The organism is Agarivorans sp. 2_MG-2023, from assembly GCF_030548085.1.
Lineage (GTDB): Bacteria > Pseudomonadota > Gammaproteobacteria > Enterobacterales > Celerinatantimonadaceae > Agarivorans.
This window is the reverse complement of the sequence record NZ_JAUORQ010000005.1, coordinates 1-57,671: the sequence shown is the minus strand read 5'-3', so window position 1 is coordinate 57,671 and position 57,671 is coordinate 1. Positions and strand designations below refer to the sequence as shown.

Here is a 57,671-nt window from a genome sequence, read left to right as displayed (position 1 = left end):
GCTGTTAGCTCAAGCTTTAAAAGCAGGTTTATCGGCTGTGGGTTTATGTTTAAGTGACGCTGGCAGTTGCAAGGTTGTGCAAATGGATCCACGGTTGGGCCATGTAGGTGAAGCGTCACCAAGTAATCCTGCTTTGTTAAGCAGCTTAATCAGCTTAGGCCATGTGCCAGTGTTGAGTTCCATTGGTATTGGTGAAGACGGCGAGTTATATAATGTAAATGCTGACCAAGCGGCTTTAGCTGTGTGCAAACTATTACAAGGCCAATTGGTATTGTTGTCTGACGTTGCCGGCGTGCTTGACCAAAATAAGCAGCTGGTGGCTGAGTTAAATAGCCAATTAGCTGAGAAATTAATTGCCGACGGTGTGATTACCGATGGCATGACGGTAAAAGTGAATGCCGCTTTAGATGCTGCAGCATTTTTACAAACACCAGTAGCGCTAGCATCATGGAAAGATCCAGCGAAACTGGCCAGCTTGTTAGCTGGACAAACACACAATGGTGAGTCGGTAGGGACTCAGGTTACCGTTTAAGGAAAGAAGATGAGTGATTTTAAACACCTGCTGAGCTTGCAGGACTTAACTCAAGAGCAAATTTTAGGGCTATTGGAATTGGCCGCTAAGATTAAGAAAACACCAAAAGATTACGGCCAAACCTTGGCCGGGAAAAGTGTGGTAACCCTTTTCGAAAAACCCTCGTTACGTACTCGCGTCACCTTTGATATTGGCATTAACCGCTTAGGCGGCCATGCGGTATACCTAGATCAGCAAAACGGTGCCATGGGCGAGCGCGAAAGTGTAAAAGACTTCGCATCAAATATTACTCGTTGGGCCGACGCCATTGTTGCACGCGTGTTCTCGCACAAAACATTACAAACCCTGCGAGATAATTCGTCGGTGCCTATCATCAATTCCCTGTGTGATTTATACCATCCTTGCCAAGGGCTTGCCGATTTTCAAACCATTAGCGAGCAATACTCAGATTTAAGCAAAGTGAAGTTAGCTTATTTGGGTGAAGGTAATAACGTAACGCATTCGTTATTATTGGGCGGAGCCATTTTAGGTATGGAAGTCGCAGCTGTGTGCCCACTAGGCGCAAGCCCAGACGCACAAATCGTACAAAAGGCCAACGAGCTAGCTAAAATCCACGGTGGCAAAATTGTTGTTACCAACAATGTGGAAGACATTAAAGGCTACGATGTGGTTTACGGCGATACTTGGGTATCGATGGGCGACGACACGCCGTTGCAATCTGTAAAAGATAAGTACATGGCTTATCAGATTAACCAGAATTTGATGCAATCATGTGGCATTAACCACGTATTGCACTGCCAACCTGCTCACCGCGAGTTGGAAATTACTTCGGAAGTGATGGATGGCCCTCAATCGTTGATCTTTGATCAAGCTGAGAATCGCATGCATGCACAAAACGCCGTATTAGTGAGTTTATTAAGTTAGTGGCTATTCAGCTAAGAGCTGAGTTGAACAAGGAATTTTAAGAATGTCAGATATCAAAAAAGTTGTATTAGCATACTCAGGTGGTTTGGACACGTCGGCCATCATTCCGTGGTTAAAAGAAACCTACAACGATTGTGAAATTGTTGCCTTTTGTGCCGATGTGGGCCAAGGCGAAGAAGAGCTGGTTGGCCTTGAAGAAAAAGCCTTAGCATCAGGTGCTTCAGAGTGTTACATCGTTGACCTTAAAGAAGAGTTTGTAGCTGACTACATCTACCCAACTATCGCTACTGGTGCTGTTTATGAAGGTACTTACTTGTTAGGCACTTCAATGGCGCGTCCTATTATTGCTAAAGCGCAAGTAGAAGTAGCCCGTAAAGTGGGTGCCGATGCGGTATGTCATGGTTGTACTGGTAAAGGTAACGACCAAATTCGTTTCGAAAGCTGCTTTGCAGCCCTTGCTCCAGAGCTAAAAGTGATTGCACCTTGGCGTGAATGGGAAATGGAAAGCCGTGAAGATTTGCTCGATTACCTAGCAGAGCGCAAAATCGAAACCACCGCTTCAGCTACCAAAATCTATAGTCGTGACGCTAACGCGTGGCACATTTCGCACGAAGGTGGCGAGCTAGAAGACCCGTGGAACGAGCCAAGTAAAGGTGTGTGGACCTTAACGGTTGATCCTGTAGATGCGCCAAACGAGCCCGAATACGTAAACCTTAAAGTTGAAAATGGCCGTGTTGTTGCAGTAAACGATGAAGTATTAAGCCCTTACCAAGTCGTAATGAAGCTGAACGACATTGCTGCAGCTCATGGTGTTGGCCGTATCGACATTACCGAAAACCGCACCGTGGGTATGAAGTCTCGTGGTTGTTACGAAACGCCAGGCGGCACGGTAATTGTGGCTGCTTTACGTGCGATTGAAGAATTGGTTCTCGATAAAACCTCACGTGTATGGCGTGAGAAAGTGGGTCAAGAAATGGCACACTTGGTGTATGACGGTCGTTGGTTCACGCCTTTATGTACTTCACTAATCGCCGCTTCTGAAGCAATGGCTGCAGATGCAAACGGTGACGTAGTGATTAAGTTATACAAAGGCCAAGCGGTAGCGGTACAAAAACGCTCACCAAATAGCTTGTACTCAGAAGAGTTTGCCACTTTTGGTGAAGACCAAGTGTACGATCAAAAGCACGCTGAAGGCTTTATTCGTTTATACTCTCTAGCCAGCCGGATCCGTGCTTTAAATAGCAAATAAGATTGGCCGACGTATAAGCAGGAAATACACAGACCTCAGAGGCAATTTGCTCTGGGGTCTTTGCAATAATAAATGGAGAGTAAAATGGCATTGTGGGGTGGGCGTTTTAGCCAAGCTGCAGATACCAGATTTAAGCAGTTCAATGATTCGTTACGTTTTGATTATCGTTTAGCGGAGCAAGACATAACCGGATCAATTGCATGGTCGAAAGCATTGTTAAGTGTGGGCGTAATTACCGTCGACGAGCAACAGCGCTTGGAATCGGCCTTATTGGATTTGGGTAAACAAGTTGCTGAAAACCCGCAACAGATTTTGGGCAGTGATGCTGAAGATATTCACTCATGGGTAGAGATTCAACTTATCCAACGAGTGGGCGACTTAGGCAAAAAGCTTCACACAGGCCGTAGCCGTAATGACCAGGTTGCTACCGATTTAAAACTGTGGTGTAAAAGCCAAGGTGTTGAATTACTCGAGCACTTAGACAAGCTGCAACAAAAACTGGTTAAGTTTGCTCGCCAACAGCAAGACACTGTGCTGCCAGGTTACACTCACTTACAACGCGCTCAACCGGTTACTTTTTCTCACTGGGCGATGGCCTACGTAGAGATGTTTGAACGTGATTACTCTCGTTTGCAAGATGCCCTAAGCCGTTTAGATGTATCACCACTTGGTTGTGGCGCATTAGCCGGTACCGCCTACCCAATGGATCGCCAGCAAATTGCTAAAGATTTAGGCTTTCGCCGTGCTACGCGTAATAGCTTGGACTCAGTGTCTGATCGCGACCACGTGGTTGAGCTTATCTCTACAGCCTCTATTAGTATGATTCACCTAAGCCGCATGGCTGAAGATTTAATCTTTTATAACTCGGGTGAGTCGGCATTTTTAGATTTGTCAGACCAAGTGACCTCTGGCTCATCATTGATGCCACAAAAGAAAAACCCAGATGCACTAGAGCTTATCCGCGGTAAAACCGGCCGAGTATACGGTGCATTGTCGGGCATTATGATGACCCTTAAAGCATTGCCTTTGGCTTATAACAAAGACATGCAAGAAGACAAAGAAGGTTTGTTTGACGCGCTAGATACTTGGGGTGACTGCTTAGCTATGGCTGAGTTGGTGCTTGATGATATGGATGTGCATGAAGAAACCACCACTGAGGCCGCTAAAGGTGGTTACTCAAATGCGACAGAACTGGCCGATTACTTAGTGGCTAAAGGAATTCCTTTCCGCGAAGCGCACCACATTGTGGGCATTGCAGTGGTTAAAGCCATTGAGAAAGGCGTTCCGCTTGAAGACTTAAGCCTGGCTGAGTTTAAAGAGTTAGCGCCAGAGATTGAAGACGACGTTTATCCAAACTTGTCGCTCGAATCAACGCTAGCTAAACGCCAGGCTTTAGGCGGCGTAGCGCCAGAGCAAGTTGAACATGCCTTAACCGAAGCCGAAACTCGCTTGTCGAAACGTAACGTAAAAGGTTTATACGTTCGCTCTGCTCGAATGACCGACTTAGATACCATTGAAACTATGGTGAACTACTGGGCGCAAGCGGGAGAAAACTTACCGCGACCACGTCCTGAATTAGTACAGGCCGTTGGAGATTTCACGGTAAGTGAGCAAGCTGGCAAGGTGACTGGGTGTGCATCGCTATACTTGTACGATACCGGTCTAGCAGAGATTCGTTCATTAGGCGTTAACCCTGGCTCACAGCGTGCTGGTCAAGGCCGAGCCATGGTGCAACACTTAATGAAGAAAGCCAAGAAGATGGAAATTGAGAAGGTATTTGTACTGACTCGTGTTCCAGAATTCTTCATGAAGCTTGGCTTTAGCCCTACCTCTAAAAACATGCTGCCTGAAAAGGTAATGAAGGATTGTGATATTTGTCCTCGTCAGCATGCTTGTGATGAAGTGGCGTTAGAATTTATTCTGGATAACAACACCCTTATTCATAAGCAAAATGTTGCTTAGTTAAGTGTTTCAACTGGTCATTAAGCCTCGTTTAACGAGGCTTTTTTATTGGCTGGAATTTAGTGTTTCACTCAGCTTTATCAGGCTAATTACTGGGCGATGATCACTAAGGGTATTTGGACCCAGCTCATAGTTAATAAATTGAAGGTCTTTACTGATAAATATCCAATCTAAGCGTTTGTTTTTATAGCTGGCAAGTTGAGAGCTTTGCGGTTGATAAACACGATAGCGGCTGTTGTTTTCAAACTGGCTAACTACGCCTTCATCTTTTTCCCACTCACTATTAAAGTCACCCATTATAATGGCGCTACCTTCATGCTGGTTAAAACGCTCTCTTAGTTCCGCCATCTGTTGGCGCCTTTTGCTAGCGCGAGAAAAATCTAAGTGCAGTGATACTACATCCACGCTTTGCGTAGCAGTAATGTGTATTTTGGCTGCGGTAAAACCCTTAGTAGTGGTAGGGGGCGTTGGCATAAAGTGATAAGCATAAGCTTCGCTTATTGGGTATTTAGATAAAATGGCAGTACCGTAATTGGCCAGTTTGCCGGTGCTATGTAAGCTGTGTGCGTACCACGAATATCCGGCGTGCTGAGCGATATATTCAACATGGTTGAAAGAACCTGACCAAGCAGATGAGGCATCGGCTTCTTGCAGAGCAACTACATCAATGTTTTGCTGTTTTAAGTAGGCCGCAATATCTAGCAAGTTTTGCCGAGTAGTTGTACTACTTACTAGCAGTTGGTTTAAGGCATTTTTTCGGCCGTGGGCAAGGTTAATACTTGCAACTCTAAGTTGTGGAAGCGGCGTTGTTACTACGTTTGAGTGAGGCCAATAATCTACGTTTAAAGGCACCGCTTGAGAGTTTTCTGTGAGGGCGTTGTTGGCACAGCCACTTAGCATCAAACCTAATAAAAGTAGAGTAAGTAAACGAACAGTGCTGGTGGTGCGCAATGCACTGTTCCTAAGTGTTTTCTTGGGCTGCAAGGAGTTCATTTTGGGCTTTTTTGCTCATGCCTTTAACCACTAACTCGAAAGAATTATCGATTAAGCGAAACGCTTCGTTTTCTGCATCGCTGCCATCAAAATGAATAGTGAGCCAATGACGTTTGCTCATGTGGTAGCCGCGAGTAATCGCGGGATAGATATCGATAAGCGCATCTATTTGCTCAGGCTGGCATTTCAGGTTCATATTCATCTCGCCCTCTTTCCAGCTCACTAGCGCAAACATTTTACTACGAACCTTAAACACTGGTACGTCAGGCGCGAAGGGCAAATCCTGAGTTACCTCTGGTTTCGCCATTAAATAATCTTTTAGTTGCTGATATTCCATATCATTGTGCTTCAGTTGATTTGCTTATGCTCAATAGTAGCCAGAAAATACAACTATGCGAATACTGGTATCAGTTACCGATATCCATACGATGCTGTGACACATGGCTAAATATTCGCTCGCCGTCTAACACTTGAGCAAAAGGCATGGGGTTGCTGCAATGTTCAAGCACATAATCGGTGAGCTTCTCTTTAACAATGCTTAATAGCTGGTCTTCTGACCAAGGTTTGGCGAGGTAATAATTGAGTCCACCGCGATTAATGGCCTCAATGGTATCGTGCAGGCCAGCTTGCCCAGTGAGCAAAATTTTCTTCGCTGCTTCGCTATTGTCGGCGTGATTAAGATCGATAAGAAAATCGATGCCGAGTTCGTCGGGCATGATGTGATCGGCAAGAATTAGGGCGAGTTGACCACCTTGCGCTTCAAAGTCTTTTATCACTTCGCGGGCTTCAGCTACGCTCTCGGCACCGTCGATGGTAAAAGGTGGGCTTAAAGAGGCGATATCGTGCAGTACACTGTCGAGCACTTCGCGTTCATCATCAACACATAAAATCAATAATTGTTCCATGGTGCGGCTCCTTAAAGTCCTAGGTCTGATTCAATGGTAAGGTAATTATGAAACGGGTAAATTGTCCTAGCTCAGATTCCACTTCGATTCTGCCTAAATGTTGTGCAACTATTTGTTGGCACACCGTTAAACCTATTCCCAAGCCGAAGTTACTTTCGCGCTTGGTGGTGAAATTAAGTTGGAATATCTTTTCTATAATCTCTGGTTTGATGCCGGGGCCATTATCTTCAATACAAATGGAGATATAGCTGGGTGAGGCTTCGATATATTGGCTGCTTACGCTGAGTTTTCCATGAGTCCCCATTGCGTCAAGAGCGTTGGCAATAAGATTTGTCCATACTTGCTGCAACGCGATAGGGTGGCAGCGGTAAACCGGTAATAGGCCGTAACTACACTCAACCTCGAAGCCACGTAAACGATTCTCTAAAATCACAAGGGTTTCTGCTATGCCTTCGTTCAAGTCGGCCAGTACTGGTTGCTCAGGATCGCGACCCGCATAGTGCTTTAAGCCTTTTACCAGTTCAGCTATTCGTGAAGCGCAAACTTGAATATTGCGAAGGAAGTTACCAATTTGATGGTAACTCGCCAGCGTTGCGATTAACTGAGTATTATCTACTGTGTCGCTGCACTCCAAATATTGTTGGCGCAAGCTGGGGCCGTCTAGGCCTATAGTTACTGCTTTTCTTGCAGTAATGGCATCACCAAAAAGTTCTGTCGAGTTTTTGCTGCGCTGGCGTATCTCGCTGGTGGACATAGGTTTTAAGGTAAACGCTGCCTTGAGCAATTCATGGCCAAGTTGCTGTTGTGGATGGGTTAACTCATTGTTTAATACGGTGGGTAATTGCTTGGCGATGGTGTCGCTACCGCGAATGATTGCGGCCACAGGGTTGTTTAACTCATGGGCAATGCCGGAAATAAGCTGGCCAAGCACTGCCATTTTCTCTTTTTCTATAAGCTGTTCGTGAGCGGAATCTAGAGAATTAAGGGTACTCTGCAAGGTAAGTTTGGTATGAATGCTCTTTTGCAAACGTCGGTTAAAATGGCGCAATAGCAGGTTAGTAAATAGAGGCAGCAACTGACTGCTCGAATCGAGTACTTTAGCAAAGGTTGCCCGGTCGAGTTTGATCACGTCGGTTCGCTGCGTGGTTACCGCACTGGTAAAACCAAGCTCACCGGTAACAAAAGACATGCCTCCTACCAATGAACCAGCTTGCATGCGGGCTACTTCGAGTATGTGTTGACCCTGTTGCTTCTTAAGCACCACTTCGCCTTTAGCGATAAACCATAAGAAGCGATTGGCTTTGCCTTCTTGTGTTAATACGTGATTTGCGCTGTAAGTACGACAAAGGTGGTCTTCATCATTGTCTTGGAAAAAACCATACAGTGCTGAAATCACTTTATCTGAAAGCTGTTGATCGCTTAAGGCGGTATAGTCAAAGAAGTTAGCCCTAATCTGTGCAACTTGTGCTGCTAGCTGTTTTTCTAACCAGCGTTGTTGAGCGGTTTGCTGTTGGTGAATAGGCCATTTGTTGTGAATTAGCTGCGTGATTTGGCTGTTACTGCTGTTAGGGGGGATTATCGCATCTGGGCTAAACTGATTTATCCAATGGAACACTTGCTCGGCGTTGGGCATTTGTTGAGTATGATGCAACACCAGCTTAAGGTTTTCGTAAACGGGTTGCTGTAATAAGGCCTGTAAGGCTAAGGCATTTTTCGGCTGGGATAGTCGCTCTGTATCAATCACAATCAGTGCTACATGGTGAAGTTGCAACTGCGAGTTATCGGGTACGTCTTCACAGCACCAGTATCGCCAAGGGGCATCCGCTTGCTCAAGTATCGTTGACCAAGGCTGCTGGCTTATGATTAACAGGCTGTGGTGCTGAGTCATGGCAATCCAAGTTAACGCTTGTTGTTGAATATTATAGACTTACAAAGGCTAAGGTTTTGCGAGCTATCTAACGCTTGGTGAGACTTCTTTTGCTGCAGGTGATTACCTATTGAACAATTATTTTGGTTTAACTTGTTTTTTAACCTCGCTTGAGTATAATACGCCAGCTCACTAATTTAGTGGGTTGAGTTGTTTAGGCAATTCATTTAGTTAGCTTGGTTTAAGCTAACTACTAACAGTGTTTCCGATTTGGAAGCAAACGTTACTCGTCGCATGCACTACCATCCCCAAATTTTGGATAAGGATGTCGTTGGTGTGTGTTAGGTTCTTTAATTTTTTATTTGGAGCTCTGTCAATGCAGAACCAAAGAATTCGAATCCGCTTGAAAGCATTTGATCACCGTCTGATCGATCAATCTACTGCGGAAATCGTAGAAACTGCCAAACGCACTGGCGCTCAGGTTCGTGGTCCTATTCCACTGCCTACTCGTAAAGAGCGTTACACCATTCTGGTATCTCCGCACGTTAATAAAGACGCGCGTGATCAGTATGAAATTCGCACCCACAAGCGTCTAGTAGACATCGTTGAGCCAACTGATAAAACAGTTGACGCTTTGATGCGCCTTGACCTTGCTGCTGGTGTAGATGTGCAAATCAGCTTGGGCTAAGCCTGAGTCTGACTAATAAGAGGTTTTTACAATGATTGGTCTAATCGGTCGTAAAGTTGGAATGACTCGCATCTTCACTGAAGATGGCGCATCTATTCCAGTTACTGTAATCGAATGTGAGCCAAACCGCGTTACTCGTGTTATCACTGAGGACAGCGACGGTTACCGTGCTCTACAAGTGACCACCGGCGCTAAAAAAGCAAGTCGTGTTAGCAAACCAGAAGCGGGTCAATTCGCTAAAGCTGGTGTTGACGCGGGTCGCGGCCTGTGGGAATTCCGTCTAGCAGACGGTGAAGGTGAAGAAGTTAACGTAGCTGATGAGCTAAAAGTTGACTTGTTCAATGAAGTTAAAAAAGTAGACGTTACTGGTACTTCTAAAGGTAAAGGTTTCCAAGGCGGTGTTAAACGCTGGAACTTCGCTACCCAAGATTTTACTCACGGTAACTCTTTGAGCCACCGTGCTCCTGGTTCTATTGGTCAAAACCAAAGCCCAGGTAAAGTATTCAAGGGCAAGAAGATGGCCGGACATATGGGTGCAGAGCGTGTAACTACGCAAAACCTAGATGTTGTACGTGTTGATGTTGAACGTAACCTAATTTTGGTTAAAGGTGCCGTACCAGGCGCTACCAATGGTAACGTGATCATTAAACCTGCTGTTAAAGCGTAACGCTAGGAGATAGTAATGGAATTGGTATTGAAAGACGCGCAAAGCGCTCTTGAAGTTTCCGAAACTACCTTCGGACGTGACTTTAACGAAGCGTTGATTCACCAGGTAGTAACTGCATACGCTGCAGGTGCTCGCCAGGGGTCACGCGCTCAGAAAACACGTTCTGAAGTATCAGGTGGTGGTAAGAAGCCATGGCGTCAGAAAGGTACAGGCCGAGCACGTGCCGGTACAATTCGTAGCCCAATTTGGCGTAGCGGCGGGGTAACCTTTGCAGCTAAGCCACAAGATCACAGCCAAAAAGTTAACAAGAAAATGTACCGCGGCGCAATCCGCAGCATCTTGTCTGAACTTGTTCGTCAAGAACGTTTGATTGTGGTTGAGAAATTCAGCGTTGAAGCGCCAAAAACTAAAGAATTAGTTGCTAAGTTGAAAGACTTCGATTTGAACGATGTATTAATCGTTACGCCTGAAGTTGATGAAAACTTATTCTTGGCCGCACGTAACCTCTACAAAGTAGACGTTCGTGATGTAGCTGGTATTGATCCAGTTAGCTTGATTGCTTTTGATAAAGTGTTGATAACTGCTGATGCAGTGAAACAAATTGAGGAGTGGTTAGCATGATCAGCGAAGAACGTTTGTTGAAAGTACTAGTAGCTCCACATATCTCTGAAAAGAGCACTATGTCTGCTGAAGCCGATAACACTATCGTATTCAAAGTTGTTTCTACAGCAACTAAAGCAGAAATCAAAGCTGCAGTTGAAAAACTATTCGAAGTTGAAGTGACTGGCGTTACTACCTTGAACCAAAAAGGTAAAACTAAACGTCACGGAGCTCGTTTCGGTCGCCGTAACGACGTGAAGAAAGCGTATGTAACCTTAGCTGAAGGTTCAGACATCGACTTCACCGGTGCCGCAGAGTAATAGGAGTATTCTTAAATGGCTATTGTAAAATGTAAGCCTACATCTGCTGGTCGTCGCCACGTTGTTAAAGTGGTTAATACTGACCTGCACAAAGGCAAGCCTTACGCTCCTTTGTTGGAAAGTAAGTCGAAATCTGGTGGTCGTAACAACCGCGGTGTAATTACCGTGCGTCATATTGGTGGTGGTCATAAGCAACACTACCGTATGATTGACTTCAAACGAAATGATAAAGATGGCATTCCTGCGAAAGTAGAACGTCTTGAATATGATCCAAACCGCAGTGCTCACATTGCTTTGGTATTATTTGCAGACGGTGAACGCCGTTACATTTTGGCACCAAAAGGTGTTAAAGCAGGCGCAGCTATTGCTTCTGGTGTTGATGCACCAATCGAAGCAGGTAACTGTTTGCCAATGCGTAACATGCCAGTAGGTTCTACTGTTCACGCGATTGAAATGAAGCCTGGTAAGGGTGCCCAAATGGCACGTTCTGCTGGTGCTTACGCTCAGATCGTTGCGCGTGATGGTGCATACGTAACTCTACGTCTACGTAGTGGTGAAATGCGTAAGATATTATCTGATTGTCGCGCTACATTAGGCGAAGTAGGTAATGGCGAGCATATGCTACGTAAACTTGGTAAAGCTGGTGCAACGCGCTGGCGTGGTGTTCGTCCTACCGTTCGCGGTGTGGTAATGAACCCAGTTGATCACCCACATGGTGGTGGTGAAGGTCGTACATCTGGTGGCCGTCATCCAGTTACTCCTTGGGGTGTTCCAACCAAAGGTTACAAAACTCGTAAAAACAAGAGTACGGATCAATATATCGTACGCCGTCGTTCTAAGAAATAAGGGGAATCGCCATGCCACGTTCTCTCAAGAAGGGTCCATTCATTGACCTACACTTGTTGAAGAAGGTAGAGAAAGCGGTGGAAAGCGGGGACAAGAAACCATTGAAAACTTGGTCTCGTCGCTCAATGATCATTCCACAAATGATCGGTTTGACCATCGCTGTCCATAATGGTCGTCAGCACGTTCCAGTATTTGTTACCGATGAAATGATCGGTCATAAACTGGGTGAATTTGCGCCAACTCGTACTTATCGCGGCCATGTCGCAGATAAGAAAGCGAAGAAGAAGTAGGAGTATAAATTATGGAAGCTTTAGCTAAACATCGTTTTGCTCGTGGTTCTGCGCAGAAAGCTCGCCTGGTTGCAGATCAAGTACGTGGTCTACCAGTAGAAAAAGCACTTGTTACGTTGCAATTCAGCAGCAAAAAAGCAGCAGGACTTGTTAAGAAAGTTCTAGAATCTGCTATTGCTAACGCTGAGCACAACGAAGGTGCTGATATTGATGAGTTGAAAATTACCAAAATCTTCGTTGATGATGGTCCAACTCTAAAGCGTATTCGTCCTCGTGCTAAAGGCCGAGCCGACCGTATTATCAAGCGTACCAGCCACATCACTGTGGTTGTATCTGATAACTAGGAGATAAGCAATGGGTCAGAAAGTACATCCTAATGGTATTCGCCTAGGTATCGTAAAACCATGGAATTCAACCTGGTATGCCGATAAAGGTGAATACGCAGACAACCTTTTCAGTGACCACAAAGTACGTCAGTTCTTAACTAAAGAATTGAAAAGTGCTTCTGTGTCTCGCATTACAATTGAACGTCCTGCTAAAAGCATTCGTGTGACTATTCACACTGCTCGCCCAGGTGTTGTAATTGGTAAGAAAGGTGAAGATGTTGAGAAACTTCGCAAGAACGTAGCTAAATTAGCTGGCGTACCTGCGCAAATCAATATCTCAGAAGTTCGTAAGCCTGAGTTAGACGCGAAATTAGTAGCAGACTCTATCTCTAGCCAACTAGAACGTCGTGTTATGTTCCGTCGCGCTATGAAGCGTGCCGTGCAAAATGCAATGCGTCTAGGCGCTAAAGGTATCAAGGTTCAAGTTAGTGGTCGTTTAGGCGGAGCAGAAATTGCTCGTGCTGAATGGTACCGTGAAGGCCGTGTACCTCTACACACTTTACGTGCTGACATCGATTACTCAACTTCAGAAGCGTTGACTACTTACGGTATCATCGGCGTTAAAGTTTGGATCTTTAAAGGCGAAGTTCTTGGCGGTATGCCATTGGCTGTAGCTCCTGAAGCTCCTTCTAAGCCGAAGCGCGGCAACAAGCGCAACGCTAAATAGGAGAATCGGGAATGTTACAACCAAAACGTACTAAATTCCGTAAGCAGCACACTGGTCGTAACCGTGGTTTAGGCAAAGGACAAGATGTGTCTTTTGGCGACTTCGGTCTTAAAGCGACTGGCCGTGGCCGTCTTACTGCTCGTCAGATCGAAGCAGCACGTCGTGCGATGACTCGTCACATTAAACGTCAAGGTAAAATCTGGATCCGTGTATTCCCAGACAAACCTATTACTCAGAAGCCTCTTGAGGTTCGTATGGGTAAAGGTAAAGGTAATGTGGAATATTGGGTAGCCCAAATTCAGCCAGGCAAAGTCCTGTATGAAATGGACGGTGTATCAGAAGAACTTGCTCGTGAAGCGTTTGAACTAGCTTCTCGCAAGTTGCCTATTAGCACTACTTTTGTAACGCGGACGGTAATGTAATGAAAGCTAACGAACTTAAAGATAAAAGTGTTGAAGAGCTTAAAGCTGAGCTACTAAACCTGCTTCGTGAGCAATTCAACTTGCGTATGCAAGCAAGTACTGGTCAATTAGCCCAATCTCACTTGCTTAAAAACGTACGTCGCGACATCGCGCGTGTGAAAACAATTCTGAATCAGAAGGCAGGTGCGTAATGAGCGATATCCGTACATTGCAAGGCAAAGTAATTAGCGACAAAATGGACAAGTCTATTGTTGTTGCTATTGAGCGTCAGGTTAAACACCCTATTTACGGTAAATACACCAAACGCACTACTAAGCTACATGCACATGATGAAGCTAACGTTGCCGCTGAAGGCGATGTAGTAACTATCAAAGAATGTGCTCCAATTTCTAAGACTAAGTCTTGGACTTTGGTAGACGTAGTAGTTAAAGCCTAAGCTTTAAAAACGAATGAAAAGGCTCCTGTTTAGGGGCCTTTTTTCTATAATTAGCTTACAAATACTAATGTTATTAGTTGATTTTGTAGCACAATTACTCAATTTCCCCCTCAATTTCTATATTTCCCAATTGCATGTCCTGGCATGAGCTGGCAGTATCATTTAGTTATATGAGTTTTAGATCTAATGGAGCAGTCGTTTAGGTTCATGGAAGAGCAGAAGCCGTCACAGTCTAGGGAAGGAAAAGAAGTCGATTTACGACAGCTTTTTGTTACCTTGTGGCAAGCAAAATTAAACATAATCCTTGTAGTGATGGTGACATTACTGCTGAGTATGCTTTATGTAAAAGCACTGCCTTCTTTGTATCAAGCCTCCTCAAAATTGATGATAGGTTACAGCCAAGCAAAAATGGTGGCTGTAGAAGATGTCTATAATTTTGACACTCAAGCAGAGTCTTACTTTAATACTGAAATGGAGATTTTACGTTCAGAACGTATTGCTCTAGCAGTGATTAACAAGCTCGATTTGCAGCACCACCCCGAATTTTTGCGTGCCCCAATCGCACCTTGGCGATACTGGTGGCAAGTGGTTACTCTTGGCTACAGCAGTCAATTTAGCCCTTCTGCCACCCCAAGCGAGGCGCGGCTACTTAGGGTATTTAAACAACGCCTTTCGGTAACCCCTCTTCCTAAAAGTCGTTTGGTTGAAATTGGTTTTAGAAGTTGGGACCGGTTATTGGCGCAGCAAGTATCGATTGCTGTTGCCGAGGCCTATATTGAATACCATCGCAGCTCTAGTGAAGCCGCCACCGACCAAACTATTGGCTGGTTATTGCAAGAACTGAATCGCTTAAAAACGGCATTGCAAAGCTCTGAAGTTGAATTGCAGCTTTACAGAGAAGAAGAAAATTTGGTAGACCAAGAAGGTATTCTTGGACTTATTGGTAAAGAACTACAACAGCTTACTACCCAACAATTAGAATCCCAGCGTTTGAAAAGTGAAGCCAGTGCCTTATGGTCCATCGTCAAACGCGCTTCAAGAGGGGATTTGGATAAACTTACTTCTTTGAGCGAAATTCAACGCGACCCAATGGTGCAGAATATTAAGCGTCGACGTATTGAGCTAGAGCTTGAACAAGCTGATCTCGCAAAGCGTTATGGACCTAAACACCCTAAAAGAGTGTCGCTGTCTGGAGAAATAGCTCGAGTAGAGTTAGAGCTTCGCAGCCAAACCAATTTTATCATTTCAGGTATTGAGAAAAGCTATCAATCGGCGGTTGCTCGCGAAGCCGCTTTGGCTGAGTCTTTACGTTTAGCTAAAGTTAAGTATCAAGACCTTAGTCGAAAAACTACCCGTTTTAATCAGTTAACTCGAGAAATAGACAGTAATACCCGTTTATACAATACTTTCTTAGAGAAGTTCAAAGAAGCGGAAGCTGCCGAGGGCTTCAATCGTGGTTATGCTCAGTTAGTCGATAGTGCTCGTTTGCCCGAGTCAGCCATTAAGCCGAAGAAAGCGATTATTGTTATTTTGGCGGGAATGTTAGCGGGCATACTTAGTGTTGTGTTTGTATTATTGAAACAAGCGATGTCGAGAACTTTCGCAACGGTAGAAGAGCTTGAAACAGCAATGAGCGTAGAAGTGATTGCTGAAGTACCTAAAGTGAAAGTACGTAGTAATAAGTGGTTACGGCAAGGTGTGCACCCTTGGTTGGGTGAGCCTTTGCGTTCTTTGAGGGCACGCTTACAAATGCGCCCAAATCGCGGGCAAGTGGTATTGTTCACATCTGCTTTAGAGGGCGAAGGTAAAACTAGTTTAACTATTCAAACTGCAGCAGCTTGTAGTGACGTTGAAAAAGTACTGCTAATTGATGCCGACTTACGCCGCGCATCGGTTTCTACTTACTTAAATTACCCTTTAACACAGCCGGGTTTAACTCACCTGTTATCTCGGACTCATACGGTATCCCAGTGTATTTATCGTGATAACCAACTCGGCTTTGATGTGCTTACGGCCGGTCTTATCGACCGCCATTCTACTTCCCTCTTAGCCTCTAAGAAATTCAAGCTCTTGCTTAAAGGTTTGCGCCAGCATTATGACCGTATCGTGATTGAAACAGGTCCTTTGATGCAAGTAACTGATGCCGTAATGGTTGCACCTGTAGTCGACGCCACGTTGATGGTGGTACAAGCTGAACGGACAGACGGAAAATCGATAGAAAGCGCATTAAACAAGTTGTCTCGTATGGACATCGAGATTGCTGGCGTTGTGTTTAACAAGGTTGCGCGTAATCGTCGAGCCTATGATTACGACTTACCGTCAGTGCATCTTGTAGAGCGCAGCCCTAAAGTCGTTCCTATTCACGAAGATAAGTTTCGTCAGCATGGCTAATTCCTGCCGGAAGGTGGAGAGTTAAACAGTTTTGGTATATGGTTGTGCCGCACTATATAGGAAGGGCCCATGCCAGCAACACAAAGCACCACGCAGCATGCATTTAGTTACTTAGATTTTGAACGCGAAGCTTGGTCAACACTCCGAAAATCTGTACCACTCACCTTAACTGAAGATGATCTAGAGAGCATTCGTGGGATTAACGAAGCTCTATCATTGCAGCAAGTGTGCGACATTTATTTACCCCTCTCAAGATTACTTAATCTTTATGTGAAAGCACGACAAGACCGTCGTGAAGTGCTGGCCAATTTCTTAGGCAGCAATAAGCATGTTCCATACATTATTGGTGTTTCGGGCAGTGTTGCAGGCGGCAAAAGTACCACGTCGAGAATCTTGCAAGCGCTATTACAACGTTGGCCAGAACATCCTAAAGTAGACATTGTTACTACCGACGGCTTTTTGTACCCCAATGAAGAGCTTGAAGCTCGTGGTTTGATGCAACGAAAGGGTTTTCCAGAAAGTTATGACCAAAAGGGACTTGTTGAGTTTGTGTCAGCACTGAAAGCAGGCGAAGCGAAAGTGTCTGGCCCGATATATTCACACCTTTCGTACAACATTGTTAAAGACAAGCAAGTTGTGGTTGAACAACCCGATATTGTTATTTTGGAAGGTTTGAATGTATTGCAGTCTTCTGGGGATTACCCCAAGCAACAGGCGAGGCAAGTATTTGTCTCTGATTACTTAGATTTCTCAATTTTTGTGGATGCTAAACCAGATCTTTTAGAAACGTGGTACGTTGAGCGTTTTCAAAAGTTTAGGGCGAGTGCTTTTACCAATCCCAATAACTATTTCCACCATTATGCCGGCTTAGACGAACAACAAGCTGACCAAGTGGCTAAACAAATTTGGTCGAGCATTAACCAAGTTAACTTGATGGAAAACATTCTGCCTACTCGAGAGCGTGCCGATCTCATTTTAGAGAAAGGACAAAACCACGAAGTTAGCCGAGTTCGCCTACGAAAATGACCTTACCTTTTCCACTTCTAGAAAACGTGTGTTTACGCCGTTATAACAGCTTTGGTCTTAACGCCAACGCACGTTACTTATTTGAATTGAATAATGCGAAAGACCTACCACAGCTGTTTACTTGGATAAACCAACAACAGTTACCATGGATAACTATAGGTAGCGGTTCAAACTTATTATTACTCGAAGATTTTAAAGGGGTGGTGATCGTAAACCAACTCCAAGGCATAGAGGTTGAGGAGCAAGCGCAGCACTTCAACATTAGTGTTGCTGCTGGTGAGGACTGGCATGAGTTTGTAAAGTGGACGGTTGATCATGGATACTACGGGCTAGAGAATCTCGCCCTCATACCTGGCACCTTAGGGGCTTCTCCAGTACAAAACATTGGTGCTTACGGACTGGAACTGGCTGACGTATGCAGCGAGGTAGAGTTTTTTCACTTAGAGACTCAATCATTGAAGCGCTTGAATAGTGAACAATGTGAATTCAATTACCGAGACAGTATCTTTAAGCAAAGCCTAAAGGGAAAGGTTGTGATTACTAATATTACCCTTTGCTTAGCTAAACAGTGGTCAGCTAAGCTTAGCTATAGTGGTCTTAATCAGTTGCCCGATACAGCCAGTGCTATACAAGTCTTTGATAAAGTCTGCGAGCTTCGCAATAGCAAGCTACCCGATCCACGTAAGCTAGGAAATGCCGGAAGTTTCTTTAAAAACCCGATAATCAGTCCTCAGCGCCTAGAAGAATTGTTGACGCGGTTCCCAGCTCTTCCTCATTATTCAACTACAACGAGTGATGTTAAGGTTGCAGCAGGTTGGTTAATTGACCAATTAGGACTAAAAGGGCATCGCATTGGCGATGCAGCAGTACATCAAGAACAAGCCTTGGTATTGGTGAATATTCAGCTAGCATCTGCCAATAATGTCCTCGACTTATGTCGGCATATTAGGCAACAGGTTTGGCTGCAGTTCAGTATTTTGCTGGAACCTGAAGTGCGCTTTATTGGAGAGCTTGGAGAGGTTCAACCTGATAGCGTGTTAGGGTTGCCCAATGGGAGAGAATAAACCTTATAAGCTTATTCAAGCATTGGCTAGCGGGCAGTTTCGTTCGGGGGAGCAACTCGCTCAATTGCTTGGGGTCTCACGCACTACTGTTGCAAGCTATATCAACAAGTATACCCAGCTAGGTTTAGATATTTATAAAGTGAAAGGTAAAGGCTACCGGCTTGCCGCTCCTATATCTTTGCTCGACTTAGAGCGGTTAACCTTAACGTTACCAGATAATTCGCCGGTGGTGATCGAACAAGTGGATTCAACCAACGCATGGTTGATGAAAAACCTCAATCAACTTCCTCATGGGCAGGTTGTTCTCGCTGAATTTCAAAGTGCTGGCCGAGGCCGTCGTGGCCGCGCTTGGCAAACACCTTATGCTGGCCAGCTTTGCATGTCGCTGTTGTGGCGTTTACAAGATGGCATTGAAGCGGCAATGGGTTTGAGCCTTGCTGTTGGTCTTGCTGTGGTGGAAGCCCTTGAACAAGCGGGTTATTCCAACCTTGGGCTAAAATGGCCTAATGATATCTACCTCGATGGTAAAAAGCTGGGCGGCGTATTAATAGAACTGCAAGGCCATGCAAATAGTGAAGTTAGTTTAGTTGTAGGCGTTGGCGTGAATGTGCGGGTCGACGAAGAAAGAGCTAAGCACATTGATCAGCTATTTACCCAATTAGAAAATGATCCGAATCAAATACTTGATCGCAGCCAACTGGCCTGTTTAATTGTTCAATCCTTAAATCAAATGTACGCAGTGTTTCGTGAGCAAGGTTTTTCGGCTCTGCAAGAACGCTGGAACTACTATGATGTATTTAAGAACCAGCCAGTGAGCCTTCGTTTTTCTGAAGACAAAGTGCTGCTGGGACTTGCTAAAGGCGTAGACCAGCAGGGACAACTGATACTAGAAACTGACGCAGGCGAGCAAGTGTATATGGCGGGTGAAGTATCGCTACGTGGCCAATAATTGAGCCTGCTGGCTGATTTTTGCGCGTTCAATGCTTTCCTTAGGTTTTTTTTCCATTTGCTTGTTGCATTTAATAAATGCATTACATAGAATGCGCAGCACTTAAGCGATGCCGATTTAGCTCAGTTGGTAGAGCAACTGACTTGTAATCAGTAGGTCGCCAGTTCGACTCCGGCAATCGGCACCATCTCTTAAGTGTAAGGCTTCATCTAGTTTTAGGTGACAGTGTGGGGGGGTTCCCGAGTGGCCAAAGGGAGCAGATTGTAAATCTGCCGCGAAAGCTTCGATGGTTCGAATCCGTCCCCCCCCACCATTATTTTGGTAGTAGGTCGTCTTCCAAAGGTTTGATGCGGGCATCGTATAATGGCTATTACCTCAGCCTTCCAAGCTGATGATGCGGGTTCGATTCCCGCTGCCCGCTCCACGTTGCTGATATAGCTCAGTTGGTAGAGCGCACCCTTGGTAAGGGTGAGGTCGGCAGTTCGAATCTGCCTATCAGCACCACATTCCTTTAAATTCTCCCTATTACTCTTTACCGTTTGGTAAACGCAAACCAATGGTGCTTTTGTGCCAATAACCTTTATCCAGAGGGACTATTATGTCTAAAGAAAAATTTGAACGTAATAAACCGCATGTAAACGTTGGTACAATTGGCCACGTAGACCACGGTAAAACTACACTAACAGCCGCTATTACTAACGTACTTGCAAAAGTATACGGTGGTGAAGCTAAAGATTTCGCAGCAATCGATAACGCTCCAGAAGAGCGCGAGCGTGGTATTACGATTTCTACTTCACACGTAGAGTACGATACTCCAAGTCGTCACTACGCACACGTAGACTGTCCTGGACACGCCGATTACGTTAAAAACATGATCACTGGTGCTGCACAAATGGACGGAGCTATCTTAGTAGTAGCTTCTACAGATGGCCCAATGCCACAAACACGTGAGCACATCCTGCTTTCACGTCAGGTTGGTGTACCTTACATCATCGTATTCATGAACAAATGTGACATGGTAGATGACGAAGAATTACTAGAATTAGTAGAAATGGAAGTTCGTGAACTTCTATCTGAATACGAATTCCCAGGTGATGACATTCCAGTAATCCAAGGTTCAGCGCTTAAAGCCCTAGAAGGCGAAGAAGCATGGGAAGCTAAGATTGTAGAGCTTGCAGAAGCGCTAGATACTTACATTCCTGAGCCAGAGCGTGACATCGACAAGCCGTTCCTACTACCAATTGAAGATGTATTCTCAATTTCTGGTCGTGGTACAGTTGTTACTGGTCGTGTTGAGCGTGGTATCGTTAAAGTTTCAGAAGAAATTGAAATTGTTGGCGTAAAAGAAACCACCAAAACAACTTGTACTGGTGTTGAAATGTTCCGCAAGCTTCTTGACGAAGGTCGTGCTGGTGAGAACTGTGGTATTTTGTTACGTGGTACTAAGCGTGATGACGTACAACGTGGTCAAGTACTTGCAGCACCTGGCTCAATTACTCCACACACCAAGTTCGAAGCTGAAGTATACGTACTAAGCAAAGACGAAGGTGGCCGTCATACTCCTTTCTTCAAAGGTTACCGTCCACAGTTCTACTTCCGTACAACTGACGTAACAGGCGCTGTAGAGCTTCCTGAAGGTGTTGAAATGGTAATGCCTGGCGACAACTTGAAGTTTGTTGTAGAGCTAATCTGCCCAATCGCGATGGACGAAGGTTTACGCTTCGCAATCCGTGAGGGTGGCCGTACAGTAGGTGCGGGTGTTGTAGCTAAAATCTTCGAATAAGAAGACTTAGTGCAATAGAAGAAAAGGTCGCTTAGGCGGCCTTTTTTGTTTTTAGCCGATAGAAATTAACGGCACATTGCTTGTTGATGAAAATGCAGCGGTTTTATTGCCAATTGAGTCGCGTTTTTTCGACATTCAAGGGTTACAATCTTGAAACAAAGTGCCTATAATGTCGGGCTTCGTGCTATAGGGGTGTAGTTCCAATGGCAGAACGTCGGATTCCAAATCCGAATGTTGGGAGTTCGAATCTCTCCACCCCTGCCACTATCCCTTGATAAAGGGATTTATGATTTTGTGGGATTATTTGTAGGTTGTTTGATGAGTACCAGTACTGAAAACCAAAGTGGGTCGTTAGATGGCCTAAAATGGGCATTAGCTGCTCTAATTTTAATCGCCGCTGTAGTAGGTAACTACCTATATACAGATATGTCGGTATTAGTGCGTGTTCTAGGTGTTGTTATTGCCTTGATCGCTGCATTAGGCATTGCTTCGCAAACCGCTAAAGGCAAGCAAGCCTTCGAATTTGCTAAAGAATCGCGTATGGAAGTGCGTAAGGTTATCTGGCCTACTCGTCAAGAAGCCATTCAAACTACCATGATTGTATTAGCTGCTACTGCATTCATGTCGCTAATTTTATGGGGACTAGACGCTATCTTGGTTCGTTTAGTTGCCTTTGTAACAGGGGTGAGTATCTAATGACTGAAGAGCGCAAATTACGTTGGTATGTGGTTCAAGCCTTTTCCGGCTACGAAGCTCGTGTATCTAAATCTCTTAAAGAATATATTCAAATCCATTCTATGGAAGAGTCTTTCGGTGAGATCTTAGTACCAACTGAAGAAGTGGTAGAAATGCGCGCCGGTCAGAAACGTAAGAGTGAACGCAAGTTCTTCCCTGGTTACGTTTTGGTTCAAATGGATCTAAACGACGAAAGCTGGCACTTAGTGAAAAGTGTGCCTCGTGTTTTAGGTTTTATTGGCGGAACGGCAGAACGTCCAGCGCCAATTTCTGATAAAGAAGCAAAAGCTATCCTTGATCGCCTAGACGAAACGAGTGATAAGCCAAGACCAAAAACATTGTTCGAACCAGGCGAAGTGGTTCGAGTTACCGACGGTCCTTTCGCCGACTTCAACGGTACTATCGAAGAAGTGGATTACGAGAAAAGCCGCGTAAAAGTATCAGTGTTGATTTTCGGACGTGCTACGCCAGTAGAGTTAGAGTTCGGACAAATCGAGAAAGGCTGATAAAAAATAAACAATCAGTTGTTTTTAGGGCAGGGGATCGACTATAATCCGCTGCCCTTTGTTCTATCGGGAAGCTAATCGCATTTGCGAAAGGCGTTTGAACCCACAATAAGGTAAATTTAAAATGGCTAAAAAAGTCCAAGCTTATATTAAGCTTCAAGTTGCTGCGGGTGCCGCAAACCCGTCACCACCAGTTGGTCCTGCTCTAGGTCAACATGGTGTAAACATCATGGAATTCTGTAAAGCATTTAACGCTAAAACAGATTCAATTGAAAAAGGCGCGCCAGTTCCAGTAGTAATTACTGTTTATTCTGACCGTTCTTTCACTTTTGAAACCAAAACTCCACCTGCTTCTTTCTTATTGAAAAAAGCGGCTGGCATTAAATCTGGTTCTGGTGTTCCAAACAAGAATAAAGTTGGCACGGTTACTCGCGCTCAACTAGAAGAGATTGCAAACGCTAAAGCAGTTGATATGACTGGTGCAGACGTAGACGCAATGTGTCGTTCAATTGAAGGTTCTGCCCGTTCTATGGGCTTGGTTGTAGAGGGCTAATACGATGGCAAAACTTTCGAAGCGCATGCGTGCGATCAACGAAAAAGTTGATTCAACAAAAGAATACTCAATTAACGAAGCTGTAACTCTACTTAAAGAATTAGCATCTGCTAAATTCCTTGAGAGCGTTGACGCTGCCGTTAACCTAGGCGTAGATCCTCGTAAATCAGACCAAAACGTACGTGGCGCAACTGTGCTACCTCACGGTACTGGTCGTAACGTTCGCGTTGCAGTATTTACTCAAGGTGCAAACGCTGAAGCCGCTACAGAAGCCGGTGCTGACATTGTTGGTATGGACGACTTAGCTGCTCAAGTTAAAGCTGGTGAGATGGACTTTGACGTAGTAATTGCTTCTCCAGATGCAATGCGCGTTGTAGGTCAACTAGGTCAAATCCTAGGTCCACGTGGTTTAATGCCTAACCCTAAAGTGGGTACAGTTACACCTAATGTAGCTGATGCAGTTAAACTAGCTAAAGCGGGTCAGATTCGCTACCGCAACGACAAAAACGGCATTATCCATACTACTATTGGTAAAGCTGATTTTGACGCTGACAAGCTTAAAGAAAACTTAGAGTCGTTGGTTGTAGCTCTTAAGAAAGCTAAACCTGCTCAATCTAAAGGTCAATTCATCAAGAAAGTTAGCTTGTCTACCACTATGGGTGCAGGCTTGTCTATTGATGTAAATACTTTAGATACTCAAGCGTAATTATTTACAACGCGTGAAATTTATACTAAAATTTCGCGCTTTGTAATTATGGGTAAGGGCTTAGGCCCTCATCCAAGACCGTAGGTGCTTAATCGCTTAATTCCCTACGTAGATGGTGAGGAAACCCAAGAATAAATTTTTATTCTGGAACACCAAACCGTAACGGCCTCTAAAGCTTAATGATTTAGAGGGAAGTAAACACCAGATTTATCTGGTATTGGATCCAGGAGTAAAGCCAATGGCCTTAAGACTCGAAGACAAAAAGCAAATTGTTGCTGGCGTCAACGAAGCTGCCAAAGGTGCACTTTCTGCAGTAGTTGCTGATTCACGTGGCGTAACTGTAGATGCGATGACTTCACTTCGTGCTAAAGCACGTGAAGCTGGCGTATCTATGCAAGTGGTACGTAATACCCTTGCTCGCCGTGCAGTAGCTGGCACAGACCTAGAATGTCTTACTGATTCATTCTCTGGTCCTACTTTAATTGCCTTCTCTAACGAGCACCCAGGTGCTGCAGCGCGTCTGTTAACAGATTTCGCTAAAGAGCAAGACAACTTTGAAGTACGTGCAGCAGCATTTGAAGGTGCATTAGCAGACGTTAACGTTCTTGCAAAACTACCAACTTACGACGAAGCAATTGCCAAGTTAATGGCAACTATGAAAGAAGCTTCTGCAGGCAAGCTGGTACGCACTCTGGCCGCATTACGCGACCAAAAAGAGTCAGAAGCAGCATAACTTGCTTGTTGCTACATTATTTTATAAATTTAATTGAATTTAGGAATTTGAGTCATGTCTATCACTAAAGACCAAATTATCGAAGCTGTTGCTGAAATGTCAGTAATGGACGTTGTTGAACTAATCGAAGCTATGGAAGAGAAGTTCGGTGTTTCTGCTGCTGCAGCTGTTGCTGTTGCTGGTGACGCTGGTGCTGCTGCTGAAGAGCAAACAGAATTCGACGTAATCTTAACTGCTGCTGGCCCTAACAAAGTTGCTTCTATTAAAGCAGTTCGTGGCGCTACAGGTCTTGGCCTGAAAGAAGCTAAAGGTTTAGTTGATTCAGCTCCTGCTACTGTTAAAGAAGCAGTATCTAAAGAAGAAGCTGAGACGCTTAAAGCTGCTCTTGAAGAAGCTGGTGCTTCTGTTGAGCTTAAGTAATCTACCTATAAGTAGATTACAGCCTTTATAGGCTATGGCTGGTGGTTAATTGACCACCGGCCTTTTTGCGCTGTAAGACGCCGTCTTTTTTATCACCGTTTTAGATGGTGCGTCTAGCAAAAAACGTTGGGATGTATTTCCAGCGAAAACCGACAAACGGTATGTAAGAACTGTCCCAGATATTGAGGACAGAGTGGGTCACTTATCAGCGAGCTGAGGAACCATATGGTTTACTCTTATACAGAGAAAAAACGCATTCGTAAGGACTTTGGAAAACGTCCTCAAGTAGTGGACACGCCTTACCTGCTTTCAATACAGCTTGACTCTTTTGAGAAATTCATAGAGATCGATCCTGAAGGCGAGTATGGGCTGGAAGCTGCATTCCGCAGTGTATTCCCGATTGCCAGTTATTCAGGATATTCAGAGCTACAGTATGTTAGCTACCGTCTTGGCGAGCCGGTTTTTGACGTTAAAGAATGTCAAATTCGTGGAGTCACCTACTCTGCTCCCTTGCGCGTTAAACTGCGCTTAGTGTTATTTGATCGTGAAGCTCCGGCTGGCACGGTTAAAGACATCAAAGAGCAAGAAGTTTACATGGGTGAAATCCCATTGATGACAGGTAACGGTACTTTTGTAATTAATGGTACTGAGCGTGTTATCGTATCCCAATTACACCGTAGCCCTGGTGTGTTCTACGATCACGATCGTGGTAAAACGCACTCTTCAGGCAAGGTGTTATATAATGCTCGAGTTATTCCTTACCGTGGTTCATGGTTAGACTTCGAATTCGATCCTAAGGACAACTTGTTTGTTCGTATCGACCGTCGTCGTAAACTTCCAGCATCTATTATCTTGCGCGCGTTAGAAATGACTACGCAAGAAATTCTAGAAACCTTCTTCGATACCACCGCTTTTGAACTAAAAGACGGCAAGGTAATGATGGAGTTGGTTCCTGCGCGTTTGCGTGGTGATACTGTTTCTTTCGACGTGATGTTAAACGGCGAAGTATTAATTGAAACAGGTCGTCGTGTAACTGCACGCCACATTCGTCAATTGGAAAAATCAGGCGTCGAGCAAATCGAAGTGCCGGTTGAGTACCTAGCCGATAAAGTATTGGCTGAAGAATATATTGATGAAACTACTGGTGAAGTAGTTGCAGAAGCGAACAGTGAATTAAATCTAGAGTTAATTGCTGCGTTATCTGAAGCGGGCCACAAGGTTCTAAAAACCATTTACACAAATGATTTAGACCATGGTTCATTTATCTCAGATACCTTACGCGTAGATTCTTCAACTAACCGCCTTGAAGCGCTAGTAGAAATTTACCGCATGATGCGTCCTGGTGAGCCACCAACAAAAGACGCTGCAGAAGCCTTGTTTGAGAACTTGTTCTTCAATGGCGACCGTTATGACTTGTCTACGGTTGGTCGTATGAAGTTCAATAGCCGCGTTGGCCGTGAAGACGGTTCAGTAGCTGGCGTGCTTGATAAAGACGACATTGTTAAGGTAATGCAAACACTGATTGAAATTCGCAATGGCCGTGGTGAAGTTGATGATATCGACCACCTTGGTAACCGTCGAATTCGTAGTGTTGGCGAAATGGCTGAAAACCAATTCCGTGTTGGTCTAGTGCGTGTAGAACGTGCAGTTAAAGAACGCCTAAGCCTTGGTGACCTAGACGCGCTAATGCCACAAGACTTGATTAACGCTAAGCCTATCTCGGCTGCGGTTAAAGAGTTCTTTGGTTCAAGCCAATTGTCTCAGTTCATGGACCAAAACAACCCGCTTTCTGAAGTAACACATAAACGCCGTGTTTCTGCATTAGGTCCTGGTGGTTTGACTCGTGAACGTGCTGGCTTTGAAGTACGTGACGTACACCCTACGCACTACGGTCGTTTATGTCCGATTGAAACACCGGAAGGTCCAAACATTGGTTTGATTAACTCGTTAGCGGTTTATTCGCGCACCAACGAGTTTGGTTTCCTAGAAACCCCTTATCGTAAAGTTATCGATGGCCAAATTACTGACGAAGTAGATTACTTGTCGGCAATTGACGAAGGCACTTACGTAATCGCTCAGGCGAATGCTGAAGCCGACGTAAATGGCAAAATGGTAGAAACAGATTTAGTACCTTGTCGCCACAAGGGTGAATCAACGTACATGCCTACTGACCAAATTCAGTACATGGACGTAAGTCCTCAGCAGATTATTTCTGTTGCTGCATCGTTGATTCCATTCTTAGAACACGACGATGCAAACCGTGCATTGATGGGTTCAAACATGCAACGTCAAGCTGTACCAACCCTACGTGCTGATAAGCCATTAGTAGGTACTGGTATTGAGCGTGCGGTTGCAGTTGACTCTGGTGTAACTGTTGTGTCTAAACGTGGCGGTACGGTTGATTACGCTGATGCGAGTCGCATCGTAGTTAAGGTAAATGAAGACGAAATGCTTCCTGGTGAAGCGGGTATCGACATTTACACCTTAACTAAGTACACCCGTTCAAACCAAAATACCTGTATTAACCAACGTCCAGTGGTTAAAGCTGGTGAGCCGGTTTCTAAAGGTGACGTACTAGCAGATGGTCCTTCAACTGACTTAGGTGAGTTGGCGCTTGGCCAAAACATGCGCGTAGCGTTTATGCCTTGGAATGGTTACAACTTTGAGGATTCAATTGGTATCTCTGAGAATGTAGTAAAAGAAGATCGCTTTACTACTATTCATATTCAGGAACTAAGTTGTATCGCTCGTGACACCAAGTTAGGAACTGAAGAGATTTCTGCAGATATCCCTAACGTAGGTGAGTCAGCGCTAAGCAAGCTTGATGAGTCAGGTATTGTTTATGTTGGTGCAGAAGTTAAACCTGGCGACATTCTGGTTGGTAAGGTTACACCTAAAGGTGAAACACAATTAACCCCTGAAGAGAAACTCTTGCGAGCTATCTTTGGTGAGAAAGCGTCTGATGTTAAAGATACATCACTACGTGTACCGAATTCTGTATTTGGTACCGTAATCGACGTTCAAGTCTTTACTCGCGATGGCGTAGAAAAAGACAAGCGTGCTCAAGAAATTGAGTCTATGCAGCTTAAAGAAGCGAAGAAAGATTTAACCGAAGAGTTCAAGATTCTTGAAGAAGGTATCTTTGCTCGTGCTAAGTCTGTATTGATTGCAGCCGGTAAATCAGAAGCTGATTTAGATCGCCAGCAACCAGCTGATTGGCTAGAAGCAGCATTAAGCGATGAAGACGCTCAAACGCAGCTAGAGCAAATTGCTGCGCAATATGACGAAATCAAAGCTGAATTCGACAAACAGTTCGACATCAAGCGTCGTAAGATCACTCAAGGTGATGACTTAGCGCCTGGCGTACTGAAAATTGTTAAAGTTTACCTAGCGGTTAAACGTCGTATTCAACCTGGTGACAAGATGGCGGGTCGTCACGGTAACAAAGGTGTAATTTCTACCATTGTTCCACGTGAAGATATGCCGTATGACGAAACTGGTCGCCCAGTAGACATCTGCTTGAACCCACTAGGTGTACCATCGCGGATGAACATCGGTCAGATCCTAGAAACCCACTTAGGCTTAGCGGCTAAAGGTGTTGGTGAGAAAATCGACGAAATGCTGAAAGTTCAGCGTGAAATCGAAATGGATAAACTGCGTGATTTCATCCAGAAAGTGTACAACGTAGGTGATGACGCGCTTAAAGTTGACGTTGCAAGCTTCACTGATGAAGAAGTAATGACACTGGCGAAGAACTTACGTGGCGGTGTGCCTATGGCAACACCGGCATTTGATGGTGCTAAAGAAGCTGAAATCAAAGAGCTATTACGCTTAGCCGATTTGCCTGATTCAGGTCAAATCGTGTTGTGTGATGGCCGTACCGGTCAAGAATTTGAGCGCCCTGTAACTGTTGGTTACATGTACATGTTGAAACTTAACCACTTGGTTGATGACAAGATGCACGCTCGTTCTACTGGTTCTTACAGCTTGGTTACTCAGCAGCCTCTTGGTGGTAAAGCACAGTTCGGTGGTCAGCGCTTCGGTGAGATGGAAGTATGGGCACTTGAAGCATACGGTGCTGCTTACACCTTGCAGGAAATGCTAACGGTTAAATCGGATGACGTTAACGGTCGTACTAAGATGTACAAAAATATCGTTGATGGTAATCATCAGATGGAACCAGGCATGCCTGAGTCGTTCAACGTGTTGCTTAAAGAGATCCGTTCTCTTGGTATCAACATTGAGTTGGACGAGCTGTAAGCACAGGACTTCACCTGATTTAAAAGCAAGGCGGGCGTTTCATTAGAAACGCCCCAGGTTTAACTCCAACTTGGAGAGAAACGTGAAAGATTTACTTAAGTTTCTTAAGCAACAAAGCAAGACCGAAGAGTTTGAAGGCATTAAAATTGGCCTAGCTTCACCTGATCAGATCCGTAGTTGGTCTTTTGGTGAAGTTAAAAAACCTGAAACGATTAACTATCGTACCTTCAAGCCAGAGCGTGACGGTTTATTCTGTGCCCGTATTTTCGGCCCAGTAAAAGATTACGAATGTTTGTGTGGTAAATACAAACGTTTGAAGCACCGTGGTGTTATCTGTGAGAAGTGTGGCGTAGAAGTTACACAGTCTAAAGTTCGCCGTGACCGTATGGGACACATTGAGCTAGCGTCTCCTGTGGCACACATCTGGTTCCTTAAGTCGTTACCATCGCGTATCGGTTTATTACTAGATATGACGCTACGTGATATTGAGCGCGTACTTTACTTCGAATCATTTGTAGTGACTGAGCCTGGCATGACCAGCTTAGAGCGCGGCCAAATGTTGACCGAAGAAACGTACTTAGACTCTCTTGAAGAGTACGGCGATGAGTTCGAAGCTAAAATGGGTGCTGAAGCGGTACTAGCTTTACTACGTCATTTAGACCTTGATCAAGAAATCGAAGTAATGCGCGAAGAGTTACAAACCACTAACTCTGAAACTAAGCGTAAAAAGACCACTAAACGTCTTAAGCTTATGGAAGCGTTCCGCGATTCAGGTAACAAACCTGAGTGGATGATTATGACCGTATTGCCGGTTCTTCCACCAGATTTGCGTCCTCTAGTTCCACTAGATGGCGGCCGTTTTGCTACGTCTGATTTGAACGACTTGTACCGTCGTGTAATCAACCGTAACAACCGTTTGAAGCGTCTATTAGACCTAGCTGCTCCAGACATCATTGTACGTAACGAAAAGCGTATGCTGCAAGAAGCAGTAGATGCCCTGTTAGACAATGGTCGTCGTGGTCGCGCAATTACCGGTTCTAACAAACGTCCGCTTAAATCTTTGGCTGATATGATCAAAGGTAAGCAAGGTCGTTTCCGTCAGAACTTGTTAGGTAAACGTGTAGATTACTCTGGTCGTTCGGTAATTACCGTTGGTCCTACACTGCGTTTACACCAGTGTGGTTTACCTAAGAAAATGGCACTTGAGCTGTTCAAGCCATTCATCTACGGCAAGCTAGAGCTTCGTGGTCTTGCGACTACGATTAAAGCTGCTAAGAAGATGGTTGAGCGTGAAGGTGGTGAGGTTTGGGATATTCTTGAAGAAGTTATCCGTGAACACCCGGTATTACTTAACCGTGCACCAACCTTGCACCGTTTGGGTATTCAAGCCTTTGAGCCAGTGTTAATTGAAGGTAAAGCGATTCAATTACACCCGCTAGTATGTGCCGCTTATAACGCCGACTTCGATGGGGACCAAATGGCGGTACACGTACCGTTAACCCTAGAAGCACAGTTAGAAGCACGTTCGTTGATGATGTCTACCAACAACGTACTATCGCCAGCCAACGGTGAGCCAATTATCGTACCTTCGCAAGACGTTGTATTGGGTCTGTACTACATGACTCGTGAACGTGTAAATGCTGAAGGCGAAGGTATGTACTTATCTGGCCCTAAAGAGGCAGAGAAGTTATACCGTGCTAAGCAAGCCAGTATTCATGCCCGTGTAAACGTGCGTATTACTGAAGTTGTGGTAGCTGAAGATGGTTCAAAAATCGAAAAGACTGAAATCAAGCAAACCACCATTGGTCGTGCCATTTTATGGTTAATCGTACCTAAAGGTCTGCCTTTCGAACTTGTTAACCGTTCAATGGGTAAGAAGCAAATCTCAGGATTGCTGAATACTTGTTATCGTAAACTTGGTCTTAAGCACTCAGTTATTTTTGCTGACCAATTAATGTACACCGGTTTCCATTATGCAACCTTGTCTGGTGCCTCTGTAGGTATTAACGACATGGTTATCCCTGATGCTAAGAAAGACATCGTGGAAGAAGCCAGTGACGAAGTAAGCGAAATCCAAGAACAGTTCTTAGCTGGTTTGGTTACCGCGGGTGAGCGTTACAACAAAGTTATCGATATTTGGGCTTCGGCCAACGAAAAAGTATCGAAAGCGATGATGGACAATCTGTCTACTGAAACTGTTCTAAATAAAGACGGTGAAGAAGAGAGTCAAGACTCTTTCAACAGCATCTTTATGATGGCCGACTCTGGCGCACGTGGTAGTGCTGCTCAGATTCGTCAGCTAGCGGGTATGCGTGGTTTGATGGCTAAACCGGATGGTTCGATTATCGAAACTCCTATTGTGGCTAACTTCCGTGAAGGCTTGAACGTACTTCAGTACTTCATCTCTACTCACGGTGCGCGTAAAGGTTTGGCTGATACTGCATTGAAAACGGCGAACTCGGGTTACCTAACTCGCCGCTTAGTAGATGTAGCACAAGATTTGGTTGTTACCGAAACCGACTGTGGTACCGAAGAGGGTATCTTGATGACACCTCACATTGAGGGTGGCGATGTTGTTGAGCCACTACGTGAGCGTGTTCTTGGTCGTGTATTGGTTGGCGATGTCATTAAGCCTGGTACGGACAATGAAGTACTGCTTAAAGACAAAACCTTGCTTGACGAGAAACTGTGTGACCTTCTTGAAGAGAACTCAGTGGATACCGTTAAAGTTCGCTCGGTAATTAGCTGTGCTAACGACTTCGGTGTTTGTGCGCTTTGTTACGGTCGTGACTTGGCTCGAGGCATCCTAGTTGGTCGCGGTGAAGCGGTCGGTGTTGTTGCTGCTCAATCCATTGGTGAGCCAGGAACACAGCTTACGATGCGTACCTTCCACATTGGTGGTGCGGCATCGCGTGCGGCAGCCGAGAACAGCATTCAAGTTAAAAATGCGGGTTCTATCAAGCTACATAACGCCAAAGTTGTTACCAATAATGCTGGCAAGCTAGTAGTTACATCGCGTTCTACGGAATTGACCATCATCGATGAGATGGGGCAAACCAAAGAAAGCCATAAACTACAATACGGTAGTATTTTGGAAGTGGTTGATGGTGGTGCAGTTAAGTCTGGTGACGTTGTTGCCAACTGGGACCCGCATACACACCCAATTATTACTGAAGTACCTGGTAGCCTTAAGTTCGTTGATATGGTTGAAGGCATCACTGTAAGCCGTCAAACCGATGAGCTTACCGGCCTTTCAAGTATTCACGTACTGGACCCTAACGAGCGCCCAGGCGCTGGTAAAGAAATGCGTCCAATGGTGAAACTGGTTGACGGTTCTGGAAACGATGTGTTGATTGCTGGTACTGACATTCCTGCTCAATATTTCTTGCCGAGTAAAGCAATTGTTAACTTGGAAGATTCTGCAGAAGTGGGTGTTGGTGATGCAATTGCTCGTATCCCTCAAGAATCAAGCGGTACTAAGGATATTACCGGTGGTCTACCTCGCGTAGCCGACTTGTTTGAAGCGCGTCAGCCTAAAGAGCCTGCGATTCTCGCGGAAATCAGCGGTACCATTAGTTACGGTAAAGAAACTAAAGGTAAGCGTCGCTTGGTGATTACTCCTAGTGATGCAGATGCTTATGAAGAGATGATTCCTAAGTGGCGTAACTTGAACGTGTTTGAAGGTGAGAAGGTTCAAAAAGGTGAAGTTATCGCCGATGGCCCTGAGTCTCCACACGACATCTTGCGGTTACGTGGTATTAGCCCTGTAGCAAACTACATCGTAAACGAAGTACAAGACGTATACCGTTTACAAGGTGTGAAAATTAACGATAAGCACATTGAAACTATCGTGCGTCAAATGCTTCGTAAGTGTTTGATTCTTGATGCCGGCGATTCTAGCTTCTTGCTAGGTGAGCAAGCTGAAGTAGCGCGAGTGAATATTGAAAATCGTCAATTGGTTGCTGATGGCAAACGCCCAGCGGTTTATCGCCGTGAGTTGTTAGGTATCACTAAAGCTTCTCTATCAACAGAATCGTTTATTTCTGCTGCTTCATTCCAAGAAACGACTCGCGTGCTTACTGAAGCCGCAGTGGGTGGTAAACAGGATGAGCTACGAGGCTTGAAAGAAAACGTTATTGTTGGTCGCTTAATACCTGCGGGTACTGGTTATGCTTATCACGAAGAACGTCGTAATAAAGCAGAAGCCCCAGCGCCTATCACTGCCGATGAGGCTGCTGATAACTTAGCTGCTTTACTAAACGCAGCGCCAGACGCAGAGTAACTTGCTCTAGTGTAAAAAAGGCAGCCATTGGCTGCCTTTTTTTATGCCTTTTGTTTCAGCTTCATTCGTAAAAAATTTGACAAGTTTGCTTGTTAGTCACAGACTCCGATTTTAAAAGTGATTAAAAATAAGAGCATATTATGAGCAAGCAAATTGTATCTACCGAGTCAGCTCCAGCTGCTATTGGCCCATACTCGCAAGCAACTAAAATTGATGAGTTAGTGTTTACTTCTGGCCAAATTCCACTAGACCCTGCCACTATGGAAGTAGTTGCCGGTGGTATTAGTGAACAAACCAAACAAGTGATGGAAAACCTTATGGCAGTGCTAGCCGCAGCGGAAGCTGATGCATCTACAGTGTTCAAAACAACGTGTTTTCTTAGTGACATGGCTAATTTTGCTGCTTTCAACGATGTATATGCCAGTTATTTCCCTGAAAGTGCGCCTGCTCGTTCATGCGTAGAGGTTGCTCGCTTGCCTAAAGATGTTTTGGTCGAAGTTGAAGCTATTGCTCATATTAAGTAATCCAAAATGAGCCTCTCTTATACCTTAGTTGTTACCAGCCCCCTTTATGGCAAGCAAGGCAGTGCTACCGCACTTAATTTTGCCAATTCGCTAGTGGCCGAAGGGCATCAACTCAAAACGGTATTCTTTTATTTGGACGGCGTAACTAATAGTCTCAGTACTAGCTTGCCTGCAAGTGACGAAGTGGACATACATCAATGCTGGATTGAGCTTAAAAACAATAGTGGTTGTGAATTATTGGTTTGCAGCGCTGCGGCATATCGTCGTGGCGTAGTGGCCAAAGAAGACCTTGAAAATCAAGCTGTCGAGTCGTTTAACATGAGTCATCAGTTTGCTATGTCTGGGTTGGCTGAAATGGCCACCGCTATGTTAAGTAGCGACAGGGTGGTGCAACTATGAGTAAGTCCTTGGTGTTTGTATTTGGTGCCGCTCCTCACGGTTCTAGCCTGGGGCGTGAAGCCTTAGATGCGGCTTTAGCATCTTCTGCGGTATCTGAAGATGTTGTGGTTTTCTTTGAAGGCGACGGAGTTTGGCAGCTGGTTAATAATCAAGACTCTGCTGCCATTCTGCAACGTGACGTATTGCCTACATATGGCTTACTGGATTTATACGACGTAGAAGAGATCTTTATAGATAAAGCCTCTATGCAGGAGCGAGGCTTAGCCTTAGACCAACTTGCTATTACAGTGAGAGCTTTAGATTCCAAAGAGTTCTATTCACGTCACTGTAACGCCCATGCAATATTGAGGTTTTAGTATGCTGCATATTCTGAGACATCCTTACGCAAGTGAAGTGTTTGAGCGTTGTTTGAGCGAGCTTGATGGCAGCGGTCACCTCGTACTAATTGAAGACGCGGTGTACGCTTGGCTGCGCAGTGACCCGCGTTTGCTGCAACTAGAGCAGCAAAGTAGGTTATCGGTGCTAAGTGCCGATGTGAGTGCCCGCGGTATAGAAGTATGCGATAAAGTGTTAGTGGATTACCAAGCCATGGTGCAACTAAGCGTTACACATCACCCTGCCTTAACGTGGTGAGCGAAGCTCTCAACCATGAAAAATATTAGCCTGTAAGCTTGAGCAAGCCTTGACACTTTTCCTGCGAGCGCATAAAATTTCGCCTCCCCAAAATTGGGGTAGATTTTTCACACGTTAAAAAGTAATTTCAGGAGCTATTTAAAATGGCAACGATTAACCAGTTGGTTCGCAAGCCACGTGCTAGTAAAGCTGTAAAAAGCAATGTACCAGCACTAGCTGCGTGTCCTCAACGCCGTGGTGTATGTACTCGCGTATATACTACCACTCCGAAAAAACCTAACTCAGCACTACGTAAAGTTGCTCGTGTTCGTTTAACTAACGGATTCGAAGTAACATCTTACATCGGTGGTGAAGGTCACAACCTACAAGAGCACAGCGTAATTTTGATTCGCGGTGGTCGTGTTAAAGATTTACCAGGTGTGCGTTATCACACCGTACGCGGCGCATTAGACTGTGCTGGCGTAAGTGATCGTCGTCAAGGACGTTCAAAGTACGGCGCTAAACGTCCTAAGTCATAACGGCTCTCCGTTAAGTAAGGCCAAACATTTAGTTATAGCGAAATTTTTTTAAAATTCGTTTTGGGGAAACCTGAAGCATACCGGAGATATTCAAATGCCTAGACGTCGAGTGATCGGTCAACGCAAAATCTTACCAGATCCTAAGTTCGGATCAGAACTTCTGGCTAAGTTCATCAACGTAGTAATGGTTGATGGGAAAAAATCTATTTCAGAAAAGATTGTATATGGTGCATTAGACGCTGCCGCTGAGAAATCAGGCAAGTCTCACCAAGAGATCTTTGAAATGGCTCTTGAAAACGTGCGCCCAACGGTAGAGGTTAAATCTCGCCGTGTTGGTGGTTCTACTTACCAAGTACCTGTTGAAGTACGTCCAGTACGTCGCAACACATTAGGTATGCGTTGGATGGTAGATGCAGCACGTAAACGTGGTGAAAAATCTATGGCTTTACGTCTAGCGGGTGAAATCCTAGACGGAGCGGAAAACAAAGGTTCTGCGGTTAAGAAACGTGAAGACGTTCACCGTATGGCTGATGCAAACAAAGCGTTTGCACATTACCGCTGGTAATTGGTTGCACAGCTGCTTAACGCAGCTGTGCGGCTTTCTATGTGAGACTAAGGATGTTTCCTTAGCAAGAGGATAAGAATGGCTCGTACAACTCCTATTGAGCGCTACCGTAATATTGGTATTGTTGCTCATGTTGACGCTGGCAAAACAACAACCACAGAGCGTGTTCTTTTTTATACTGGTCTATCTCACAAAATAGGTGAGGTGCATGATGGCGCAGCCACCATGGACTGGATGGAACAAGAACAAGAGCGCGGTATTACCATTACCTCTGCGGCTACCACTACTTTTTGGCGTGGTATGAACGCACAGTTCGATGAACACCGTGTAAACATCATCGATACTCCAGGGCACGTAGACTTCACTATTGAAGTTGAACGTTCGTTGCGCGTATTAGATGGGGCAGTAGTTGTGTTTTGTGGTTCATCAGGTGTTGAACCTCAATCAGAAACAGTCTGGCGCCAAGCTGATAAATATTCAGTTCCACGAATGGTATTCGTGAACAAAATGGATAGAGCTGGTGCAGATTTTGAGCGAGTAATCGAGCAAATCCGTGATCGCTTAGGCGCAAATTGCGTGCCTATTCAACTTAACGTTGGTGCTGAAGACGGATTCGTTGGTGTAATTGACCTGATTAAAATGAAGGCAATTAACTGGAACGAAGCTGATCAAGGTACCACCTTCAACTACGAAGACATCCCTGCAGATCTACTTGGCCGCGCTGAAGAGCTACACGAAGAACTCGTGGAAGCAGCAGCAGAAGCTAATGACGAGCTGATGGATAAATACTTAGAAGAAGGCGAGTTAACTGAAACCGAAATCAAGTTTGGTTTGCGTACGCGCACGTTAAACAATGAGATCGTGTTAGCGACTTGTGGTTCGGCATTCAAAAACAAAGGCGTTCAAGCAGTGCTTGATGCTGTTGTAGAATATTTGCCAGCACCAAATCACGTTGCCGCAATTAAAGGTTTGGACGAAAAAGACAACGAAGTTGCCTGTCCAGCAGACGACGAAGCTCCATTTGCAGCATTGGCGTTTAAAATTGCAACCGACCCATTTGTGGGAACGTTGACCTTTATGCGAGTTTATTCGGGGACGGTGGAAACCGGCACTGCGGTGTATAACTCGGTTAAACAAAAACGTGAGCGTTTAGGTCGTATGGTGCAAATGCACTCAAACGACCGTAAAGAGATCAAAGAAGTTCGTGCCGGTGATATCGCCGCTGCGATTGGTCTTAAAGACGTAACCACGGGTGACACTTTATGTGATATGAACAATAAAGTTGTTCTTGAGCGAATGGAATTTCCTGAGCCAGTAATTCAAATTGCTGTAGAGCCTCGAACCAAAGCAGACCAAGAAAAAATGGGTGTTGCTTTAGGTAAATTGGCCGCTGAGGATCCATCGTTTCGCGTAGAAACTAACGAAGAATCTGGACAAACCCTTATCTCAGGTATGGGTGAGTTACACTTAGATATCATCGTAGATCGCATGAAGCGCGAATTCAGCGTGAATTGTAATGTAGGTAAACCTCAAGTTGCTTATCGCGAAGCGATTCGCAAGCAAGTTGAAGTGGAAGGAAAGTTCGTTCGTCAATCCGGTGGTCGTGGTCAATACGGTCACGTTTGGTTGCGTATGGAACCTCTAGAGCCAGGTGCTGGTTACGAATTTGTCAATGAGATTGTGGGCGGTGCGGTTCCTAAGGAATACATCCCAGCAGTAGACAAAGGCTGTAAAGAGCAAATGGATCAGGGTGTGCTGGCAGGGTACCCGCTACTTGATGTTAAAGTCACTTTATTCGATGGTTCATTCCACGATGTTGACTCTAACGAAATGGCGTTTAAAATTGCCGGTGCAATGGGCTTCAGAAAAGGCGCATTGGATGCTGATCCAGTACTGCTCGAGCCGATGATGAAAGTAGAAGTTACAACCCCTGAAGATTGGATGGGCGATGTAGTGGGTGACTTGAATCGTCGTCGTGGCATAATTGAAGGCATGGACGATGGGGCTGCGGGCTTAAAGATTATTAAGTCTAAAGTGCCGCTGTCTGCAATGTTCGGCTATGCTACAGATCTACGTTCGGCTACTCAGGGGCGAGCCTCTTACTCTATGGAATTCCTAGAGTATAATGAAGCGCCGAAAAACGTTGCTGATACTATCGTAGAAGCAAAGTAAACTAATTCAACTATGATTGATCTGTCTCGAGTGAGGCAGGTTGGAATGGAAAAGAAGGTACATATCGTGTCTAAAGAAAAATTTGAACGTAATAAACCGCATGTAAACGTTGGTACAATTGGCCACGTAGACCACGGTAAAACTACACTAACAGCCGCTATTACTAACGTACTTGCAAAAGTATACGGTGGTGAAGCTAAAGACTTCGCAGCAATCGATAACGCTCCAGAAGAGCGCGAGCGTGGTATTACGATTTCTACTTCACACGTAGAGTACGATACTCCAAGTCGTCACTACGCACACGTAGACTGTCCTGGACACGCCGATTACGTTAAAAACATGATCACTGGTGCTGCACAAATGGACGGCGCTATCTTAGTAGTTGCTTCTACAGATGGCCCAATGCCACAAACACGTGAGCACATCCTGCTTTCACGTCAGGTTGGTGTACCTTACATCATCGTATTCATGAACAAATGTGACATGGTAGATGACGAAGAATTACTAGAATTAGTAGAAATGGAAGTTCGTGAACTTCTATCTGAATACGAATTCCCAGGTGATGACATTCCAGTAATCCAAGGTTCAGCGCTTAAAGCCCTAGAAGGCGAAGAAGCATGGGAAGCTAAGATTGTAGAGCTTGCAGAAGCCCTAGATACTTACATTCCTGAGCCAGAGCGTGACATCGACAAGCCGTTCCTACTACCAATTGAAGATGTGTTCTCAATTTCAGGTCGTGGTACAGTTGTTACTGGTCGTGTTGAGCGTGGTATCGTTAAAGTTTCAGAAGAAATTGAAATTGTTGGCGTAAAAGAAACCACCAAAACAACTTGTACTGGTGTTGAAATGTTCCGCAAGCTTCTTGACGAAGGTCGTGCTGGTGAGAACTGTGGTATTTTGTTACGTGGTACTAAGCGTGATGACGTACAACGTGGTCAAGTACTTGCAGCTCCTGGCTCAATTACTCCACACACCAAGTTCGAAGCTGAAGTATACGTACTAAGCAAAGACGAAGGTGGCCGTCATACTCCTTTCTTCAAAGGTTACCGTCCACAGTTCTACTTCCGTACAACTGACGTAACAGGTGCTGTAGAGCTTCCTGAAGGTGTTGAAATGGTAATGCCTGGCGACAACTTGAAGTTTGTTGTAGAGCTAATCTGCCCAATCGCGATGGACGAAGGTTTACGCTTCGCAATCCGTGAGGGTGGCCGTACAGTAGGTGCGGGTGTTGTAGCTAAAATCTTCGAATAAGAAGACTTAGTGCAATAGAAGAAAAGGTCGCTTAGGCGGCCTTTTTTGTTTTCTAACTGCCCAACTTTTATTTCTGTGTTGCGTTATCGAGGTAAATGGATCGCAAAAAATTGATGCTCTTCAACATTAGAGAAAATAATTAACTCACCGCTAATGAGTTTCTTTACAAAAGTATCAAGGGTGGGTAATTAAATGATATTATTAGTTAATATTTCAGTTTGATTTAATTTGTACGGACAAGGAAGCGGTATGTTAAAGGGACGTAAGACAAAGTTTGCAATGGCACTATTAGTGTCATTTGGCCTGTTTGGGTGTGGCGGTGACGAAGGTTCCGTATCGATTGGTGGGGGGGGGAACTCTTTGGCTGATGACGACCCAACAACCCAAACCGCAGTGGCCTTCTCTAACCAATATTATGCGCCGATTAACTTACAATTATACTACTCTTATGGCCCTGCGCTAAGCAATCCAGTAGGGGAAGAGACAGACGTTCCGTATTTATCCCATAGTAAAACTACTCAGCTAACAGAAGATTTTTGGAAAAATGTTAGCTCTAGAGATGTAACCTTCACCGCTGTAGACTCGAACTCTCTTGGAACAATTGGCGAAGCAGGATCAATTAAGGGGATCAAATCGGGTAACTTTAATCTCATATACGCCTACGGTCACTCAATAGCACCTAAAGGTTTGCGCTTAGCCCATGTTACGTTTTTGCAGTCAAGACCGGATAATAATCGGTTTAACATACGTTTACTAAATAGCTATAGTACGCCGGGTTTTGAAGGTCCGGTGGATTTTTACATGACCAAGTCTGATGGCGGCGAATTGGAATTAGTAGCGAGTGACATCGCTACTGGGAATATAAGTTCAGTAATAAATGCAATAGCCCACCCTCTAGGAAACAAGTTTGCTGTGCTGGCTGCGGGTACCGAGTACCCTGCAACTCCTGGTGACGAAAATAGTTGGTTGTTTTATGCCGACGCTAGCGATGGCGTAGCTATCAATGCTGGAAATAACTATATTATGCGTCCAATATATGTCCCGGCAACTGACACGAACGCTGAGTATAATATTTTACATCCAGACCTAGAGTTTACAGTCGAGTTGGATTGTGGCTGCTAACAGTAAGAACTACTTTTATCTAGTTATTAAGCATCTATAGAAAAGTGTCTGTTTTATAAAAAGGGTAAGCTTTCAGCTTGCCCTTTTTTATTGGGAAAAACTCGCGCATACTCAAGTAACAGAGACTACCTTTTATTATAAAAATGTAATTTGGTGGTTGAATAACTTAGTTAAGGAGGACGAGTTATGAAAATATTGATAGCCCTAAGTTTATTGTTGTTTACCTCTTTGGTAGCCGCTGAGCTGCCAAAACCAACCGACGAGCCAATTCTTACCATTGCCGGTCTAATTCAAAACAGTAACAGCGAGGGGGCGGCAGATTTCGATTTGAAAATGCTGCAGGCTATGCCGCAACACACTATTGTTACTCGTCATCCTTGGGTTGAAAGTCGTCATCACTATAAAGGCCCTAAAGTATCTGATCTGCTTGAAATGGCAGGGGCTCGCTCTACTAAGCTCACTTTGGTTGCATTAAACAATTACGAAGTGGAAATTGAGTTTGACGATATTGCGGAATTTGAACCTATTTTAGCTTGGTCTGATAACGATCGTGTGATGCGGGTGCGTGACAAGGGACCGCTATGGTTAATGTTACCTATTGATAAACACCCAGAGCTGTTACAGATGCCATATAACGACTTTATGATTTGGCAGCTGCGCAGCATTATTGTTAAGTGAGTTTAATTGTTGATGAATTGGCTTACTAGGCTTCCTCAAAAATACAAAAAAGGCTTAATTTCACTGGTTGTTTCACTGTTTATTGTTAGTGCGGTGATCTGTGTGTATCAACTTCGGCAAATTATTCAGCTATTGGAGTCGCCTAAATCCACAAGTTCTTGGTCTGTCGTCCAATTGCAAATGGAGCATCGACGCTTTGTTAATGCATTGCAGATTTACCGCTTGAATGGCGTCAGCCAATCAGAGCTGATGCTGCGCTACGATATTTTGTGGAGCCGCTTCCCGGTTTTACTGGAAGGCCAAGAAACCGCAGGCTTTCAGAGCATTCAATCAGCTAAGCATTTAGTGCGGGAGTTGTTTCAAGAAGTGCAGCGTATCGAGCCGCTGTTGCGCGCTTTACCACCATCTCATGAAAAGTTCGAGCGTTTGGTCGAGCGCCTTGATCTGTATGCTGCTCCAATCAACACCTTGGTAAATCGCGAGTTTCAGCGTAATAGTGAATTTGATAAGAAAACCGACTTTAGGTTACTGCAGCTGCAACTGATTTTGTCCTTTGCGATTGGTGCGTTATTAATTAGCGGTTCTATTCTGATTGTGATGATTGTGCGCGAGAATCACATAAACCGTTATTTGGCTAATCACGATGTGCTTACCGGCCTGCCTAATCGCGCTGGCTTACGTGAATTTATCGATAGCCTCGAAGATAACCGCCGTGATTACGCCATTATGGTGCTGGACTTGAATGGTTTTAAAAGCATTAACGATAACTACGGGCATGAGTACGGTGACCGAATTCTCAATTTGGTCGCGCAACGTTTGGGTGGCCAAATGCGCCACTGTGACTTTGCTGTGCGCTTAGGTGGTGATGAATTTGCCATCGTACAAACACGCGTGCGCTCTAATGAAGACTGCTCTGGTTTTGCTGAACGCTTAATAAATGTAATAGAAAAACCAATGTCTTTAGAAGGGCGTGAATGTTTTGTTGGTACCAGTATTGGTATCAGTATGGCCTTAGACAACGGTGAGGATTGGTTAACGATATTGGGGCAGGCTGATACTGCGATGTATCAAGCTAAGCAGCAATTTCGATGCAGTTCTTGGCAGTTTTTTGAAGGCGAAATGCAGTTGGCTAAAGAGCGCGAACAACAATTGCTGAGCGAACTGCGAGCAGCGCTAGAACAACAAGATTTGAGTTTGTTTTACCAACCTATTGTAGATCTTACGAGTGATAAAGTAGTGGGAGCAGAAGTTCAAGCGCGTTGGAAACATCCCGTTTACGGCTGGATTGAACAAGACGAACTAGTGAGTATTGCACATGCCAGTGGCTGTGTGGTCACGTTAGAGTCTTGGGTACTACGAGCTGCCACCCAACAGCTTAAACGCTGGCACCACGCGGTTGACCCTCATCTGCAATTAGCGGTGTCTATCTCCTCATCTACTTTACATACTGATTTATTAGTATTAGTGAATAAGGTACTGATAGAGAGTCGTATTCTGCCGCATCGATTAATCATTAATATCATCGATAGCGACCAGCAAATGCTGCTGAATTGTGTCGACGCTATTAGAGAGTTACGCAGAATTGGTGTGAGTTTATCGCTGGATAATTTTGGCAGCGCTGAATGTCCTCTGGAGTTGTTAAATCACCTACCGGTGCAATACCTGCGTGGGGCCAAGTCTTTAATGGCAGAGTTACTAAATTCAACCGATAAACAGCCTATGCTAACGGCTACGGTGATGTTTGCTAATCGCTTAGGGGTGAAGCTGATGGTTGATGGTGTAGAGAACGAGCAGCATCTAAACCAGCTTAAAGGCATTACCAAGGAAGTGTTTGTACTAGGGGCGGCCATTGCTGCTTGGGCGCAGGCCGAGGAATTTTCCCCCTATTTACGCGAAACCATTAAGCCGGCTATTGGCGAGTAAGTTGTTTAAATTCAACTAATAACTTATGCATTTGCTCAAGTTTAGCCACCATTACTTTTAGTTGAGTGACAAAGTGCTCATCGTCTTGGCATTCTTGTAACAATACCAAGTCACTGGCTAACTCTTCTACATAAGGTAAAAACTGGCGATGTTGGTCTTTAAACAAGCTGTCTTTGAACAGCGCACTAAACTTGGCTTTACCTTGCTCTTGCTGTTGCTTTAATACGCTATCCGCATCAATGGCTTTATGGTAAATGTCTTTTAAGTTTTCTTGTATTTGCTCAACGAGCTTGGTTTTATCCATTGAAAAGGTCACTGTGTCTAGTTGAATGTCTGCTTGCTGGCTTAACCTGAAGGGTAGCCAACAAGCCTTATGGTTTTAGTTTAGCTCAAGCCGATGTCTATCGGTGTTTTACTGTTTTTACCGGCTTGCTCACGTGCTAAGCGTGGAACAAGAAAACCAGGTAAACGTTGGTATAAGTCACGCATTATCAACACTGCTTGCTGTTCGTCAATATCGTAGTGACTCGCACCGGCTACTTTATCCAGCAAAAATAAGTAGTAGGGCAGAATGTTGGCAGAGAATAGTGCTTCGCTTAGCGCTGTTAAGGTATCTACGTTGTCATTGATGTCTTTTAACAACACCCCTTGATTCAACAGTGTTACGCCCGCTTGCTGCAGCTTTGAAAAGGCTGTTCGAAGTGGTTGGTTCACTTCGTTGGGGTGGTTAATGTGGCTCACCATAATGCTTTGTAAACGCGTATTGGCGAGCAGTTCAACAAGTTCGGTGGTTATGCGGCTAGGTAACACTACCGGTAAGCGGCTATGAATGCGTAATCGTGTTAAGTGGCTAATTTGCTCAAGTTGCTCTACCAACCACGCCAATTGCTCGTCATTGGCCATTAAAGGATCGCCACCGCTCAAGATCACTTCGTTAATATTGCTATCATTGGCGATGTAGTCAATGGCTTGCTGCCAACCAGCCTTGCTAGGGCTGTTGTCTTGGTAAGGGAAGTGGCGACGAAAACAATATCTGCAGTTTACCGCACAGCCCCCGCGTAAAATAAATAATACTCGGCTTTTATACTTGTGCAGTAATCCCGGTACGGCAGATTGGTGTTCTTCAAGCGGGTCTTCGGTAAAACCTGCGGCTTGAATAAACTCTTCTCGCTGTGGCAATACCTGCAGTAACAATGGGTCTTTAGGGTCGCCTACTTGCATGCGTTGTACAAAGCTGAGTGGTACTCGCATTGGGAATAATTTACGTGCTGCGATGTCTAACTGATAGTTTTCAGGGTCTAATTGTAAGTATTGCAGCAGATCTTTGGGATCTGTGATGGCGTTTGCCAGCTCTTTTTGCCAATTACCCTGCACAGCAGCGTCGTTTCGCGGTATTATTCGCAGCATTGAAATTGATATTACCTTGTAAGTAGAGGACCAAATGGCGTCATATAGTACCAGTGAATTCAAAGGCGGGCTAAAAATTATGCTCGACGGCGAGCCTTATGCAATTCTAGAAAATGAATTTGTAAAACCAGGCAAAGGCCAAGCATTTAGCCGCGTTAAATTGCGCCGTTTGTTAACCGGTAAAGTATTAGAGAAAACCTTCAAATCTGGTGAATCAGTTGAAGCAGCAGATGTGATGGATTATGAATTAGCCTACCTGTACAACGATGGCGAATTCTACCACTTCATGAACAACGATACTTTTGAGCAAATTGCTGCAGATGAAAAAGCAGTGGGCGAGACGGCTAAATGGTTAGTTGAGCAAGACGTATGTGTTATTACCACTTGGAACGAGAATCCAATTTTAGTGACGCCTCCTAATTTTGTGGAATTAGAAGTAACAGAGACCGACCCAGGCCTGAAAGGCGATACCGCCGGTACGGGGGGTAAACCTGCTACGCTAACTACCGGTGCGGTAGTGCGTGTACCGTTGTTTATTCAAATTGGTGAAGTAGTAAAAGTTGATACACGCAGTGCTGAATATGTGGGTCGTGTAAAATAAGCGCTACAGTTTAGAAAAAGGGAGCCTTAGGCTCCCTTTTTTATTTGCTAATGTTTAGTAAAACTAGCGAATTCAGCTGTGTTTAAAGAACAAAATTATGTTTGCCAGTTGAATAAATTTTATGGTTCAAGCGCTTTGATTTAAATCAAATTTTCACTTTGCGTAATCGCGATTTGTCTGCAATGCTTAATCTACCACATTGTTAATGATAAAAAGGTTATCAGTATGAATGTAGTTGCAGATGCTCCCGTGGAACATGTAGACAGACGTTATTCGAATCGACTTCGTTTTGCTAAAGGCTCAGGAGATTACCCAACCGGTGTTTTTGAACTATTGGCCAGTAAAGAAGCTGAACTTGATTTATTAAAACAACGAGAACAGCAGTTAGAGCTAGAGATTAGTTCGCTAAAACGTAACTGCCAAAAAGATTTAAAAGCGGGCTAAGCCTTAGCCCGCTTGTTTTTTAGATTAAACCTAGTAATAGCAATGTAGCGCAAGCTACCGAGCCAGCAAATGCCACCCCGTAGAATAGTGCTTTTACTAGGTTGCCAGCATGGATCCCAAAGTCGTGTAAGGTATGGTAAAGGCGATGCATGCACAACCACAGCGGTAAGCTCACAATCACCCAAATCACAGCCGCGCCTAACCAGTGTTGTGAGAAGGCTAAGACTCTTTCATAAGAAAACTGCTCGGCAGGAATAATCCCTAGAGGTACCAGTAGTCCAGTGATTAATATAGCAATAGGTGTGAACAGCGCAGCTACCATGCCGCCAGCGCCAAACATTCCCCAAAACACAGGTTCGTTAGAACGTTTCATCTGTTTCTCCTAAATTAATACCAATACCAGGCCAACAACACTTATACCCGCTAACGCGCCGTACATACTATTAACTATCCAGCTGTCTGGCACTCGCTTTTGTCCAAGCCATAAGTTGGCGGCTTTAGGCGCGAGGCTAAACCAAGTAATGCTGTGATACAGCGTCCATACTAGGGTGAGCAAGTGAAAGGCAAGCCAAGCAGGCTGGCTCATTGCGCCTAACCAGCCATTAAATGCGTCAGCACCTTGGCTTAAGCGGAACAAGCCAAATAGCAGCACCATGCTGTAAATCGCTATGACTAGGCTAGAGCCTTCGCGAATGATGTACTTGGTATGAAACGTGTTTTTAAGCCACCAAGTTGCGCCCATTTTGCGTTCGTAAGGTTTACGTTTAGTCATGCTTACTCTCCTGGCTTGAACATGGCAATCACATAGTCTTTAGCGCTATCTACTTTTCCAAGTTGAATTGCTGCTGCAGGGTCTACGTCTTTGGGACACACTTTTGAGCAGTAACCAACAAAGGTACAGCCCCAAGCGCCTTCTTCGGCGTTAACTATCTTCATTCGCTCTGCTTTACCAGCGTCACGATTGTCTTGGTTATAGCGATGCAATATGGCTAAAGCGGCAGGACCAGTGAATGACTTATCTAAACCGTACTGCGGACACGCCGCATAACAAAGGCCACAGTTAATACACATGGAAAACTGCTTGTATTGCGCCATGTCTTTAGGTGATTGAGTGTGGCAACCATCGTCTAGCGACTTAGGGTTATCGTTAATGATGTAGGGCTTAACTGACTCAAGCTTCTCGATGAAGTCGCTCATATCAACTACCAAGTCACGCTCGATAGGGAAGTTGGCTAAGGCTTCAATCTTCATTCCTTTTGGGTAATCACGGAGGAAGGTTTTACAACCTAATTTAGGTATCCCATTCACCATCATGCCGCAGCTACCACAAATCGCCATTCGGCAAGACCAGCGGTAGCTTAAGGTTGGGTCTAACTCATCTTTTATGTAAGCCAAAGCTTCTAATAGCGACATCTCGCGAGTAAAAGGCACATCAAAGGTTTGCCATACCGGCTCTTTATCGGTTTCTGGACGATAGCGTAAGATCTCAATTTTCATCACTTCAGCCATTTTACTTCGCCTCCGCTTGTTTTTTAGCTGCTTCTTGAGCATCGGCGGCGGCGCCGTATACACGTTCTGCAGGTTGAGATTTAGTGATTTTCACATCGCTGTAGCTAATTTCGGGCGCCATATCGGGGCGGTAATTCGCTAAGGTGTGTTTTAAAAAGTTCACATCGTCTCGTTGCTCAAAGCCATCAATGCGTTGATGAGAACCGCGACTCTCTTTGCGGTTAATCGCCGAAACAGCCATCGACTCTGCCACATCTAATAAATACCCAAGCTCTACGGCATACAGCCACTCGGTATTAAATACTTCACTGTTGTCGACTAACTTAATGTTTTTATAGCGCTGTTTTAACTCGGCGATCTTATCGATAGTTGTTTGCATTGCTTCTTCGGTTCGATAAATACCTACGCCATCTTCCATAGTGCGACCGAGTTCGTTGCGAATATCAGAAGTCTTTTCATCACCCTGATTGGTTTTTAAGGCTTGATACTTCGCCAAAGTTTGCTCTGCTTGGGCAAGTAGTGAAGCGCTATCGCTATGGGTTGATACTAGCGCATTGCGTGCTGCAGATTCTCCAGCGACTTGGCCAAATACGGTAATCTCGGTTAGTGAGTTAGACCCTAAGCGATTAGCGCCATGTAAACCTACCGAAGAACACTCGCCAGCGGCGTATAAGCCTTTTAGTGAGGTGGCACAGCGGCCGTCAGTTTCAATCCCGCCCATGGTGTAATGCACAGTAGGGCGAACTGGGATTGGCTCTTTCACGGGGTCTACACCCATGTAAGCTTTGGCTAACTCACAAATAAACGGCAAGCGTTCTAATAAATAATCTTCACCCAAGTGAGTGAGGTCGAGGTGAACATAATCGCCATTTGGCCCTTCAATGGTGCGACCTAGCTGGGCTTCTTGCCAGAAACATTGGCTTAAGCGGTCGCGTGGGCCAAGTTCCATGTATTTGTTTTTAGGTTCGCCGACTGGTGTTTCAGGTCCCAAGCCGTAATCTTGCAGGTAACGGTAACCGTCTTTATTGGTAAGAATACCGCCTTCACCACGACAACCTTCTGTCATCAAAATCCCTGATCCAGGTAAGCCCGTTGGGTGATATTGCACAAACTCCATGTCTCGCAGTGCTACACCATGGCGATAGGCCAAAGCCATGCCGTCGCCGGTAACAATGCCGCCGTTGGTATTAAAGCGATACACTCTGCCTGCGCCACCGGTAGCAATAATCACCGATTTGGCTTGAATCAATTTGGCTACGCCTTCGGCGATATCAAGGGCAATCACGCCTTTTACTTGGCCGTCTTCTACGACTAAATCTAAAACAAAGTGCTCGTCGTAACGTTTAATGCTGGGGTATTTAGTCGAGGTTTGAAATAAGGTGTGGAGAATGTGAAAGCCACTTTTGTCTGCAGCAAACCAGGTGCGCTCGATCTTCATTCCACCAAAGCGGCGAACATTAACGCTGCCGTCTGGTCGGCGAGACCACGGACAACCCCAGTGCTCAAGTTGAGTCAGTTCTTTGGGGGCTCGCTCAACAAAAAAGTCCACTACGTCTTGCTCACATAACCAATCGCCACCGGATACGGTGTCGTTAAAGTGGTTATCAAAGCTATCGTGGTCTTGGGCTACACCAGCTGCACCACCCTCGGCGGCAACCGTGTGGCTGCGCATTGGGTATACTTTTGAAATGAGAGCCACTTCTAACTCGGGGTGTTGCTCGGCAACTTCAATAGCAGCACGTAAGCCTGCTCCCCCAGCGCCAACAATGGCGACATCAGTTTTGATTACTTCCACGCTTTTCTCCATACGAAATAAGCCTACAATGATTGTGCGGGTATTCGCTTTTTGATGTTTGACTAAAATCAAATATTGGCGCTACTTTGAGCAGGCTTCCGAGATAATTTGTCTTTTGAGATATAACTCCCGCTTTTGTTAGCAAAGTGGTATAAAACCTCGCGATAAAAACTAACTCAATGCAGGAAAAAATTTGCATGTCTGAAACACTTTGGCAACCCTCTGCAAGTATCGAGACTCTTCAAGCTAGAGCAGAAATCATTAACAAAATCAGATGCTTTTTTGCTGCGCGAAAAGTGATGGAAGTAGAAACGCCAAGCATGAGCCAAGCGTGCGTGAGTGATGTTCATTTACATAGCTTTGCCACCACCTTAACTGGGCCGGCTGCGCCTCACTCCATGAGCTTGTATTTGCAAACTTCGCCAGAGTTTCATATGAAGCGCTTACTGGCAGCGGGTAGCGGCTGTATTTATCAAATCGCTAAGGCATTTCGCAATGAAGAAGCTGGGCGCTTTCACAACCCAGAATTTACAATGCTGGAGTGGTATCGCGTGGGTTTTCACCATTTCGCTCTAATGGACGAAATGGACACGCTGATAGACTTAGTGCTGGCTTGTGGTAGCGCTGAACGGCTAACTTATGTTGAGGCCTTTGAGCAAAGCTTAGGTGTTAACCCATTAAGTGCTAGCCATGCCGATTTTGTTGAAGTAGCGAAGGGTTTGTCGGTAGCCGATTTAGTTGAGCAGGAAACTGATCGAGACACGATTTTACAATTGCTATTCTCTTTAGGAGTAGAGCCGTATATCGGCCAGCAGCGGCCTTGTTTTGTTTATCACTTCCCTGCTTCGCAAGCTGCTTTAGCTAAAATTTCAGCGACCGATCCCCGAGTGGCTGAGCGCTTTGAGCTTTATTTTAAAGGCGTAGAGCTAGCCAATGGTTTTCATGAACTAACCGATGCAGAAGAACAAGCACAGCGTTTTGCTAAAGACCAGCAAGTGAGAGAGCAATATGGTTTCGCCCCCGCACAGATAGATAAACGCTTTTTAGCTGCCTTGGTTGCAGGTTTGCCAGAGTGTGCTGGCGTGGCCTTGGGCATTGACCGTTTATTGATGCTAGCGCTAGAAACCGACAATATTCAGCAAGTGCAAAGTTTTAGCATCGAGCGAGCTTAGTATTTCGCAGGGAGAGCAGGGAGCAATCGCTCCCTTTTTAGTTGGGCTGTTACAAAATGACCATCATGGCAATGTATAGCAATGCCAAGCCGGTGGTTCCCATAACCCCGCCAATTTTGATCAAATCTTTAGTTTCAATAAAACCGGTAGAGTAGGCAAGGGCGTTAGGCGGAGTACTGACAGGCAACATCATGCCTAACGACGCCGACAGCGCGACAATAATCAACAATGTGGTGATACCGCCATCGCCATCTAAGCCACTTAAGCTGGTAGCCACCGCCGCTGCTATTGGCATAATTAAGTTAGCTGTTGCGGTATTTGACATAAAATTAGCCATAACCACACAAACTATCGACAGCACCACAATCACCGCTAAAGTCGGCATGCTAGAGAAGTCGATTGAGGTGGCGATTTTTGCGGCTAAACCGCTTTTTTCTAAGGCCATGCCCATAGCGATACCACCGGCTACTAACCACAATACATCCCAGTTAAATAGCTTTAAGTCGTCTTTACCGATTACGCCGGTAAGGGTGAATACGGCGAGCGGAATAATCGCCACCACGTAGCTGTTCATGCCATGCCAAGCGGTACTTAACCACAATAAAATAGTTAAGGCGAAAGTAGCGTAAACAATGTAGGCGCGAGTACTTTTTTGAAAAGTCCCTTTAAGATTTAGCTCCAAAACTCCGGTTTTTGATGGGTAAAGTTTACATAGTAAAAACCAAGCAATAGCGAGCTGAATAATGACAAAGGGAATACCAAAAGCCATCCAAGACGCAAAGGTAACTTGGCCTTCAGGAATATATTGCAGGGCGATGGCGTTAGGTGGAGTACCAATAGGAGTACCAATACCACCGGTATTGGCAGCAACTGGAATCGCCAAAATAAGCCCTTTCATGCCGAGATCGTTGCGCGGGGCTGCGGCAATAAGTGGGCCTACAATAGCGAGCATCATGACCGTGGTGGCAGTATTACTCATAAACATGCTGAAGATGGCGGTAATCAGCATAATGCCTAACATAATCATTGGGATGCGTTTGCCGAACGGTTTGAGTAGCACTCGTGCAAGGTTGTTATCTAGTTCAAACTTAGATGCCGCAATGGCTAAAGCAAACCCCCCCATGAATAAGATAATGATGGGCGAAGAGAAGGCATTAAAAATACTAGTGTAAGGCAGTAAGTCGCCCATTGGTGCGCTGCCAGTATCGGCGATAAACACACTAATCCCTTGATTGGAAATAAGCACTAACTCGAGGGTAATGATCAGTAATGAGGTGGCAAATACCGGCACTGGCTCAAAAATCCACAGCAAAGCCGCCATAACAAAAATGGCAATGATTCGGTGCTGTACTATGGTGAGGTCAGCTAAAGGAATTGCGCTGGTAGGTAGCGCCAAAATAAGTAGGGGAACAATTAAACAAACCAACAGCTTAAGGTGTTTATGCAAGGCCATGTTCTAAGATCTCTGAGCTAATTATTTGAAATAATGGTTTTTTTAAAGCTCTACGATACCCAAAGCCTCAACTAAGAATTGAGAGATACATCTAATTGTGGGTAGGCGATGTCTATGCTATTCGCCTTAAACTTGTCGTTGATCAAAGTGTACAACTCGTGGGTCATCGGTAAGCGATAACGCATCTCACTTACATAGACTCGCATCTCGAATTTCATGCCGTTGTTAGTGTATTCCGTGAAGTAAATTTCAGGTTGTGGGTTGGTTAATACTAAGCTGTTTGCTTCCACCGCTTCTTGCAATATCTGTGTCACCAAGTTGTTGTCGGAACCTTGTTTAACTTGCACCATGAGTACCACACGAGTTATTGGGTCAGTCAATGACCAGTTAATAAACTGCTCGGTGATAAAGGCCTTGTTGGGCACAATAATCTCTTTCCTGTCCCAATCTACAATGGTGGTCGCGCGAGTTTCAATGTTGGAAATAGTGCCTGTTAGTTCGCGAATGGTGACGGTGTCGCCAATTCGAATGGGTTTTTCAAATAAGATGATTAAACCAGAAATAAAGTTGGCAAAAATTTCTTGTAGGCCAAAACCCAAACCAACGGTGAGAGCAGCTACTAACCATTGTAATTTAGACCATTCAATACCGAGTAATCCAAAGCCACTGAAGATACTAAATAGAATCACCATGTAATTGATCATTGTGGTGATGGCAAAGCCCGTTCCTGGGTTTAAAGACAAGTGCTGCAATACCATTAGCTCTAACAAACCAGGCAGGTTGCGAATCAACAGCATGGCAAAAAAGAATACTAATAAGGCTGAGCCCAGTGAGCGTAGAGTAATTTCGTTGACCGCTGCTACACCCGCGCGGCTGGTATTACTTTCCCATAAGGTAATATTATCTAGGAAGGAGAAAGCGCTGGTCATTTCAGACCAGCTAAACAGCAGTACTAATACCAGCGCTAAGATTAACGCGGCGCGCAACAACCCTAAAGATTGGGCGCTAATGGTATCTAGATCGATGACGGGTTCTTCAATCGCTTCAACAAAGCCTTCACTAGATATACTTGGATCTTCGTCTTCGGCGTGGCGTTGGGCAATCATCTCTGCGCGGCGCACTTTGGCGCGGTCAAAGGCAATTCGGCGACGTTGCAGTAGCATCCAGCGATGAATAAGCAGGTAGCTAAGCATAAATACCACGGCAATAATAAAGCTCAGCACCACCTGCCAATATACGGTAAACGCAGTGGCAAAAAAGCCTGCGGCAGAGGCTAAGGCCGCCATTAAAGGAATACTAATTGCCGCTCCCCAAATAAGCTTTTTGGCCAGTTGCGGTGCTTTAAAAATATCTAAACGGTAGTTAACCGGAAGCTCGATACGGTAAATACTATGAAAGCCATAAGCTACCCATAACAGCAGCCCGATAAAGGCTAAACGGGCTAGGCCGCTATAAGCGGGTTGGCTGGTTTGTAGAATACAAAGGTTAAGAACAAAAACCAGCGGTAGGCTAATGTAAACTAAACGGCGAATAAGGGTAATGGCCTGCTGAATGTTGACCAGTGGCCACTTAAAGTGGGTATTGAGCAGACCGTTTTTCTGGCAAAACTGCTGCAGCAAATGGAATAGCCATAATACTAGTGCTACGTTGATTAGCGCATCACCAACATCCCGAGAAAAGGCATATTCCCACTTGTAGTTTAGGGCGAATCCAACACTTCCAATAAACAGGGCTAAGGGAGTGGCTAGCGCTGCACTAAGTAATAGATTCGACAAGGTATAGTGAAATTTATCGCGGGTAATGTTGCCAGTTTTAGAGTCAATACGTTGTAAATAGCCCTTTAACCAGTGCATTTTTAAATGACGCACATACACCATGCTTGCCGCCACTAAACTTAACCAAACCAGCCATAACCAAGATAAGTTTTGAATCGAGAGTTTCAGCTGTTTGAGTTGTTGGATATTCAATAACCAAATGACGGATTGGCGAACATCACTAAAAAAACTGAGGTCGATGGCTTTTACATCTGCAGTCCAAAACAGCTCTTGATTGGCTTCTTGGTTAATAATGCGCAGTTCGTCATTGAGCTTGGAGTAATCTAGCTTTAGACGGGCTAATTCAAATAAACGAGAATCTAATTCAAGTTGATATTTATCGGATAGTTGCTGATTGAGTTTGAGGTGTTTGCGCAGTATCTGTTGCTGTTCGTCACTAAGGGATGCAATAAGCTGCTGTTTAGCCTGTTGTTGGGCTTGGCTACGCAAAGTGTAAATTAAGTTTTGGTGGCGATGTTTGCTAATCCTCACTTCAATAATCTGTTGTTCTATGGGCGCTAAGGTTTTTGCCTTGGGTAAGCTGCTGATCTGCTCACGCAAATATTCGCCATAAGAGCGGGTTACTTTTAGCCACGATACCTGTTCTTTGAAGTTGGCAAAGGTGAGTTTAATGTGTTCTAACTCGTTGTTAGCGTGTTGCTGCAGCAGAGCAATTTGCTCGCTTTGGTCAAACAAGGCCGACAATTGGCGTTGAATATGTTGGTTTTGATCCACTACCTCTTTCACGAGGGGCAGTTCTAAAAGCTCGGGTGCGGTAAAGGCTAACTGCTCTGATAAACGTTGTGCTTCGGCGCGATGTTCTTGAGATAGGCGATTTTTAAGTTCTTCAACAATCCGTTTTTGAGAAAATTGTTGGCGCTGTAACAGGCTTATCTCTAGTTGCAGTAGTTCATTACGTTGGTTGGCACTTTGTGCGGCTAGCTCTAACATGGCTAATTGAGCGGTTAAGCTCGCTTCGTTCACTTGTGTGCGAACACGTTGGGCTTCTTCTACTTCGCTAAGCACACCAAATTGCAGAGCCTCTAGCTTGCTGCGCAAGGAGCTTAGTTGCTGACGCAGTGGACCACTGCGCTGGTGGTGCTCACTAACATCTAAATCTATGGCGAATTGGCGCTGTTTAAGTTCATCAATACGGGCACTGCTGCTGTTAAGTGTGGCTTGCCAAGTGTTTAGTTGTTCGGTGAGTTGATTAGAATTTAGCGTATCTAGCTGACTTATTTCAGGTGCTTGATACTGGTTAAGTTTGTCTTGTAAATCTTTACGCAGCCGCGAAAAATTATTAATAATGCTACGGTAATATTTGGCTTTTTCTCGGTAGTCATTGCCTTCTTTAAGCAAGGCTAAAGATTCTTCATAAATCAGCTGTTGCTGCTGGGTATTGAGGTTACTGGGTTGGGTATCTAAGGAACCAATTAAGCTTTTTAAGTGGTTTTCGCCACCCACGTTCGCTTGAGCCGCCATACAAAATATCAGTAAAGGCAAAGCAAGCCAGCGGAGTAAAAGCGTTGGTTTCATTCGTTAGGAGCCAAATTAAGTGCGCTAGTGATTGTTACTTATTTTATATTAAATAATTGAATTAGCGTAATAATAAGCAGAATTGAATCAGTCTTGAAGGGCTAGCCTTCAAGACTTGGTAGTATTTTACTGGGCTTTACTGGCGAAATGAGTGCCCATTACGGTGCTCACTGTTGGCGCGAGTGACTGTTCAAACTCAATGGCATCTTTAGCAAATAGCATTACCACGGTTGAACCCAGCTTAAAGCGACCCATTTCAGCACCTTTGTCTAGGCTAATATCTTGATCAGAGTAGTCCCAAGTAAACACCTGCTTGCTGCCTGGTGGCGTTACTGTGCCAGACCAAATGGTTTCAATGCTAGCAACAATAGTGGCGCCCACCAATACCATGGCCATAGGGCCAAACTCGGTATCAAAAATAGCCACTACGCGTTCATTGCGGGCAAACAAGTTAGGTACATTAGCAGCGGTTAGCGGGTTAACCGAAAACAGTTGGCCGGGCACATAGACCATTTTTCGCAGCTTACCCTTACAAGGCATATGAATGCGGTGATAGTCTTTTGGGGCTAAATAAATAGTGGCAAAGTCACCATCGTTAAATTCTTCGGCCAGCTCTTTATCACCACCAAGTAACTCTCGCGCACTGTAATCATGGCCCTTAGCTTGAATAATTCGGCCGTGCTGAATGGGCCCTAATTGGCTCACTGCTCCGTCTACTGGATGGGCTAAATTAGAGTCGCCATCTACTAAAGGGCGAGTGCCTGGTTTTAGTGGACGAGTAAAAAACGCATTAAAACTTGGGTAGGCACTAGGCTCACTGTTTACCGCATCGTTCATGTCTACTTGGTAACGATTAATAAACTTTTTAATCACCCAATGAGTGAGTTTTCCTGCTTCGGCTTGGGCCAGTTTACCCACTAAGCGAGATAAACCATGCTGTGGAAAGCAGTACTGGGCGGCAACTTTAATTTTGTCTAACACTCTATATTCTCATGGTCTGGTGAATTATTTTTTCCCGGGAATTGCCCGTGAAGGTTTGTTACTTTCCATTGTTTCTAATAAACGTTGGTAACTATCGAATCGCTGCTGCGAAATTTTGCCAGAGTCTATCGCTTCTTGCATAGCACAACCAGGATCACCTTGGTGCTTGCAGTCACGAAAACGGCATTGATTCAGCCAAGGACGAAACTCAATAAAGCCCCACGCAACACGTTCATTTTCTAAATGCCACAATTGGAATTCGCGAACGCCGGGGGAGTCAATTAATCTGCCGCCACATTCTAAATGATACAAACGCGCGGTAGTGGTGGTGTGTTGGCCAAGCCCTGATACTTCCGAGACTTCTTTGGTATCGATGCTCTGTTCAGGCAATAAGCTATTAACCAATGAGCTTTTACCAACACCCGACTGGCCAACAAAAATGTTGGTTTTGTTGGTCAGTTGTTGAGTGAGGTCGTCTAAGCCTTCCGCTTGCTTGGTACTGGCAAAAATAACCGTGTAACCGAGCTTTTGGTAGTTTTCGAGCTGGGCCTCAATGGCTTGACGCTGCTCTAGATCTAATAAATCAACTTTATTGAGCAGAATGATCGGCTTTAAATCAACATCTTCTACTGCCACTAAATAGCGATCGACAATGTTAGTAGAGAACTCGGGCAGTACTGCAGAAACAATCACGACTTGGTCGATGTTAGCGGCAATGGCTTTAATTCCATCGTAAAAATCTGGGCGAGTGAGTACTGAGCGGCGCTCATGGCAAGCTTCAATAACGCCTCGAATGCCAGACTGCTCTTCGTTACCTGCACGCCATACTACTTCGTCTCCGCTGACTAAGGAGCCAATTGAGCGGCGCATATTACAACGAAAAATTTCCCCACTGCTGGATTCAACATCGGCATGTTGACCAAAGCGGCTGATAATAGTGCCTTCTTGTTGGGGACCTAATTGGTCGTCCAACCATTGGTGACTATCTTCTTTTTTGAGGCGCTTTTGTTGGTTGCTTCGCACGCGGCGAAGTTGACCTTGGCTCAGTTTCTTTCTCTTGGTCACGAAAACTACTATTCAAGTAAGTGTAATAAATCGCTATGATACCGCTTATCAAAAAGATTTGCGGAAAATATTTCCACATATAAATAGGGTCAACATGACTGTTAGCGAACAGAATTTAGTTTGGGTTGATATGGAGATGACTGGTCTCGAGCCCATCAGCGATCGCGTATTAGAGATCGCTACCATCATTACCGATGCTCAATTAAACATACTTGCAGAGGGGCCAGTGATTGCTGTGCATCAATCTGATGAAGTATTAGCGGGTATGGATGAGTGGTGTACTAATACTCACACCGGCTCTGGTTTAGTTGATCGCGTGCGAGCTAGCACGGTAAACGAGCAGCAAGCTACAGAGCAAACTATTGCTTTTATCAAGCAATGGGTGCCTAAAGGTGTTTCGCCGATGTGTGGTAATAGCATTGGTCAAGACCGCCGTTTTATGCACCAGTATTTGCCAGAGCTAGAGCAGTTTTTTCATTACCGAAATATTGATGTGAGCACGGTGAAAGAATTAGCGCGCCGCTGGCAGCCAGAAATTCTTGATGGCTTCACTAAAAGCGGAACTCACTTAGCGCTAGATGATATTCGAGAATCTATTGCTGAAATGCAGCACTATCAAAAAACCTTCTTTAAACTGGGCGAAAACTAAACAAACAGTTTAAGAGCTGTAATTTTTTTAATTGCAGCTCTTGCAAAGGTAAAAATTCCTCGTATAATTCGCAGCCCTAAACAACGTGAAGCCACGGCTTAATGCTTGTTTAGTTGTAACACCTTGGGTGTTGCAAGAAAGAATAAAGCGGCACTAGCTCAGTGTGGATATAAAGAGTAGCGCAACCTTGGTTGAACTCTCTGCACACTAAATAGTGATTAAAGCGGCACTAGCTCAGTTGGTAGAGCGCAACCTTGCCAAGGTTGAGGTCATCAGTTCGAACCTGATGTGCCGCTCC

General features: G+C 44.8%; 57 protein-coding genes and 6 tRNA genes (1 of these 63 running past the window's edge). 49 read left to right on the top strand and 14 right to left on the bottom strand.

What is annotated here, in order from left to right; translation table 11 throughout:
• The 4 genes from argB to argH all read left to right on the top strand — a co-directional run.
• A protein-coding gene (gene argB / locus Q4549_RS08980) for an acetylglutamate kinase (RefSeq protein WP_137674383.1) crosses the window boundary here: on the top strand, positions 1-532 show its 3' portion. Its footprint begins 245 nt before the window's first position; 532 of the gene's 777 nt are visible here — the last part of the coding sequence; the start codon falls outside the window, past its left edge; it ends in the stop codon at positions 530-532.
• A 9-nt stretch (positions 533-541) separates the two neighbouring features.
• Positions 542-1,456, top strand: coding sequence for an ornithine carbamoyltransferase (locus Q4549_RS08975; RefSeq protein WP_303511787.1), 915 nt, complete (start codon positions 542-544; stop codon positions 1,454-1,456).
• A gap of 43 nt (positions 1,457-1,499) precedes the next feature.
• On the top strand, positions 1,500-2,705 hold the full coding sequence (locus Q4549_RS08970; RefSeq protein ID WP_303553836.1) for an argininosuccinate synthase: 1,206 nt from the start codon (positions 1,500-1,502) through the stop codon (positions 2,703-2,705).
• An 84-nt stretch (positions 2,706-2,789) separates the two neighbouring features.
• On the top strand, positions 2,790-4,667 hold the full coding sequence (gene argH / locus Q4549_RS08965; RefSeq protein WP_303553835.1) for an argininosuccinate lyase: 1,878 nt from the start codon (positions 2,790-2,792) through the stop codon (positions 4,665-4,667).
• Positions 4,668-4,712: 45 nt separating this feature from the next.
• Here argH and Q4549_RS08960 read toward each other — a convergent pair whose 3' ends face one another.
• The 4 genes from Q4549_RS08960 to Q4549_RS08945 form a co-directional block, all read right to left on the bottom strand.
• Positions 4,713-5,618 (bottom strand): endonuclease/exonuclease/phosphatase family protein, encoded by a 906-nt coding sequence (locus tag Q4549_RS08960; RefSeq protein ID WP_303553834.1) that lies wholly within the window; start codon positions 5,616-5,618, stop codon positions 4,713-4,715.
• Between the two features lie 10 nt (positions 5,619-5,628).
• Complete coding sequence (locus Q4549_RS08955) at positions 5,629-5,997, bottom strand: MmcQ/YjbR family DNA-binding protein (RefSeq protein ID WP_303553833.1); 369 nt, start codon at positions 5,995-5,997, stop codon at positions 5,629-5,631.
• Between the two features lie 70 nt (positions 5,998-6,067).
• Entirely contained in the window at positions 6,068-6,565 is a 498-nt protein-coding gene (locus Q4549_RS08950) for a response regulator (RefSeq protein ID WP_303553832.1), read from the bottom strand.
• 19 nt (positions 6,566-6,584) lie between these two features.
• The gene (locus tag Q4549_RS08945; RefSeq protein WP_303553831.1) at positions 6,585-8,453 is read right to left on the bottom strand and encodes an ATP-binding protein; all 1,869 of its coding nucleotides are present in this window, start codon (positions 8,451-8,453) and stop codon (positions 6,585-6,587) included.
• Positions 8,454-8,808: 355 nt separating this feature from the next.
• Between Q4549_RS08945 and rpsJ the strand changes: the two genes are divergently transcribed.
• From rpsJ to Q4549_RS08745, 40 genes are all read left to right on the top strand, one after another.
• Positions 8,809-9,120 (top strand): 30S ribosomal protein S10, encoded by a 312-nt coding sequence (gene rpsJ / locus Q4549_RS08940; RefSeq protein ID WP_137674375.1) that lies wholly within the window; start codon positions 8,809-8,811, stop codon positions 9,118-9,120.
• A 31-nt stretch (positions 9,121-9,151) separates the two neighbouring features.
• A complete protein-coding gene (gene rplC / locus Q4549_RS08935) occupies positions 9,152-9,787 on the top strand; it encodes a 50S ribosomal protein L3 (RefSeq protein WP_137674374.1) in 636 nt (211 codons plus the stop codon).
• 15 nt (positions 9,788-9,802) lie between these two features.
• Positions 9,803-10,408, top strand: coding sequence for a 50S ribosomal protein L4 (gene rplD, locus Q4549_RS08930; protein WP_137674373.1), 606 nt, complete (start codon positions 9,803-9,805; stop codon positions 10,406-10,408).
• Positions 10,405-10,707: a 50S ribosomal protein L23 gene (gene rplW, locus Q4549_RS08925; RefSeq protein ID WP_137674372.1), complete on the top strand. Its 303-nt coding sequence runs from the start codon at positions 10,405-10,407 to the stop codon at positions 10,705-10,707. The genes rplD and rplW overlap by 4 nt, the downstream gene beginning before the upstream one ends.
• Positions 10,708-10,722: 15 nt before the next feature.
• Entirely contained in the window at positions 10,723-11,553 is an 831-nt protein-coding gene (gene rplB, locus Q4549_RS08920) for a 50S ribosomal protein L2 (RefSeq protein ID WP_137674371.1), read from the top strand.
• 11 nt (positions 11,554-11,564) lie between these two features.
• Positions 11,565-11,843, top strand: coding sequence for a 30S ribosomal protein S19 (gene rpsS, locus Q4549_RS08915; RefSeq protein ID WP_137674370.1), 279 nt, complete (start codon positions 11,565-11,567; stop codon positions 11,841-11,843).
• Between the two features lie 11 nt (positions 11,844-11,854).
• Entirely contained in the window at positions 11,855-12,187 is a 333-nt protein-coding gene (rplV, locus tag Q4549_RS08910; protein ID WP_016403499.1) for a 50S ribosomal protein L22, read from the top strand.
• 10 nt (positions 12,188-12,197) lie between these two features.
• Complete coding sequence (gene rpsC / locus Q4549_RS08905; protein ID WP_137674369.1) at positions 12,198-12,896, top strand: 30S ribosomal protein S3; 699 nt, start codon at positions 12,198-12,200, stop codon at positions 12,894-12,896.
• 11 nt (positions 12,897-12,907) lie between these two features.
• Positions 12,908-13,318: a 50S ribosomal protein L16 gene (rplP, locus tag Q4549_RS08900; protein WP_137674368.1), complete on the top strand. Its 411-nt coding sequence runs from the start codon at positions 12,908-12,910 to the stop codon at positions 13,316-13,318.
• The gene (gene rpmC / locus Q4549_RS08895; RefSeq protein WP_137674367.1) at positions 13,318-13,509 is read left to right on the top strand and encodes a 50S ribosomal protein L29; all 192 of its coding nucleotides are present in this window, start codon (positions 13,318-13,320) and stop codon (positions 13,507-13,509) included. The genes rplP and rpmC overlap by 1 nt, the downstream gene beginning before the upstream one ends.
• Positions 13,509-13,754, top strand: coding sequence for a 30S ribosomal protein S17 (rpsQ, locus tag Q4549_RS08890; protein WP_137674366.1), 246 nt, complete (start codon positions 13,509-13,511; stop codon positions 13,752-13,754). Before rpmC ends, rpsQ begins: the two co-directional genes overlap by 1 nt.
• 207 nt (positions 13,755-13,961) lie before the next feature.
• Entirely contained in the window at positions 13,962-16,145 is a 2,184-nt protein-coding gene (locus tag Q4549_RS08885; protein ID WP_303553830.1) for a polysaccharide biosynthesis tyrosine autokinase, read from the top strand.
• A 69-nt stretch (positions 16,146-16,214) separates the two neighbouring features.
• Entirely contained in the window at positions 16,215-17,171 is a 957-nt protein-coding gene (gene coaA, locus Q4549_RS08880) for a type I pantothenate kinase (protein WP_137674364.1), read from the top strand.
• Entirely contained in the window at positions 17,168-18,235 is a 1,068-nt protein-coding gene (gene murB / locus Q4549_RS08875; RefSeq protein ID WP_303553829.1) for a UDP-N-acetylmuramate dehydrogenase, read from the top strand. The genes coaA and murB overlap by 4 nt, the downstream gene beginning before the upstream one ends.
• Positions 18,222-19,184, top strand: coding sequence for a bifunctional biotin--[acetyl-CoA-carboxylase] ligase/biotin operon repressor BirA (birA, locus tag Q4549_RS08870; RefSeq protein ID WP_303553828.1), 963 nt, complete (start codon positions 18,222-18,224; stop codon positions 19,182-19,184). Before murB ends, birA begins: the two co-directional genes overlap by 14 nt.
• Positions 19,185-19,295: 111 nt before the next feature.
• Positions 19,296-19,371: transfer RNA gene (locus Q4549_RS08865), tRNA-Thr, on the top strand.
• A gap of 42 nt (positions 19,372-19,413) precedes the next feature.
• A tRNA-Tyr gene (locus Q4549_RS08860) sits at positions 19,414-19,497 on the top strand.
• A 36-nt stretch (positions 19,498-19,533) separates the two neighbouring features.
• A tRNA-Gly gene (locus Q4549_RS08855) sits at positions 19,534-19,608 on the top strand.
• 4 nt (positions 19,609-19,612) lie between these two features.
• Positions 19,613-19,688, top strand: a tRNA-Thr gene (locus Q4549_RS08850).
• Between the two features lie 94 nt (positions 19,689-19,782).
• Positions 19,783-20,967: an elongation factor Tu gene (gene tuf, locus Q4549_RS08845; protein WP_137674361.1), complete on the top strand. Its 1,185-nt coding sequence runs from the start codon at positions 19,783-19,785 to the stop codon at positions 20,965-20,967.
• Between the two features lie 188 nt (positions 20,968-21,155).
• Positions 21,156-21,231: transfer RNA gene (locus tag Q4549_RS08840), tRNA-Trp, on the top strand.
• Between the two features lie 54 nt (positions 21,232-21,285).
• The gene (gene secE, locus Q4549_RS08835; RefSeq protein ID WP_137674360.1) at positions 21,286-21,663 is read left to right on the top strand and encodes a preprotein translocase subunit SecE; all 378 of its coding nucleotides are present in this window, start codon (positions 21,286-21,288) and stop codon (positions 21,661-21,663) included.
• A complete protein-coding gene (gene nusG, locus Q4549_RS08830) occupies positions 21,663-22,208 on the top strand; it encodes a transcription termination/antitermination protein NusG (RefSeq protein ID WP_137674359.1) in 546 nt (181 codons plus the stop codon). Before secE ends, nusG begins: the two co-directional genes overlap by 1 nt.
• 124 nt (positions 22,209-22,332) lie before the next feature.
• Positions 22,333-22,761, top strand: a complete 429-nt coding sequence (gene rplK / locus Q4549_RS08825) for a 50S ribosomal protein L11 (RefSeq protein WP_137674358.1) — start codon at positions 22,333-22,335, stop codon at positions 22,759-22,761.
• Positions 22,762-22,765: 4 nt separating this feature from the next.
• Positions 22,766-23,467, top strand: coding sequence for a 50S ribosomal protein L1 (gene rplA / locus Q4549_RS08820; RefSeq protein ID WP_137674357.1), 702 nt, complete (start codon positions 22,766-22,768; stop codon positions 23,465-23,467).
• Positions 23,468-23,705: 238 nt separating this feature from the next.
• Positions 23,706-24,200, top strand: a complete 495-nt coding sequence (gene rplJ / locus Q4549_RS08815) for a 50S ribosomal protein L10 (protein ID WP_137674356.1) — start codon at positions 23,706-23,708, stop codon at positions 24,198-24,200.
• 54 nt (positions 24,201-24,254) lie between these two features.
• Positions 24,255-24,620, top strand: coding sequence for a 50S ribosomal protein L7/L12 (rplL, locus tag Q4549_RS08810; RefSeq protein WP_137674355.1), 366 nt, complete (start codon positions 24,255-24,257; stop codon positions 24,618-24,620).
• A 225-nt stretch (positions 24,621-24,845) separates the two neighbouring features.
• A complete protein-coding gene (gene rpoB / locus Q4549_RS08805) occupies positions 24,846-28,880 on the top strand; it encodes a DNA-directed RNA polymerase subunit beta (RefSeq protein WP_137674354.1) in 4,035 nt (1,344 codons plus the stop codon).
• 82 nt (positions 28,881-28,962) lie between these two features.
• Positions 28,963-33,162 carry a DNA-directed RNA polymerase subunit beta' gene (gene rpoC / locus Q4549_RS08800; RefSeq protein WP_303553827.1) on the top strand — a complete coding sequence of 1,400 codons (4,200 nt, stop codon included), beginning with the start codon at positions 28,963-28,965 and terminating at the stop codon, positions 33,160-33,162.
• Between the two features lie 140 nt (positions 33,163-33,302).
• Positions 33,303-33,686, top strand: coding sequence for a RidA family protein (locus tag Q4549_RS08795; RefSeq protein ID WP_137674352.1), 384 nt, complete (start codon positions 33,303-33,305; stop codon positions 33,684-33,686).
• A 6-nt stretch (positions 33,687-33,692) separates the two neighbouring features.
• Positions 33,693-34,085 (top strand): sulfurtransferase complex subunit TusD, encoded by a 393-nt coding sequence (gene tusD, locus Q4549_RS08790; RefSeq protein WP_303553826.1) that lies wholly within the window; start codon positions 33,693-33,695, stop codon positions 34,083-34,085.
• Positions 34,082-34,441, top strand: coding sequence for a sulfurtransferase complex subunit TusC (tusC, locus tag Q4549_RS08785; RefSeq protein ID WP_303511821.1), 360 nt, complete (start codon positions 34,082-34,084; stop codon positions 34,439-34,441). Before tusD ends, tusC begins: the two co-directional genes overlap by 4 nt.
• A 1-nt stretch (position 34,442) precedes the next feature.
• Positions 34,443-34,718: a sulfurtransferase complex subunit TusB gene (gene tusB, locus Q4549_RS08780; RefSeq protein ID WP_303553825.1), complete on the top strand. Its 276-nt coding sequence runs from the start codon at positions 34,443-34,445 to the stop codon at positions 34,716-34,718.
• Positions 34,719-34,861: 143 nt separating this feature from the next.
• Positions 34,862-35,236, top strand: a complete 375-nt coding sequence (gene rpsL, locus Q4549_RS08775) for a 30S ribosomal protein S12 (protein ID WP_248714063.1) — start codon at positions 34,862-34,864, stop codon at positions 35,234-35,236.
• A gap of 94 nt (positions 35,237-35,330) precedes the next feature.
• Complete coding sequence (rpsG, locus tag Q4549_RS08770) at positions 35,331-35,801, top strand: 30S ribosomal protein S7 (protein WP_137674348.1); 471 nt, start codon at positions 35,331-35,333, stop codon at positions 35,799-35,801.
• Between the two features lie 78 nt (positions 35,802-35,879).
• Positions 35,880-37,973, top strand: a complete 2,094-nt coding sequence (gene fusA, locus Q4549_RS08765; protein ID WP_303553824.1) for an elongation factor G — start codon at positions 35,880-35,882, stop codon at positions 37,971-37,973.
• Between the two features lie 66 nt (positions 37,974-38,039).
• Entirely contained in the window at positions 38,040-39,224 is a 1,185-nt protein-coding gene (gene tuf / locus Q4549_RS08760) for an elongation factor Tu (protein ID WP_137674361.1), read from the top strand.
• Positions 39,225-39,473: 249 nt separating this feature from the next.
• On the top strand, positions 39,474-40,346 hold the full coding sequence (locus tag Q4549_RS08755) for a hypothetical protein (RefSeq protein ID WP_303553823.1): 873 nt from the start codon (positions 39,474-39,476) through the stop codon (positions 40,344-40,346).
• 186 nt (positions 40,347-40,532) lie between these two features.
• Positions 40,533-41,024, top strand: coding sequence for a molybdopterin-binding oxidoreductase (locus Q4549_RS08750; RefSeq protein WP_303553822.1), 492 nt, complete (start codon positions 40,533-40,535; stop codon positions 41,022-41,024).
• A gap of 12 nt (positions 41,025-41,036) precedes the next feature.
• Positions 41,037-42,947 (top strand): bifunctional diguanylate cyclase/phosphodiesterase, encoded by a 1,911-nt coding sequence (locus tag Q4549_RS08745; protein ID WP_303553821.1) that lies wholly within the window; start codon positions 41,037-41,039, stop codon positions 42,945-42,947.
• On the opposite strand, the gene priC is transcribed toward Q4549_RS08745, so the two are convergent.
• Positions 42,934-43,251, bottom strand: coding sequence for a primosomal replication protein PriC (gene priC, locus Q4549_RS08740; protein WP_303511835.1), 318 nt, complete (start codon positions 43,249-43,251; stop codon positions 42,934-42,936). The genes Q4549_RS08745 and priC overlap by 14 nt on opposite strands.
• 80 nt (positions 43,252-43,331) lie before the next feature.
• Positions 43,332-44,354 (bottom strand): EF-P beta-lysylation protein EpmB, encoded by a 1,023-nt coding sequence (gene epmB / locus Q4549_RS08735; RefSeq protein WP_303553820.1) that lies wholly within the window; start codon positions 44,352-44,354, stop codon positions 43,332-43,334.
• 34 nt (positions 44,355-44,388) lie between these two features.
• Between epmB and efp the strand changes: the two genes are divergently transcribed.
• Together efp and Q4549_RS08725 are read left to right on the top strand one after the other, a co-directional pair.
• Positions 44,389-44,955 carry an elongation factor P gene (gene efp / locus Q4549_RS08730; protein ID WP_137674341.1) on the top strand — a complete coding sequence of 189 codons (567 nt, stop codon included), beginning with the start codon at positions 44,389-44,391 and terminating at the stop codon, positions 44,953-44,955.
• A gap of 225 nt (positions 44,956-45,180) precedes the next feature.
• A complete protein-coding gene (locus Q4549_RS08725; RefSeq protein ID WP_137674340.1) occupies positions 45,181-45,399 on the top strand; it encodes a hypothetical protein in 219 nt (72 codons plus the stop codon).
• A gap of 19 nt (positions 45,400-45,418) precedes the next feature.
• On the opposite strand, the gene frdD is transcribed toward Q4549_RS08725, so the two are convergent.
• The 4 genes from frdD to frdA are packed head-to-tail and all read right to left on the bottom strand — an operon-like array spanning position 45,419 to position 48,703.
• Positions 45,419-45,772, bottom strand: a complete 354-nt coding sequence (gene frdD / locus Q4549_RS08720; RefSeq protein WP_137674339.1) for a fumarate reductase subunit FrdD — start codon at positions 45,770-45,772, stop codon at positions 45,419-45,421.
• Between the two features lie 9 nt (positions 45,773-45,781).
• On the bottom strand, positions 45,782-46,171 hold the full coding sequence (locus Q4549_RS08715) for a fumarate reductase subunit C (protein ID WP_303511843.1): 390 nt from the start codon (positions 46,169-46,171) through the stop codon (positions 45,782-45,784).
• A 2-nt stretch (positions 46,172-46,173) separates the two neighbouring features.
• On the bottom strand, positions 46,174-46,908 hold the full coding sequence (locus Q4549_RS08710; protein ID WP_303553819.1) for a succinate dehydrogenase/fumarate reductase iron-sulfur subunit: 735 nt from the start codon (positions 46,906-46,908) through the stop codon (positions 46,174-46,176).
• A gap of 1 nt (position 46,909) precedes the next feature.
• The gene (gene frdA / locus Q4549_RS08705) at positions 46,910-48,703 is read right to left on the bottom strand and encodes a fumarate reductase (quinol) flavoprotein subunit (protein ID WP_137674336.1); all 1,794 of its coding nucleotides are present in this window, start codon (positions 48,701-48,703) and stop codon (positions 46,910-46,912) included.
• A 197-nt stretch (positions 48,704-48,900) separates the two neighbouring features.
• On the opposite strand from frdA, the gene epmA reads away from it, so the two are divergent.
• Positions 48,901-49,875, top strand: a complete 975-nt coding sequence (epmA, locus tag Q4549_RS08700; protein ID WP_303553818.1) for an elongation factor P--(R)-beta-lysine ligase — start codon at positions 48,901-48,903, stop codon at positions 49,873-49,875.
• 49 nt (positions 49,876-49,924) lie between these two features.
• On the opposite strand, the gene Q4549_RS08695 is transcribed toward epmA, so the two are convergent.
• The 4 genes from Q4549_RS08695 to rsgA all read right to left on the bottom strand — a co-directional run bounded on the left by Q4549_RS08695 (position 49,925) and on the right by rsgA (position 56,724).
• The gene (locus Q4549_RS08695; RefSeq protein ID WP_303511851.1) at positions 49,925-51,328 is read right to left on the bottom strand and encodes an SLC13 family permease; all 1,404 of its coding nucleotides are present in this window, start codon (positions 51,326-51,328) and stop codon (positions 49,925-49,927) included.
• 71 nt (positions 51,329-51,399) lie between these two features.
• Positions 51,400-54,678, bottom strand: coding sequence for a miniconductance mechanosensitive channel MscM (gene mscM, locus Q4549_RS08690; protein ID WP_303553817.1), 3,279 nt, complete (start codon positions 54,676-54,678; stop codon positions 51,400-51,402).
• Between the two features lie 126 nt (positions 54,679-54,804).
• Entirely contained in the window at positions 54,805-55,659 is an 855-nt protein-coding gene (gene asd / locus Q4549_RS08685; protein WP_303553816.1) for an archaetidylserine decarboxylase, read from the bottom strand.
• Between the two features lie 24 nt (positions 55,660-55,683).
• Positions 55,684-56,724, bottom strand: a complete 1,041-nt coding sequence (gene rsgA, locus Q4549_RS08680) for a small ribosomal subunit biogenesis GTPase RsgA (protein WP_303511857.1) — start codon at positions 56,722-56,724, stop codon at positions 55,684-55,686.
• A 94-nt stretch (positions 56,725-56,818) separates the two neighbouring features.
• Between rsgA and orn the strand changes: the two genes are divergently transcribed.
• A complete protein-coding gene (gene orn, locus Q4549_RS08675) occupies positions 56,819-57,373 on the top strand; it encodes an oligoribonuclease (protein ID WP_137674330.1) in 555 nt (184 codons plus the stop codon).
• Between the two features lie 223 nt (positions 57,374-57,596).
• Positions 57,597-57,669: transfer RNA gene (locus Q4549_RS08670), tRNA-Gly, on the top strand.
• The last annotated feature ends 2 nt before the right edge of the window (positions 57,670-57,671 follow it).

Coding starts and splice junctions, on each gene's coding strand:
- Q4549_RS08975 (WP_303511787.1), top strand. CDS start 542: ATGAGTGATTTTAAACACCTGCTGAGCTTGCAGGACTTAACTCAAGAG.
- Q4549_RS08970 (WP_303553836.1), top strand. CDS start 1,500: ATGTCAGATATCAAAAAAGTTGTATTAGCATACTCAGGTGGTTTGGAC.
- argH (WP_303553835.1), top strand. CDS start 2,790: ATGGCATTGTGGGGTGGGCGTTTTAGCCAAGCTGCAGATACCAGATTT.
- Q4549_RS08955 (WP_303553833.1), bottom strand. CDS start 5,997: ATGGAATATCAGCAACTAAAAGATTATTTAATGGCGAAACCAGAGGTA.
- Q4549_RS08950 (WP_303553832.1), bottom strand. CDS start 6,565: ATGGAACAATTATTGATTTTATGTGTTGATGATGAACGCGAAGTGCTC.
- Q4549_RS08945 (WP_303553831.1), bottom strand. CDS start 8,453: ATGACTCAGCACCACAGCCTGTTAATCATAAGCCAGCAGCCTTGGTCA.
- rpsJ (WP_137674375.1), top strand. CDS start 8,809: ATGCAGAACCAAAGAATTCGAATCCGCTTGAAAGCATTTGATCACCGT.
- rplC (WP_137674374.1), top strand. CDS start 9,152: ATGATTGGTCTAATCGGTCGTAAAGTTGGAATGACTCGCATCTTCACT.
- rplD (WP_137674373.1), top strand. CDS start 9,803: ATGGAATTGGTATTGAAAGACGCGCAAAGCGCTCTTGAAGTTTCCGAA.
- rplW (WP_137674372.1), top strand. CDS start 10,405: ATGATCAGCGAAGAACGTTTGTTGAAAGTACTAGTAGCTCCACATATC.
- rplB (WP_137674371.1), top strand. CDS start 10,723: ATGGCTATTGTAAAATGTAAGCCTACATCTGCTGGTCGTCGCCACGTT.
- rpsS (WP_137674370.1), top strand. CDS start 11,565: ATGCCACGTTCTCTCAAGAAGGGTCCATTCATTGACCTACACTTGTTG.
- rplV (WP_016403499.1), top strand. CDS start 11,855: ATGGAAGCTTTAGCTAAACATCGTTTTGCTCGTGGTTCTGCGCAGAAA.
- rpsC (WP_137674369.1), top strand. CDS start 12,198: ATGGGTCAGAAAGTACATCCTAATGGTATTCGCCTAGGTATCGTAAAA.
- rplP (WP_137674368.1), top strand. CDS start 12,908: ATGTTACAACCAAAACGTACTAAATTCCGTAAGCAGCACACTGGTCGT.
- rpmC (WP_137674367.1), top strand. CDS start 13,318: ATGAAAGCTAACGAACTTAAAGATAAAAGTGTTGAAGAGCTTAAAGCT.
- rpsQ (WP_137674366.1), top strand. CDS start 13,509: ATGAGCGATATCCGTACATTGCAAGGCAAAGTAATTAGCGACAAAATG.
- Q4549_RS08885 (WP_303553830.1), top strand. CDS start 13,962: ATGGAAGAGCAGAAGCCGTCACAGTCTAGGGAAGGAAAAGAAGTCGAT.
- coaA (WP_137674364.1), top strand. CDS start 16,215: ATGCCAGCAACACAAAGCACCACGCAGCATGCATTTAGTTACTTAGAT.
- murB (WP_303553829.1), top strand. CDS start 17,168: ATGACCTTACCTTTTCCACTTCTAGAAAACGTGTGTTTACGCCGTTAT.
- birA (WP_303553828.1), top strand. CDS start 18,222: ATGGGAGAGAATAAACCTTATAAGCTTATTCAAGCATTGGCTAGCGGG.
- tuf (WP_137674361.1), top strand. CDS start 19,783: ATGTCTAAAGAAAAATTTGAACGTAATAAACCGCATGTAAACGTTGGT.
- secE (WP_137674360.1), top strand. CDS start 21,286: ATGAGTACCAGTACTGAAAACCAAAGTGGGTCGTTAGATGGCCTAAAA.
- nusG (WP_137674359.1), top strand. CDS start 21,663: ATGACTGAAGAGCGCAAATTACGTTGGTATGTGGTTCAAGCCTTTTCC.
- rplK (WP_137674358.1), top strand. CDS start 22,333: ATGGCTAAAAAAGTCCAAGCTTATATTAAGCTTCAAGTTGCTGCGGGT.
- rplA (WP_137674357.1), top strand. CDS start 22,766: ATGGCAAAACTTTCGAAGCGCATGCGTGCGATCAACGAAAAAGTTGAT.
- rplJ (WP_137674356.1), top strand. CDS start 23,706: ATGGCCTTAAGACTCGAAGACAAAAAGCAAATTGTTGCTGGCGTCAAC.
- rplL (WP_137674355.1), top strand. CDS start 24,255: ATGTCTATCACTAAAGACCAAATTATCGAAGCTGTTGCTGAAATGTCA.
- rpoB (WP_137674354.1), top strand. CDS start 24,846: ATGGTTTACTCTTATACAGAGAAAAAACGCATTCGTAAGGACTTTGGA.
- Q4549_RS08795 (WP_137674352.1), top strand. CDS start 33,303: ATGAGCAAGCAAATTGTATCTACCGAGTCAGCTCCAGCTGCTATTGGC.
- tusD (WP_303553826.1), top strand. CDS start 33,693: ATGAGCCTCTCTTATACCTTAGTTGTTACCAGCCCCCTTTATGGCAAG.
- tusC (WP_303511821.1), top strand. CDS start 34,082: ATGAGTAAGTCCTTGGTGTTTGTATTTGGTGCCGCTCCTCACGGTTCT.
- tusB (WP_303553825.1), top strand. CDS start 34,443: ATGCTGCATATTCTGAGACATCCTTACGCAAGTGAAGTGTTTGAGCGT.
- rpsL (WP_248714063.1), top strand. CDS start 34,862: ATGGCAACGATTAACCAGTTGGTTCGCAAGCCACGTGCTAGTAAAGCT.
- rpsG (WP_137674348.1), top strand. CDS start 35,331: ATGCCTAGACGTCGAGTGATCGGTCAACGCAAAATCTTACCAGATCCT.
- fusA (WP_303553824.1), top strand. CDS start 35,880: ATGGCTCGTACAACTCCTATTGAGCGCTACCGTAATATTGGTATTGTT.
- Q4549_RS08755 (WP_303553823.1), top strand. CDS start 39,474: ATGTTAAAGGGACGTAAGACAAAGTTTGCAATGGCACTATTAGTGTCA.
- Q4549_RS08750 (WP_303553822.1), top strand. CDS start 40,533: ATGAAAATATTGATAGCCCTAAGTTTATTGTTGTTTACCTCTTTGGTA.
- Q4549_RS08745 (WP_303553821.1), top strand. CDS start 41,037: ATGAATTGGCTTACTAGGCTTCCTCAAAAATACAAAAAAGGCTTAATT.
- priC (WP_303511835.1), bottom strand. CDS start 43,251: ATGGATAAAACCAAGCTCGTTGAGCAAATACAAGAAAACTTAAAAGAC.
- epmB (WP_303553820.1), bottom strand. CDS start 44,354: ATGCTGCGAATAATACCGCGAAACGACGCTGCTGTGCAGGGTAATTGG.
- efp (WP_137674341.1), top strand. CDS start 44,389: ATGGCGTCATATAGTACCAGTGAATTCAAAGGCGGGCTAAAAATTATG.
- Q4549_RS08725 (WP_137674340.1), top strand. CDS start 45,181: ATGAATGTAGTTGCAGATGCTCCCGTGGAACATGTAGACAGACGTTAT.
- frdD (WP_137674339.1), bottom strand. CDS start 45,772: ATGAAACGTTCTAACGAACCTGTGTTTTGGGGAATGTTTGGCGCTGGC.
- Q4549_RS08715 (WP_303511843.1), bottom strand. CDS start 46,171: ATGACTAAACGTAAACCTTACGAACGCAAAATGGGCGCAACTTGGTGG.
- Q4549_RS08710 (WP_303553819.1), bottom strand. CDS start 46,908: ATGGCTGAAGTGATGAAAATTGAGATCTTACGCTATCGTCCAGAAACC.
- epmA (WP_303553818.1), top strand. CDS start 48,901: ATGTCTGAAACACTTTGGCAACCCTCTGCAAGTATCGAGACTCTTCAA.
- Q4549_RS08695 (WP_303511851.1), bottom strand. CDS start 51,328: ATGGCCTTGCATAAACACCTTAAGCTGTTGGTTTGTTTAATTGTTCCC.
- mscM (WP_303553817.1), bottom strand. CDS start 54,678: ATGAAACCAACGCTTTTACTCCGCTGGCTTGCTTTGCCTTTACTGATA.
- orn (WP_137674330.1), top strand. CDS start 56,819: ATGACTGTTAGCGAACAGAATTTAGTTTGGGTTGATATGGAGATGACT.